General features: G+C 74.9%; 56 protein-coding genes and 1 pseudogene (1 of these 57 cut by a window edge). 29 read left to right on the top strand and 28 right to left on the bottom strand.

The annotated features are described in order from the left end of the window. On the top strand, positions 1-65 hold the 3' end of the coding sequence (locus tag OC439_RS00285) for an acyl-CoA thioesterase (RefSeq protein WP_262011605.1). Its footprint begins 358 nt before the window's first position; only the last 65 of its 423 coding nucleotides appear in the window; the start codon falls outside the window, past its left edge; its stop codon occupies positions 63-65. Between the two features lie 7 nt (positions 66-72). On the opposite strand, the gene OC439_RS00280 is transcribed toward OC439_RS00285, so the two are convergent. After that, positions 73-732, bottom strand: a complete 660-nt coding sequence (locus tag OC439_RS00280; protein ID WP_262011604.1) for a response regulator transcription factor — start codon at positions 730-732, stop codon at positions 73-75. After that, positions 720-2,003, bottom strand: a complete 1,284-nt coding sequence (locus OC439_RS00275; protein ID WP_262011603.1) for a histidine kinase — start codon at positions 2,001-2,003, stop codon at positions 720-722. The genes OC439_RS00280 and OC439_RS00275 overlap by 13 nt, the downstream gene beginning before the upstream one ends. A 133-nt stretch (positions 2,004-2,136) precedes the next feature. Here OC439_RS00275 and OC439_RS00270 point away from each other — a divergent pair, with 133 nt between their 5' ends. Genes OC439_RS00270 through OC439_RS00260 form a run of 3 tightly spaced genes read left to right on the top strand, consistent with a single transcriptional unit; the run spans position 2,137 to position 3,930 of the window. Beyond that, positions 2,137-2,778: a DUF998 domain-containing protein gene (locus OC439_RS00270; protein WP_262011602.1), complete on the top strand. Its 642-nt coding sequence runs from the start codon at positions 2,137-2,139 to the stop codon at positions 2,776-2,778. Positions 2,779-2,782: 4 nt separating this feature from the next. Beyond that, the gene (locus OC439_RS00265; RefSeq protein WP_262011601.1) at positions 2,783-3,070 is read left to right on the top strand and encodes a DUF1905 domain-containing protein; all 288 of its coding nucleotides are present in this window, start codon (positions 2,783-2,785) and stop codon (positions 3,068-3,070) included. Beyond that, positions 3,067-3,930 (top strand): SIR2 family NAD-dependent protein deacylase, encoded by an 864-nt coding sequence (locus OC439_RS00260; RefSeq protein WP_315985891.1) that lies wholly within the window; start codon positions 3,067-3,069, stop codon positions 3,928-3,930. The genes OC439_RS00265 and OC439_RS00260 overlap by 4 nt, the downstream gene beginning before the upstream one ends. A gap of 56 nt (positions 3,931-3,986) precedes the next feature. Here OC439_RS00260 and OC439_RS00255 read toward each other — a convergent pair whose 3' ends face one another. Then, a complete protein-coding gene (locus tag OC439_RS00255) occupies positions 3,987-4,532 on the bottom strand; it encodes a hypothetical protein (RefSeq protein WP_262011600.1) in 546 nt (181 codons plus the stop codon). A gap of 70 nt (positions 4,533-4,602) precedes the next feature. Here OC439_RS00255 and OC439_RS00250 point away from each other — a divergent pair, with 70 nt between their 5' ends. Further along, positions 4,603-5,181: a TetR/AcrR family transcriptional regulator gene (locus OC439_RS00250; RefSeq protein WP_262011599.1), complete on the top strand. Its 579-nt coding sequence runs from the start codon at positions 4,603-4,605 to the stop codon at positions 5,179-5,181. Between the two features lie 5 nt (positions 5,182-5,186). Here the strand turns inward: OC439_RS00250 and OC439_RS00245 are convergent, their stop codons facing one another. The 5 genes from OC439_RS00245 to OC439_RS00225 are packed head-to-tail and all read right to left on the bottom strand — an operon-like array spanning position 5,187 to position 12,263. Continuing rightward, entirely contained in the window at positions 5,187-7,928 is a 2,742-nt protein-coding gene (locus OC439_RS00245; RefSeq protein ID WP_262011598.1) for an ATP-binding protein, read from the bottom strand. A gap of 48 nt (positions 7,929-7,976) precedes the next feature. Next, positions 7,977-9,395, bottom strand: a complete 1,419-nt coding sequence (locus OC439_RS00240; RefSeq protein ID WP_262011597.1) for a hypothetical protein — start codon at positions 9,393-9,395, stop codon at positions 7,977-7,979. Positions 9,396-9,403: 8 nt separating this feature from the next. Next, positions 9,404-9,952 carry a hypothetical protein gene (locus OC439_RS00235; protein WP_262011596.1) on the bottom strand — a complete coding sequence of 183 codons (549 nt, stop codon included), beginning with the start codon at positions 9,950-9,952 and terminating at the stop codon, positions 9,404-9,406. 14 nt (positions 9,953-9,966) lie between these two features. Continuing rightward, positions 9,967-10,515, bottom strand: coding sequence for a hypothetical protein (locus tag OC439_RS00230; RefSeq protein WP_262011595.1), 549 nt, complete (start codon positions 10,513-10,515; stop codon positions 9,967-9,969). A gap of 47 nt (positions 10,516-10,562) precedes the next feature. Continuing rightward, positions 10,563-12,263: a sugar ABC transporter permease gene (locus OC439_RS00225; RefSeq protein ID WP_262011594.1), complete on the bottom strand. Its 1,701-nt coding sequence runs from the start codon at positions 12,261-12,263 to the stop codon at positions 10,563-10,565. Between the two features lie 115 nt (positions 12,264-12,378). Here OC439_RS00225 and OC439_RS00220 point away from each other — a divergent pair, with 115 nt between their 5' ends. Further along, positions 12,379-13,308 (top strand): diacylglycerol/lipid kinase family protein, encoded by a 930-nt coding sequence (locus OC439_RS00220; protein WP_262011593.1) that lies wholly within the window; start codon positions 12,379-12,381, stop codon positions 13,306-13,308. A gap of 5 nt (positions 13,309-13,313) precedes the next feature. Here the strand turns inward: OC439_RS00220 and OC439_RS00215 are convergent, their stop codons facing one another. Continuing rightward, complete coding sequence (locus OC439_RS00215; protein ID WP_262011592.1) at positions 13,314-13,574, bottom strand: hypothetical protein; 261 nt, start codon at positions 13,572-13,574, stop codon at positions 13,314-13,316. A 10-nt stretch (positions 13,575-13,584) separates the two neighbouring features. Continuing rightward, a complete protein-coding gene (locus OC439_RS00210; RefSeq protein WP_262011591.1) occupies positions 13,585-13,983 on the bottom strand; it encodes a DUF2267 domain-containing protein in 399 nt (132 codons plus the stop codon). Positions 13,984-14,096: 113 nt separating this feature from the next. Between OC439_RS00210 and OC439_RS00205 the strand changes: the two genes are divergently transcribed. From OC439_RS00205 to OC439_RS00195, 3 genes are all read left to right on the top strand, one after another. Continuing rightward, entirely contained in the window at positions 14,097-14,849 is a 753-nt protein-coding gene (locus OC439_RS00205; RefSeq protein ID WP_262011590.1) for a dienelactone hydrolase family protein, read from the top strand. A 64-nt stretch (positions 14,850-14,913) separates the two neighbouring features. Continuing rightward, positions 14,914-16,212, top strand: coding sequence for an FUSC family protein (locus OC439_RS00200; RefSeq protein WP_262011589.1), 1,299 nt, complete (start codon positions 14,914-14,916; stop codon positions 16,210-16,212). Positions 16,213-16,221: 9 nt separating this feature from the next. Then, on the top strand, positions 16,222-16,935 hold the full coding sequence (locus OC439_RS00195) for an RraA family protein (RefSeq protein ID WP_262011588.1): 714 nt from the start codon (positions 16,222-16,224) through the stop codon (positions 16,933-16,935). A 5-nt stretch (positions 16,936-16,940) separates the two neighbouring features. On the opposite strand, the gene OC439_RS00190 is transcribed toward OC439_RS00195, so the two are convergent. From OC439_RS00190 to OC439_RS00160, 7 genes and pseudogenes are all read right to left on the bottom strand, one after another. Beyond that, on the bottom strand, positions 16,941-17,567 hold the full coding sequence (locus OC439_RS00190; protein WP_262011587.1) for a response regulator: 627 nt from the start codon (positions 17,565-17,567) through the stop codon (positions 16,941-16,943). Further along, positions 17,564-18,781 (bottom strand): sensor histidine kinase, encoded by a 1,218-nt coding sequence (locus OC439_RS00185; protein ID WP_262011586.1) that lies wholly within the window; start codon positions 18,779-18,781, stop codon positions 17,564-17,566. Before OC439_RS00185 ends, OC439_RS00190 begins: the two co-directional genes overlap by 4 nt. Before the next feature lie 9 nt (positions 18,782-18,790). After that, positions 18,791-19,243: an ABA4-like family protein gene (locus tag OC439_RS00180; RefSeq protein ID WP_262011585.1), complete on the bottom strand. Its 453-nt coding sequence runs from the start codon at positions 19,241-19,243 to the stop codon at positions 18,791-18,793. After that, positions 19,240-20,172: a hypothetical protein gene (locus tag OC439_RS00175; RefSeq protein ID WP_262011584.1), complete on the bottom strand. Its 933-nt coding sequence runs from the start codon at positions 20,170-20,172 to the stop codon at positions 19,240-19,242. Before OC439_RS00175 ends, OC439_RS00180 begins: the two co-directional genes overlap by 4 nt. Positions 20,173-20,277: 105 nt before the next feature. Then, positions 20,278-21,464: pseudogene (dinB, locus tag OC439_RS00170) on the bottom strand (DNA polymerase IV). 97 nt (positions 21,465-21,561) lie between these two features. Then, the gene (locus OC439_RS00165; protein ID WP_262011583.1) at positions 21,562-24,747 is read right to left on the bottom strand and encodes a penicillin acylase family protein; all 3,186 of its coding nucleotides are present in this window, start codon (positions 24,745-24,747) and stop codon (positions 21,562-21,564) included. A 258-nt stretch (positions 24,748-25,005) separates the two neighbouring features. After that, positions 25,006-26,139, bottom strand: a complete 1,134-nt coding sequence (locus OC439_RS00160; RefSeq protein WP_262011582.1) for an N-acetylmuramoyl-L-alanine amidase — start codon at positions 26,137-26,139, stop codon at positions 25,006-25,008. Between the two features lie 223 nt (positions 26,140-26,362). Between OC439_RS00160 and OC439_RS00155 the strand changes: the two genes are divergently transcribed. From OC439_RS00155 to OC439_RS00110, 10 genes are all read left to right on the top strand, one after another. Next, on the top strand, positions 26,363-26,809 hold the full coding sequence (locus OC439_RS00155; protein WP_262011581.1) for a TlpA family protein disulfide reductase: 447 nt from the start codon (positions 26,363-26,365) through the stop codon (positions 26,807-26,809). A gap of 114 nt (positions 26,810-26,923) precedes the next feature. Further along, on the top strand, positions 26,924-27,364 hold the full coding sequence (locus OC439_RS00150) for a DUF4395 domain-containing protein (protein WP_262011580.1): 441 nt from the start codon (positions 26,924-26,926) through the stop codon (positions 27,362-27,364). Between the two features lie 44 nt (positions 27,365-27,408). Then, complete coding sequence (locus OC439_RS00145; protein ID WP_262011579.1) at positions 27,409-29,196, top strand: hypothetical protein; 1,788 nt, start codon at positions 27,409-27,411, stop codon at positions 29,194-29,196. Between the two features lie 135 nt (positions 29,197-29,331). Beyond that, positions 29,332-29,505: a hypothetical protein gene (locus OC439_RS00140; RefSeq protein WP_262011578.1), complete on the top strand. Its 174-nt coding sequence runs from the start codon at positions 29,332-29,334 to the stop codon at positions 29,503-29,505. Further along, a complete protein-coding gene (locus OC439_RS00135) occupies positions 29,502-31,136 on the top strand; it encodes a serine/threonine-protein kinase (protein WP_262011577.1) in 1,635 nt (544 codons plus the stop codon). The genes OC439_RS00140 and OC439_RS00135 overlap by 4 nt, the downstream gene beginning before the upstream one ends. 54 nt (positions 31,137-31,190) lie before the next feature. Beyond that, entirely contained in the window at positions 31,191-32,147 is a 957-nt protein-coding gene (locus tag OC439_RS00130; protein ID WP_262011576.1) for a hypothetical protein, read from the top strand. A gap of 74 nt (positions 32,148-32,221) precedes the next feature. Beyond that, complete coding sequence (locus OC439_RS00125; RefSeq protein WP_262011575.1) at positions 32,222-33,229, top strand: mechanosensitive ion channel family protein; 1,008 nt, start codon at positions 32,222-32,224, stop codon at positions 33,227-33,229. Positions 33,230-33,433: 204 nt separating this feature from the next. Then, complete coding sequence (locus OC439_RS00120) at positions 33,434-34,672, top strand: MFS transporter (protein ID WP_262011574.1); 1,239 nt, start codon at positions 33,434-33,436, stop codon at positions 34,670-34,672. A gap of 80 nt (positions 34,673-34,752) precedes the next feature. Continuing rightward, positions 34,753-36,615, top strand: coding sequence for a transketolase (locus OC439_RS00115; RefSeq protein WP_262011573.1), 1,863 nt, complete (start codon positions 34,753-34,755; stop codon positions 36,613-36,615). A gap of 81 nt (positions 36,616-36,696) precedes the next feature. Further along, positions 36,697-37,086, top strand: a complete 390-nt coding sequence (locus OC439_RS00110) for a DUF2267 domain-containing protein (RefSeq protein ID WP_262011572.1) — start codon at positions 36,697-36,699, stop codon at positions 37,084-37,086. 88 nt (positions 37,087-37,174) lie between these two features. On the opposite strand, the gene OC439_RS00105 is transcribed toward OC439_RS00110, so the two are convergent. Continuing rightward, positions 37,175-37,573 (bottom strand): YchJ family protein, encoded by a 399-nt coding sequence (locus tag OC439_RS00105; RefSeq protein ID WP_262011571.1) that lies wholly within the window; start codon positions 37,571-37,573, stop codon positions 37,175-37,177. A 110-nt stretch (positions 37,574-37,683) separates the two neighbouring features. On the opposite strand from OC439_RS00105, the gene OC439_RS00100 reads away from it, so the two are divergent. Continuing rightward, the gene (locus OC439_RS00100) at positions 37,684-38,685 is read left to right on the top strand and encodes a phosphotransferase family protein (protein ID WP_262011570.1); all 1,002 of its coding nucleotides are present in this window, start codon (positions 37,684-37,686) and stop codon (positions 38,683-38,685) included. Between the two features lie 3 nt (positions 38,686-38,688). Here OC439_RS00100 and OC439_RS00095 read toward each other — a convergent pair whose 3' ends face one another. The 4 genes from OC439_RS00095 to OC439_RS00080 form a co-directional block, all read right to left on the bottom strand. Continuing rightward, positions 38,689-39,330: a class F sortase gene (locus tag OC439_RS00095; protein ID WP_262011569.1), complete on the bottom strand. Its 642-nt coding sequence runs from the start codon at positions 39,328-39,330 to the stop codon at positions 38,689-38,691. Positions 39,331-39,402: 72 nt separating this feature from the next. Beyond that, entirely contained in the window at positions 39,403-39,885 is a 483-nt protein-coding gene (locus OC439_RS00090) for a hypothetical protein (RefSeq protein ID WP_194799418.1), read from the bottom strand. Positions 39,886-40,127: 242 nt separating this feature from the next. Next, a complete protein-coding gene (locus OC439_RS00085) occupies positions 40,128-40,796 on the bottom strand; it encodes a response regulator (protein ID WP_262011568.1) in 669 nt (222 codons plus the stop codon). Further along, complete coding sequence (locus OC439_RS00080) at positions 40,793-41,896, bottom strand: sensor histidine kinase (protein WP_262011567.1); 1,104 nt, start codon at positions 41,894-41,896, stop codon at positions 40,793-40,795. Before OC439_RS00080 ends, OC439_RS00085 begins: the two co-directional genes overlap by 4 nt. Before the next feature lie 169 nt (positions 41,897-42,065). Between OC439_RS00080 and OC439_RS00075 the strand changes: the two genes are divergently transcribed. From OC439_RS00075 to OC439_RS00055, 5 genes are all read left to right on the top strand, one after another. Beyond that, complete coding sequence (locus OC439_RS00075) at positions 42,066-42,482, top strand: DUF6069 family protein (RefSeq protein ID WP_262011566.1); 417 nt, start codon at positions 42,066-42,068, stop codon at positions 42,480-42,482. A 197-nt stretch (positions 42,483-42,679) separates the two neighbouring features. Continuing rightward, positions 42,680-43,087 (top strand): YciI family protein, encoded by a 408-nt coding sequence (locus OC439_RS00070; RefSeq protein WP_013286440.1) that lies wholly within the window; start codon positions 42,680-42,682, stop codon positions 43,085-43,087. A gap of 8 nt (positions 43,088-43,095) precedes the next feature. Beyond that, positions 43,096-44,241 carry an RNA polymerase sigma factor gene (locus OC439_RS00065; protein ID WP_262011990.1) on the top strand — a complete coding sequence of 382 codons (1,146 nt, stop codon included), beginning with the start codon at positions 43,096-43,098 and terminating at the stop codon, positions 44,239-44,241. Positions 44,242-44,283: 42 nt separating this feature from the next. Continuing rightward, on the top strand, positions 44,284-45,531 hold the full coding sequence (locus OC439_RS00060; RefSeq protein ID WP_262011565.1) for an MFS transporter: 1,248 nt from the start codon (positions 44,284-44,286) through the stop codon (positions 45,529-45,531). A 48-nt stretch (positions 45,532-45,579) separates the two neighbouring features. Then, positions 45,580-46,764, top strand: a complete 1,185-nt coding sequence (locus OC439_RS00055) for a lycopene cyclase family protein (RefSeq protein WP_262011564.1) — start codon at positions 45,580-45,582, stop codon at positions 46,762-46,764. Here OC439_RS00055 and OC439_RS00050 read toward each other — a convergent pair. Together OC439_RS00050 and OC439_RS00045 are read right to left on the bottom strand one after the other, a co-directional pair. After that, the gene (locus OC439_RS00050; protein ID WP_262011563.1) at positions 46,761-47,879 is read right to left on the bottom strand and encodes a serine hydrolase domain-containing protein; all 1,119 of its coding nucleotides are present in this window, start codon (positions 47,877-47,879) and stop codon (positions 46,761-46,763) included. The two genes, OC439_RS00055 and OC439_RS00050, sit on opposite strands and share 4 nt — an antisense overlap. 89 nt (positions 47,880-47,968) lie before the next feature. Then, positions 47,969-48,757 carry a tyrosine-protein phosphatase gene (locus tag OC439_RS00045; protein ID WP_262011562.1) on the bottom strand — a complete coding sequence of 263 codons (789 nt, stop codon included), beginning with the start codon at positions 48,755-48,757 and terminating at the stop codon, positions 47,969-47,971. A 70-nt stretch (positions 48,758-48,827) separates the two neighbouring features. Here OC439_RS00045 and rnhA point away from each other — a divergent pair, with 70 nt between their 5' ends. Then, positions 48,828-49,394 (top strand): ribonuclease HI, encoded by a 567-nt coding sequence (rnhA, locus tag OC439_RS00040; protein WP_262011561.1) that lies wholly within the window; start codon positions 48,828-48,830, stop codon positions 49,392-49,394. Here the strand turns inward: rnhA and OC439_RS00035 are convergent. The 4 genes from OC439_RS00035 to OC439_RS00020 all read right to left on the bottom strand — a co-directional run bounded on the left by OC439_RS00035 (position 49,313) and on the right by OC439_RS00020 (position 51,557). Further along, positions 49,313-49,573, bottom strand: coding sequence for a hypothetical protein (locus OC439_RS00035; RefSeq protein ID WP_013286433.1), 261 nt, complete (start codon positions 49,571-49,573; stop codon positions 49,313-49,315). The two genes, rnhA and OC439_RS00035, sit on opposite strands and share 82 nt — an antisense overlap. A 73-nt stretch (positions 49,574-49,646) precedes the next feature. Further along, positions 49,647-49,901: a preprotein translocase YidC gene (locus OC439_RS00030; RefSeq protein WP_262011560.1), complete on the bottom strand. Its 255-nt coding sequence runs from the start codon at positions 49,899-49,901 to the stop codon at positions 49,647-49,649. Between the two features lie 231 nt (positions 49,902-50,132). Further along, positions 50,133-51,014, bottom strand: a complete 882-nt coding sequence (locus OC439_RS00025) for a pentapeptide repeat-containing protein (protein WP_410054880.1) — start codon at positions 51,012-51,014, stop codon at positions 50,133-50,135. Positions 51,015-51,155: 141 nt separating this feature from the next. Further along, positions 51,156-51,557: a subtilase-type protease inhibitor gene (locus OC439_RS00020; protein WP_262011558.1), complete on the bottom strand. Its 402-nt coding sequence runs from the start codon at positions 51,555-51,557 to the stop codon at positions 51,156-51,158. Between the two features lie 408 nt (positions 51,558-51,965). On the opposite strand from OC439_RS00020, the gene OC439_RS00015 reads away from it, so the two are divergent. The 3 genes from OC439_RS00015 to OC439_RS00005 all read left to right on the top strand — a co-directional run bounded on the left by OC439_RS00015 (position 51,966) and on the right by OC439_RS00005 (position 55,830). Next, positions 51,966-52,973: an ABC transporter permease gene (locus OC439_RS00015; RefSeq protein ID WP_262011557.1), complete on the top strand. Its 1,008-nt coding sequence runs from the start codon at positions 51,966-51,968 to the stop codon at positions 52,971-52,973. 57 nt (positions 52,974-53,030) lie between these two features. Next, on the top strand, positions 53,031-54,779 hold the full coding sequence (locus OC439_RS00010; protein ID WP_262011556.1) for an ABC transporter substrate-binding protein: 1,749 nt from the start codon (positions 53,031-53,033) through the stop codon (positions 54,777-54,779). Between the two features lie 61 nt (positions 54,780-54,840). After that, positions 54,841-55,830, top strand: a complete 990-nt coding sequence (locus tag OC439_RS00005; protein WP_262011555.1) for an ABC transporter permease — start codon at positions 54,841-54,843, stop codon at positions 55,828-55,830. The last annotated feature ends 118 nt before the right edge of the window (positions 55,831-55,948 follow it).

Genomic DNA, 55,948 nt, shown 5'->3' with positions numbered 1-55,948 from the left:
TGGTGTCCGACCCGCGCGAGCGGTTCCGGGCGCTGGCCACCGACCCCGTGCCGATGAGCCTGTAACGCCCGGTCAGCCCGTCGCACGCAGCCAGGCCAGCACGGCGAGCACCCGCCGGTTGGTGTCCTCGTCCGGCGGCAGGTCGAGCTTGGCGAGGATGCTGCCGACGTGCTTGCCCACCGCCGCCTCGGTGACGTACAGGCGGGCCGCGATCGCGGCGTTGGAGTGGCCCTCGGCGACCAGCCCCAGCACCTCCCGCTCCCGGGGGGACAGCGCGCCGAGCGGGTCGCGGGGGCGGCGCAGCAGGTGCCGCACCACGTCCGGGTCGACGGCGGTGCCGCCGGCCGCCACCCGGCGCAGCGTGGCGGCGAACTCGGCGACGTCTGCCACCCGGTCCTTGAGCAGGTAGCCGACCCGGTTGCCGTCGCCGCTGTCGAGCAGCGCTGCGGCGTACCCGCTCTGCACGTGCTGGCTGAGCACCACCACGGCCAGGTCCGGGCGTTCGGCGCGCAGCGCGACCGCCGCCCGCAGGCCGTCGTCGCGGTGCTGCGGCGGCATCCGGATGTCGGTCACCAGCAGGTCGGGCCGGTGCGTGCGGACCGCGTCGAGCAGCTCCGGGGCGGAACCCACGGCGGCGTCCACCGCGAAGCCGAACCGGGTCAGCAGGCCCACCAGGCCCTCCCGGAGCAGGACCTCGTCCTCGGCCAGGACGACCCGGGTCACGGACGGCACGGCAGCTCCACCCGCACGAGGGTAGGCCCACCGGGCGGGCTGGACAGCAGCAGCCGCCCGTCCGCCGCGGCCACCCGGTCCGCGAGCCCGGTCAGGCCGGTGCCGCGCGCCGGGTCGGCGCCGCCCCGGCCGTCGTCGCGCACCTCCACCACCAGCAGCCGCTCGTCGCGGATCAGCCGCACCTCGGCCCGCCCGGCGCCGGCGTGCCGGGCCACGTTGCCGAGCGTCTCCGAGACCACGTACCAGGCGGTGGTCTCCACCAGCTCCGGCACCGGGCGGGTCAGGTCGGCGTGCACGGCGACCGGGACGACCGACCGGGCGGCCAGGTCACCGACGGCGGCGGCCAGGCCGAGTTCGGTGAGCTGCGCCGGGCGGATGCCGTGGACGATCCCGCGCAACGTCACCATCAGCTCCTTGGCCTGCTCGTGGGCGGACGCGAGCGGCCCCGCCGCCGGGGAGCCGTCCGGCACGTCGAGGCGGGCCAGCCCGAGCTGGAGGGTGAGGCTGGTCAGGCGCGGCTGCACGCCGTCGTGCACGTCCCGCTCGATGCGGCGGCGCTCCGCCTCGTAGGCGCTCATCAGGCGGGCCCGGGACCGGGTCACCTCGCGCAGCGCCGTCCCGGCGGGCGCGTCGTCGAGCAGCAGGCGGGCCGCCGCCGCCTGGACCGCTACGAGCAGGCCGGCCAGATAGACCAGCGCCGGGGCCGCCAGCAGAGCGGCGAGCGCGTACGGCACCGCCTCGGCCGGGGAGTCGACAGTGGCCCAGATCAGCACGATGCGGTCCTCGCCGCCGGCCAGCCACGGACCGGCGACCAGCACCGCGTCCAGCAGCGCGAGCAGGCCGACCATCCCGTACGCCAGCGGCACCGCCACGCCCAGCACGGCCAGGTACGCGGCCTCCCGCCACCCGGCGGCGGTGGTGAGGCGGGCGGCGAGCCCACGCCACCGCGGCGCGGTCACCGGGCGGTCGTCGACCAGGCCGAGGCGCCACCGCTCGACCGCCGCCACCGGCGCGCCGGCCAACGGGGCGAGCGCCACCACCGCGAGCGCCAGCACGGCCAGCACCGCCAGCGCCCGGGCGTCGACGGGGCGGCCCCGCCGCAGCGCGCCGGCCACCAGCAGCAGCGGGGCGGCGACCACCGCCGCGCCGAGCGCCGCCGCGCCGGCCAGGGGCAGCGTCGTGACGGCGTACGCCAGGGCCCGCCACGGCCACGCGGACAGCAGGTAGCGGCGGCGGCGCAACGCGCCGGCCAACCCGTGATCAACGGTCATGGCACGACGCTAGCCAGGCCACACCGTGCTTCCCAGCCGGCTGGACCCCGCTTCCCGGGTAGGCCTGGCCCTACCTCGAACCGGCCCGCCACGCCCCGTGCGCCGGGACGCCCTCGGGCGGTGCACTCGGCGGATGAGAAACCGCCTCGCGGGCGCCTGCTGGCTGCTCGCCGCCGTGTCGTTCCTGGCCGCCAACGTCGTCGTCGGCCTGGCCTGGGACCAGCCCCGGTTCAGCTGGGCCGAACACAACATCAGCGACCTCGGCAACGTGACCTGCGGCGTGTGGGACAGCAGCCGCCCGCGTCCGGTCTGCTCGCCGTGGCATCCGGCGATGAACGCGGTGTTCGTCGGCGCCGGGCTGCTGCTCGCGCTTGGCGCGCTGCTCGCACACCGGGCGCTGCGCCCGGGCCGCGCCGCGACCGTCACCGTGGCGTCGGCAGTGGCCGCCGGGTCCGGGTACGTGCTGGCCGGCCTCCACCCGGCCGACGTGGACGAGAACCTGCACGTGCTCGGCGCGCTGCTGGTCTTCGCGCTCGGCAACGCGGCGCTGCTGGCCGCCGCGCTCGGCCGGTCGCCGCTGCTGCGCGAGCTGCGGAGGGTCAGCGCATTCCTGGGCCTGCTCGGACTGGCCGGCACCGTGCTGTTCCTGTCCCGGGTGGACGCCGGCATCGGCGTGGGCGGCATGGAGCGTGTCGCCGTGTTCCCGCTGTTCGCCTGGGTGACGGTGGCCGGGCTGCGGCTGCTGTGGTCGCGTCGGTCCCGGCCCCTATCCTGACCGGATGGAGCTGGCGTTCAGCGGCGAGGTGTGGTTCTGGCGCGGTCCGGCGCCGTACCACTTCGTCACAGTGCCCGATGAGCAGAGCGCGGCGATCGAGGCCGCCTCGGCGTCGGTCACCTACGGCTGGGGCATGATCCCGGTGACGGTCCGCATCGGCGGCACCGGCTGGCGGACGTCGCTGTGGCCCAGGGACGGCCGGTACGTGGTGCCGCTGCGGGTCGCGGCGCGCCGGGCCGAGGGGATCGAGCTGGGCGACCGGGTCGACGTGCGGCTGACGGTGGACGTGTGACCGGGCCGGAGCTGGCCGAGGCGGGCCGGCTGCTCGCCGCCGCCCGGCGGCCGGTGGTGTTCACCGGGGCCGGCATGTCGGCCGAGAGCGGCGTGCCGACGTTCCGGGACGCCCAGACCGGGCTCTGGCAGCGGTACGACCCGCAGGAGCTGGCGACGCCGGCGGCGTTCCGGGCCGACCCGGCGCTGGTCTGGGGCTGGTACGAGGCACGCCGGCGCGGGGTGCGCCGGGCCAGGCCGAACCCCGGGCACCGGGCGGTGGCCGCGATCCAGGACCGGCTACCGGAGACGGTGGTGATCACGCAGAACGTCGACGACCTGCACGAGCGCGGTGGCGTGCCGGCCCCGGTACGCCTGCACGGCAGCCTGTTCGCGCCCCGCTGCTCGGCCTGCGCCCGGCCCGCGCCGATCCCCGAGGACGCAACGGCGCGTGAGGACGACGCGGCACCCGGCGACGCGGCGGCCCCCGGCGACGGCGTGGCTTCCGGCGACGCGGTGGCACCCGACGGCATGCCGGAACCGCCGGACGGGCGCGTCACGCCGCCCGCCTGCGCCGGATGTGGTGCGCCGGTGCGGCCCGGGGTGGTGTGGTTCGGCGAGGCGCTGCCGTCGGCCGCGCTCGACGCGGCGGTCGAGGCGGCATCCGGCTGCGACCTGCTGCTCACAGTCGGCACCTCGGCGCTCGTCCACCCGGCCGCCGAGATCCCCCTCGTCGCGGCCCGCCTCGGAGCCCCGGTGGTGCAGGTGAACCCGGTGCCGACACCACTGGACGCGGTCTGCGCGGTGAACCTGCGCGGCCCGGCCGGCGAGATGCTGCCCGCGTTGGTCCGTGCCGCCTGGCCGGACGCGCTTGCCGGCTGACCGCCGGGACGCCGCGCCCGACGAGCCGACCAGCCGCCGCACGTGACGGACGAACCTCACGCGTCGCGCGGCGCCCGCTTCGGGAAGACGGTGTACGCGACCGGCCAGAACACCAGCCAGCCCGCCATCACCAGGCTGAGCCGTCCGGTCCACGCCCACAGTTCGGCGGTGCGCTCGCCGTCGCCCACCACGGCGATGCCGGCGAGCAGCACGGCGCAGGCGACCGCCCAGCCGAGCATGCCCTTGCCCCACTCCCGCCACTCGTGCCGGGCCCGCGCCATCCCGTACCGGGGTGCCCGGCTCGGGGGAGGGCCGTCGGCGAACCGGTGCGCGAACCGCTGGTCGGCCCAGCGCACCATGCTGTGCCCGAACGCCACCGAGAACCCCAGGTACGCGGCGGCGAGGCCGTGGGCGAACGTGGCTGTCGCGCCCCGGCGCAGGTCGATCATCGTGGCGGCCAGCAGCACCAGGTCGACGACCGGCACGGCGATCAGCAGTGCGGCGCCGAGGCGGGGCCGGCGCAGCGGGTACCGGGCGATCAGTCCGGCGAGCAGCACCACCCAGAACGCCACCTCGCATCCGACGATCACTGCCACGAGCATGCGGTCTCCTTTTTTAGTACGCTGTGCGATAACCGTAACAGCGCTCGTCAACCAGGTTCCGGAGGGGCCCGTGCCCAAGATCGTCGACCACGACGCGCGCCGTGCCGAACTGGCGCGGGCGATGTGGCGGGTCGTCTACCGCGACGGCGTCGGCGCCGCCACCGTCCGCAGCATCGCGGCCGAGGCGGGCTGGTCACCGAGCGCACTGCGGCACTACTTCGCCACCCAGACCGAGCTGCTGGTGTTCGCCATGGAGCACGTGCAGGCCGAGGCGGCCGAGCGGATCACCGGAGGCGACCGCAGCGGCAGCCCGCGCGAGGTCGCCCAGCGGATCCTGGAACAACTGCTGCCGCTCGACCGCCAGCGCGTCCGCGAGGCCGAGGTGTGGCTGCTGCTCGCCGCGCGCGCCCCGACCGACCCGGCCGCCCGGGCCCGGACGGCCGAGGCGGACGACGGCATCCGACGCGCCGTCGAGTTCGCCGTCACGCTGCTCACCGGGGAACCGGCCGCCGACCCCGAGGCGGTCGCCGGGCTGCACGCGGTGCTCGACGGGCTCGCGCTGCACGCGCTGCTGCACCCCGACCGGATGCCGCCCCGGCGCGCCCGGGAACTGCTCGGCGCGCACCTGGACGCGCTCGCCGCGTCCTGACCGCCTCAGTCGCCGGGCGGCCGGCCCATCGCCGCGCCCAGCTCGGCGCGGCTGGCGATGCCCAGCTTGCGGTAGACCCGGGCCAGGTTGGCCTCCACCGTCTTCGGGCTGATGTAGAGCGCGTCGGCGATGAGCCGGTTCGTCTGCCCCCGCGCGGCGAGCCGGGCCACCCGCTCCTCGGTCGCGGTGAGCGTCGTCGGTGCCGGGGTGCGGGCCCCGATGCGACCCAGCTCCGCCCGCGCCCGGTCGGCGAACGCGGACGCGCCGAGCGCGTCGAACTCGGCCGCCGCCGCGTCCAGCGCCTCCCGCGCCTCCCGCCGTCGCCGCACCCGCCGGTACGCGCGCCCGGCGGCCAGCAGGCAGCGGGCCCGGTCCAGCGGCAGCACCGCCTCCGGCACCGAGGCCCGGGCCTGCGTCAGCGCGTCCAGCGCCTCGCCCGGATCCGCCCCGGTCGCCCCGGCCAGCAGCACCCGGCTACGGGCCAGACCCAGCGTCGTCCACGGACGCGGCAGCCGGCTGTGGCGCCGGGCCAGCCGGTCCAGCGCGGCGTGCGCGGTGTCCAGGTCACCGGCGCCCACGCACGCCTCGATCCAGTCCGGCTCGAAGCGTTGCCCCAGCGGTTCGGCGATGCCCGACCCGTCCAGGTCGGCCGCGAGCGCGCCGTACGCCGCCGCGGCGGAGGCCCACTCCCCGGACGCAAGCGCCACCAGCCCGGTGAGCTGGTGGTGCAGCCGGCGGCTCCAGGCGTCGCCGAGGACGTCGTCGCGGCGCAGCCCGGCGGCGGCGGCACCCGCCTGCGCCAGCCGCCCCCGGTGCGCGTCGAGCACACCGGCCAGCCAGCTCTCGCCCACCAGCCCGGTGCCCAGCTGCTCACCCAGGTCACGGGCGGCGGCGATGTGCGTACCGGCCTCGGCGAAACGCCCCGCCAGCAGTTCCGTCTCGCCCAGGTGGGTCAGCACCTCGTGCCGCAGCGGATCGTCGCCGCGCGCCACCGCCAGGTCCAGCATCAGGCGCAGCCGGGCCCGCGCCCGGTCGTGGTCGTCGACCGACTTCCACCAGATCGCCGGTACCGAACCGGCCAGGAAGGACGGTTCGCCGCCCTCCAGTGACAGTGCCCGGTCCAGCAGGTCGGTGGGCGCCGGGCCGCCGGCGCGTACCTCGTGGAAGAACAGCAGCAACAGCGCGGCGGTGAGCAGCGGGCGGTGCTCGGCGCGGTCGGACAGGCGGGCGATCGCGGCCCGCGCGTGCCGGCGGGCGATCTCCGGCTGGTCGTGGAACATGGTCAGGTGGGTGTGGATGCGCCCCGCCAGGTGCCCGTCCGGCCCGGCGGCGGTGAGCGCCTGCTCGGCGACCCGGACGGCGGTGACCAGGTCGTCGGCGCACCACGCGACGAGCGCGCGCAGCAGCAGCGCCTCGCCCCGCTCGGCGCCGGTCAGCTCACCCGCCGCCGCCTCGGCGGCCCGCCCGGCCGCCGCGTAGTCGCCGCTGTCGATGCGGCACTGCACCGCGTCGAGGCGGCGCCGGTTCCGGTCGGCGGGCGCCGACGGCGGGGTCAGCTCGGCGGCCCGGGCGTACCAGTCCGCGGCGAGCGCCGACGCGCCGCGCATCCGCTGCCGGGCCGCCGCCGCGGCCAGGTCGGCGGCCACTGCGGCGTCCGGCGCGACGGTGCACCGGGACAGGTGCCGGGCCCGCTCGTCCGGGTCGGCGACCGCGCCGGCGAGCAGCGCGTGCAGCCGCCGCCGGGCTCCCGGCGGGATGCTCTCGCGTACCGCCGCCGCGTACCGGGGGTGCGCGAAGTCGATCCGGCTCGCCGTGACCACGACCAGCCCGGCGTCCTCGGCCGCGTCCAGCGCCCCGGCCGGCACGCCCGCCGACGCCAGGTCGCGCACTGTCGGCACGGTCAGCAGCGCGGCCAGCCGCACCGCGTCGCGGCTCGGGCCGGGCAGCGCCCGCAGCGTCTCCGCGAGCAGCAGGCGCAGCGACGACGGTACGGGCAGGTCCTCGTCGTGCGCGGGCGGGCGGGGCAGCCGCAGCACCGCCCGGGCCAGTTCGATGGCGAGCAGCGGGTTGCCGTCGGCGTCGCGGGCCAGCCGGTCGGTGAGCGGCCGGCTGAGCGTGCCGCCGAGCCGGGCCGCCAGGACGCGGTGCAGGTCCGCCGGGGCCAGCGGCGGTACGTCGGCGCGCAGCAGCGGGTGCCGTCCGGTCGGGTCGTCGTCCAGCCCGAGCGGCACCGGCACCGGCGGGCCGTCCCCGGTGCGGTGGGTGGCCAGGACGGCGGGCCACCGGTTCAGCCGGCGCAGCGCGAACCGCAGTGCCCGGGCGCTCGGCGGGTCCAGCCACTGCGGATCGTCCACGGCTAGCAGCACCCGGGGCGCACCAGCGACCGCCGCGTCGAGCAGCGTACGGGTGGCCGCGCCCACCGCCCGGTCGTCCACCGCGCCGTCGTGCTCACCGGTCAGCAGCACCATGTCGGCCGCGGCCCGCTGCGGCGCGGGCAGCCCCGGCAGCGCGTCCGCGAGCGGGCGCAGCACGTCGGCGAGTGCCGCGTACGGCAGCGCGGTCTCGGCCTCGGTGGGCGCGGCGGACAGCACCCGCCAGCCGGTCCGCCCCGCGCGGGCGACCACCGCCCGCCACAGCGCGGTCTTGCCGATGCCGGACGGGCCGTCGAGGAGCACCGGCGTACCGGCGGTCAGGGCACGCCACACCCGCTCGACGACCGCGTCGCGGCCGACCAGTGCGGCGTCCATGGCGGGATGGTGGCACAGCGGCGCCCGTGAACCCAGCGTCGGCGCGGCCTAGCCCGGAACCTGTCCGCATATCGAGACGGGCGGGATCACCTCCTGGTTGCGGTAGACGTCGGCGCTCCAGCTCGGCCCGCCGGACGCCACGATCGGCGGTATCCGTGGGGCCCGGGACGGGCTGAGCAGGCTGAGGAACTTGTTGATCACCTGGACGACGGGTTCCAGGATCCGGTAGCCGATCCCGAACCGCGCCCGCACGCCGAGCCCGACGCCCCGGCACAGCGCGTACGGCGCGCCGAGCGCGGACCCGATGGTGGCGCCGTACGACGTGACCAGCTCGAACCAGATCCCGGCGGTGAACAGGAACGCGCTGATGCCCATGGTGAACCGCACGCCGTGCCGGACGACCAGCCCCATCACGCCGACCGGCACACCGGTGAGCGAGTCGAGCAGGCTCACCCGGCGGGCGAAGCCCTCGGTCACGCGCGAGCCCACCTGGCCGCCCGCGTAGCCGAACCCGAGCTTGCCGGCCAGGGCGTACTCGCCGGAGCCGCGGAACGTGCCCAGTTTCGCGCCGAACGCGGTGGCCACCTCAAGCGTCTGGCTCACCGTGAACGACAGCGGCAGGCCGGCGACCAGCCCGATCGGGAACGCGATGTCGACCGGGACCGGGAACGTCCGGCGGTGGTTCTGCCCGCCGTCGATGCCGGCGGTGAAGTCCACCTTGATGCCGAAGCCGCCGCCGATCTCCAGCTCGGCCCGGGTCACCTTGCCGGCGCCGATGGCCAGGTGGAACGACGCGGCCGGTCGGCCCACGGTCAGCGTCACGGTGCCGGTCAGCCGGAGCCCGCCGTCGTCGTACGTGAAGTGCGTGCCGACGCCACCGGCGCAGCAGAACGTCCGGACCCGGTAGCCGTGGGCGCTCGCGGTGGCCTGCCCGCCCGGCGCGGGTGGCGGCTGCGCGGGCGCGACGGTGAGCGGGCGGGAGCGGCCGAGCGTGCCACCCGCCGCCGCGACCTCCCGGGTCCACGACGGCTCACCCGCCACGTAGACGGTCGGGTTGTCGAGGGTGACGCCGTCCCCGCCGAACGTGCCGTCGCGGATCACCTCGGTGAGCGTGACCGGGCCGATCGTGACGACCAGGTCGTCGCCGTCCTCGGCCAGGTCGAGCACCCGGCCCACGCCGCGCCCGGTGAGGAACATGACCCGGCCGGGCGCGAGCCGGTCGGCGTCGCGCGCGCCGGGGTCGAGCCGCCAGATCAGCCCGTCCGGGCTCACCGACCGCACGGTGCGGCTGCCCCCGCCGACGAGCACCACGTCCGGTTGCAGCGTGACGTCCTTGCCCGGCGCCGGGGCCTGCCCGTACCGGGGCTCCCCGTCGCCCGCGTCGGCCGGGCCCGGTGTGGGGCCGCCGCAGCCGGTCACCACGAGCAGCACCACCAAGCCGGCCGTGAGCAGCCGACGGCCGCGCACCGGCCGCCTCACATCCGGCCGGCGACGGTACGGGCGAGCCGTTCCAGCGGCGCCCGGTTCTCCTGCGGGTCGTTGAGCCGCATCAGCCGCACCGCGACCCACAGCTCGCCCTTGCGCAGGAAGAACGCCTCGTAGGTGAGCAGGGCCTCGTCGGCCGTGCCGGTCAGCTCACGGATCTCGTGCCCGAGCTGCCGCTCGATGTCGAGGTACTTCTTGGCGCCCTCGCCCACGAACACCTCGACCTGAGCGGTCGGCCCGCTCACCGGGCCGGTGTAGGTGCAGGACTGCCCGGCCACCACCGGTTCCTCCAGCGGCGTGCCGGCGAGGCGCTCGGCGTCGTCCTTCGACACCAGCGTGCACGCCTGCGGCGCATCGGCGGCGCCGTCCACCGGTTCGGCGCTCGGCTCGGCCGGCGCCTCCCCGGCCGGGTCCGCGACCGGCGTGCCCGCACCGGGTACGGCGCCACCGGCGGCCGGCGGTTCGTCGCCGCCGCAGCCGGCGGACGCGGTGAACAGGGCCGCGGCCAGCGCGAGCGCGATCAGTCGGCGGGTTCGCATGCCTGTTCCCCCGCTCAGGCCGGGATCGCGTCGAGCGTGCGGCGCAGGATCTGTTCGTTGCCTGCGGTGCCGCCGCCGAAGCTGCTGATGGTCACCGTGTACGTGCCCTTGCCGTCGATCAGCACCGCCTCGCCGCGGACGTCCTTGACCGCGAGGTAGCCCCGCTCGCCCCGGTCCAGGTCGACGACCTTCTCGTACTGCTGGCCGGCCTGGTCGTGCTGGTAGTCGTAGGTGGCCTTGCCGGCGGTGGCCGAGGCGGTGGTGACCGCCAGCTGGGCGATGCCGTCGCCGAACGAGCAGTTGCCCTCGTCGCGTAGCTTCCGGTCGACCAGCTCGGAGACCTGGGCGGCGGTGAACGGGCACGGCGGCCGGACGTCGTCCACGGCGGCCGCGTCCGGGTCGCCGCCGTCCTCGCCCGCCGCGGTGTCGGCCGACCCGGCGTCGACGATCCCGCCGCCGGAGTCGCACCCGGCCGGCGCGAGCAGGGCGAGCAGCAGCAGCAGCGCCAGGCGGGCGCGGCGGGTACGGATGGTCCGGGCCGGTGTGAGCGCGTCAGATGCCATGGCTCCGACGCTAGGCGCGTCGTCACCGCCCGTAATCGGGGTTTTCCCTATGCGGTGACCTTGCGGACCGGCTCGTCCGCCCCGGCGGGCAGCTCGCCGGCGTCGGTCCGCCGGCCCGTCCGGATGGCCAGCCGATCCACGTAGCCGATCATGAGCGCGGCGAACAGCACCACGAACAGGAGCAGCATCGGCAGCGGCAGGACCAGGCCCAGCGGAAGCTCGCCCTCCGGCCCGAAGCGGAGATTGGCGATCATCTGCACCAGCCCCGGCGCGGTGAGGCTGTCCGGGCCCCGGCTCACCAGCGTCGTCCACAGTGTCCCCTGGGCGTGTGCCAGCCAGGTCGGCAACGCGGTCACCGCGAACATCGGCAGCGCCGGCAGCAACAGCGTACGGCCGGCGTCGCCACCGGAGCGCCACCGCGCGTGCTGGCCCCGGAACAGCAGCGTGAAGGCGAACAGCGCGGGCACGGACAGCCAGACCGGCGGCACCAGGCCGAGGAACATGCCGAGCTGGTCGAGTTCCTCGGTGCGCTCGAACCCGGCGATGGCCAGCGGGCCCACGCCGACGAACAGCCACGGCGCGAACGGCACCAGCAGCAGTTCGCTGTAGCGTCCCAGCGGCCGCAGCGCGCCGATCCCGAACCCGGCCAGCGCCGCGACCGTCACCGCGACGAGTGTGGACATCAGCGGCGGCACCCAGGTGTTGGCGAACACGGTCGAGGTCTCGACCCCGTTGGGCAGCCGCCCGGCGTCGGAGGAGAGGTTCCGCAGCCACGGCAGCGACGCCCAGACGGTCACGCCGAGGACGACGACTAGCGCGACAGCGGTCAGTGCGACGAGCAGCGGCCGGCGGCCGGCGAAGGACTCCGCCTCCCGTACGGCCGGGCCGTCCCGCCAGCCGTCGAACTCGATGCGCAGCCGGGTGGCCAGGATCAGCGCCACCGCGGCCAGCCCGAGCAGCCCGAGCAGCACCAGCAGCAGCGTCGACGTGGCGGATCCGACACCGAGGCGCATCGTGCGGAAGGCGGTCTGCGTCGCGGCGAACACCGGCGTCGCCGTGGTGGTTCCGGTCGGCCCGCCGCCGGTCAGGATCGCCGGGGCGGCGTACGTCTGCAGGGCGGCGGCGAGGACGCCCAGGCCGAGCAGCCCGCCGACGGCCAGCATGGCGGGCGCGGGCCGGTGGTCGGGCTCGCGGCGGCGCAGGGCGCTCAGGTACAGCGTCGCGGCCACCGCGACGACCAGCCCGAACGTCACCTGTGCCAGTGTCGAGACGAGGAACGTCCGGGGGGACTGGAGATCCTGCCGGAGGGTGCCCGCCTCGATGGCCTCGCCACGCCGGCCGAGCAGCACCGCGACCGGCGCGTACGCGGCGAGCGGCAGGGCCAGCACGCCCCGGGTGACCAGGCGGGTGACCCGGCCGGCCCGGTCGGCGAGGACGGCGAGCAGCGGCGCGGCGAGCAGCGCCACCGCCAGCGGGATCAGGCCGAGAAGCACCGCGAACCCGACCTGCCCGGCGAACCCGGAGCTGAAGGCGGTCTCGTAGTTCGCCGTGCCGACCGACTCGTCCGAGCCGCGCGGCCCGTCGGCCTGGAAGCTGCGGGCCACAGTGGACAGCGTGGGCAGGACGTACGACCAGACCCAGGCGATCACCGCCGGGACGACCAGCGCCAGCCCGATCAGGGCCCGCGCCGGGCGGTACGGCTGCGGGGGCACTGGCGCTGTCACCTGCGGCGTTGCCGGCTGGTTCATCGGGACATCCACCCTCGAAGATCGACGATCACGGCGCTCGCGACGGTAACCGATGCCGTCCACCAGCGCGCGGCGGCCGACCGGCGACCCGGCGCCGCCGGATAGGGTCGCATCCGTGCGGACCAAGCAGGAGCTGTCGACGGCGATCCGGGAACGACGGCGGGCGGCGCTGGTGGTCAACGCCCACTCCCGGCGCGGCCGGCGGCTCTACGACACCGTCCACGCGCGGCTGCGCGCGGCCGGGTTCACGCTGCTCGGCGCGTACCCGGTGGACCGGCCCGGCGAGCTGGACCGGGTGCTCGCCGAGGCCGCCGACCTGGGACCGGACCTGCTGGTCACCGGCGGCGGTGACGGCACCGTCGGCGCGGCGGCCCGGCTGCTCGCCCACCGGGACATCGCGATGGGCCTGCTGCCGCTGGGCACCACTAACAACTTCGCCCGTACGGTCGGCGTCCCGCTCGATCTCGACGCGGCGATCGCGGTGCTCACCGACGGCAAGGTCATCGACGTCGACCTGGGCCTGATCGGTGACACCCGGTTCACCAACCACGTCGGGATCGGGCTGTCCGCCGACATCATGCAGGCCGCGCCGCCGGGGCTGAAGCGGGTGGTCGGGCGGCTCGCGTACCCGCTGACCGGGCTGGGCCTGCTGGCCCGGCACCGGCCGCTGGCCGTGACGGTCCGCGCCGAGGGCCGCGAGCACACGTTCACCACGCACCAGGTGTACGTGGCGAACGGCGGCTTCCACGCTGGCCGGCCGATCACCGCCGACGCCACTGCCGACGACCGGCTGCTGGTCGCGTACCCGGTGGGTGGGCCGACCCGGCGCGGGCTGCTGCGCGAGACGGCGCGCAACGCGGCGGCCGGCCACCGCCGCACCCTCGGCGACGAGCCGTTCCTGGCGGTACGCCAGCTGTGGCTGGACACCGACCGGCCGGCCCGCATCGAGGTCGACGGCGAGCCGTACGGGCAGACGCCGGTCCGCATCGGCCTGGACCCGAACGCGTTGCGGCTGATGGCCCGCTCCGACAGCCCGGACCACTGAGGCGGTCAGGCCCAGTGCTCCTCGTCGGGCAGCGGGATCTCCGTGTTCTGCTCCACCGCGTCGGCGGCGGTGAGGTCGTCACGCACCGACTCGCCCAGGCCCGCCCGGTCGCTCGGCGCGCGCAGCACACCCTGCTCGGCCAGGTCCGCCGCGCTCGCCTCGGGCACCGCCGCGTCGACCGTGTCGGGTGGGCCGACGAGCGTCTCGTCCTGCCGCTGCTCCTGCGCGTCGGCCTCGGGCGGGCGGCGCAGCGCGTCCTCGCTCATCGCGTGCCCGTCACGCCGTGCGCCGCACGAACGGGGCGCTCTGGTCGGCCACCTCGCCGTACTCGGCCGGGAGCTGCGTGACGACCTGCGCGTAGGCGGCCGGGTCGACGGCGTCGCGCAGCACGTCGAACACGGCGGTGATGCCGTCCCGGGCGGCGTCCACGTCCACGTCGGCGCGTCCGCTCACCCGCTCGACGAACACGTCGAGCCCGAACGGTTCGGCGTCCTCGGCCGGGCCGAACGCGTACGCCCGCAGCGCCTCCGGCAGCCGGTCGGCGAGGTCACGGGCCTCCCCGCCGTCGATCCGCTCGGCCAGCGTGGTCAAGGTCGCCCGGGTGATCGCGGTGGCCTGCTCCGCGGACGCGCCGCACCGCTGGGCCACCGCGCCGATGAACTGATCCTGGTCCATCTCGCCGCCTTCCTCCGCCGGGATCGCCGGATTCCCACGCTGGACCTCCGCAAACGGCCGCCGGGCCGGGGGGTAGCCTGCAGCGCGGAACCCGCAGCGAGGAGGCCCCGACAGTGCAGCCGACGACCGTGGACGTGCCCACCCCCGACGGAACCGCTGACGCCTACCTGGCCGTGCCGGAGACCGGCGGGCCCTTCCCGGCCGTCCTGTTGTTCATGGACGCGTTCGGGCTGCGGCCCCGGGTCGCGGAGATGGCCGCCACGATCGCCGAGCGCGGGTACGTGGTGCTCGCCCCCAACCTGTTCCACCGCGCCGGGCGGGCCCCGCTGATCGACCTCGGCGCGCTCGCCGACGACAGCCGCCGGGGCGCCCTGTTCGAGAGCATCGGGCCGATGATGGCCGCGTTGACGCCGGACGTGGTGGCCCGCGACACCGCCGCCTACCTGGACTTCCTGGCCACCCGCCCGGATGTCGCGCCGGGACCGGCGGCGATCACCGGCTACTGCATGGGCGGCACGAACGCGCTGCGTGCGATCGAGGCGCTGCCGGACCGGATCGCCGCGGTGGCCGCGTTCCACGCCGGCCGGGTGGTCACCGACGCCCCGGACAGCCCGCACCTGACCGTCGGCGCGGTGACCGGTGAGCTCTACTTCGGGCACGCCGACGCCGACCCGTCGATGACCGCCGAGCAGATCGCCACGCTGGAGAAGACGCTCGACGCGGCCGGGGTGACGTACCGCTCCGAGGTGTACGCCGGCGCCCGCCACGGCTACACCCAGTCGGACACCCCGATGTACGACGAGGAGGCGACGAAGCGGCACTGGACGGCGCTGTTCGACCTGCTTGACCGCACGTTCCGCCGCTGACCCGCCCAAGGCGCGCGGGAGCGCGGCGGACGATTCACCGGTCCGGAGGCGGGTAACCGCCGTCATGGCCGACCGCCGCGCCGACACCGTCCGCTCGCCCCTGGACCGGGCGGTCGAGCGGGGCGGTCTCGCGCTGTCCCGGGCCCGGGCCGAGGGTGGCGCGGCCGGCCGCAACCGGCTGCGCCAGCTGGAGATCACCGTGGTGATCTCCGCGCAGGCCGGGCTGGCCGCGGCGCTCGCCGCGCTGATCGCCCAGGAGTTGCTCGGCTCCGGCGCGCACGTCTTCGCCCCCGCCGCAGCTGTCGGCACCATCGCCACCGCCATCGGCCAGCGTGCCCGGCGCACGTTCGAGCTGCTCATCGGCGTCGGCCTCGGCATCCTGGTCGGTGACCTGCTGCGCGCGCTGCTGGGCAGCGGATCCTGGCAGACCGGCCTGGTGGTCACGCTGGCCATCGCCACCGCGCTGCTGGTGGCCGGGCGCGGCGGCGCGCTCGTCGGCCAGGCCGGCGGTACGGCGGTGCTGATCGCCACGCTCGCGCCCGTGCAGCCCGGCCTGGAGCTGCCCCGTATCTTCGACGCGCTGGTCGGCGGCCTGGTCGGCCTGTTCGTGGTGGCGCTGCTGCTGCCGGTCAACCCGATCCGGGTGCTGGACCGGGCGGTGGAACCGGTGGTCGCCCGGCTCACCGAGCAGCTCGACGCCGTCGCCCACGCGCTGACCCGCCGCGACGCCGACGCGGCCCAGCGCGCCCTGGAGGACCTGCGCGGGATCGAACCGGACATCGGGCGGCTCAACGACGCACTCAGCGGGGCCGAGGAGGTGGTCACCATCGCGCCGGCGCGATGGCACCGCCGCGCCCAGTTCCACAGGTACGCCGAAGCGACCCAGCACCTCGAACGCCTGGTGCTGTACGCCCGCTCGATCGCCCGCCGCTCCGCCACCGCGCTGCAGTACGACGAGCCGATTCCGCCCGCGCTGCCCGACGCGGTGGCCCGCCTCGGCCAGGCGGTACGGGAGTTGAAGCGGGCCGGCAACTCCGGTGCGGATCTGGAACGCACCCGGGAGCTGGTCCGGCAGGGCGCCGAGCTGGCCGGGCGCGCCTGGTCGCAGGGCGTACGCGCGTTCGGCGAGGCGATGATCAGCGACCTGCGGACCGCGCAGAGCGAGCTGCTGCGGGCCACCGGCTGCCGGCCCGAGGACGCAAACGGCAGTGTGCGCCGGGCCGCCGGCGCGGGGGAGTCGGAGGCGCGCCCGCCGGTCCGGGCCCGGATGAGCCGGCCGGTCCCGCGCCGGCCCGGCGTCCGGCACCCGCCGAAGGCCACCGGGCGTCAACTGGCACCTGCCCGGGCCGGTCCGGCTGGCTAGCGTCGGCGCATGGACATCCGTCACGACGCGCCGGCCGCGCGCTTCGCCGCGCTGAGCACCGCCCACGTCGCCGACGCCTGCCTGCGCGCCGGTGTTCCCGTCCGCTGCGCCCCGGCCGCCGTCGTCCCGGTGCTGCCCGGGCGGCGCCTGGCCGGCCCGGTCCGCCCGGCCCGGCACGCCGGCAGCGTGGACGTCTTCCTGGAGGCGATCGAGCAGGCCGCAGCGGGGGACGTGCTCGTCGTCGACGACGGCGGGCGCACCGACCGGGCCTGCGTCGGCGACCTGGTGGTGCTGGAGGCGCGGGCCGCCGGCCTGGCCGGGCTGGTGGTGTGGGGCGCGCACCGGGACACCGCGGACCTGGTCGCGGTCGGGCTGCCGGTGTTCAGCCTCGGCGCCACCCCGAGCGGGCCGTTGGAGCTGGACCCGCGCCCGGACGGGGCGCTGGCGCACGCCCGGGTCGGGCCGTTCACCGTCGGGCCGCGGGATCTGGCGCTGGCCGACGACGACGGCGTGGTGTTCGTGGCCGCCGACCGGGCCGGGGAGCTGTTCGACCTGGCCGAGTCCATCCGGGACACCGAGCGGCGGCAGGCCGGCCGGATCCGGGCCGGGGAGTCGCTGCGCGCGCAGGTCGGGTTCGGCGCGTACCTGGCGGCCCGGGAGGCGGATCCGGCGCTGACGTTCCGGGCGCACCTGCGGGCGGTGGGCGGCGCGATCGAGGAGTGACCCGGTCAGCCGCCGCGTGCCCACAGCGCCAGGCGTACCCGGTTGGCGCTGCCGGTCTTCGTCATCAGGCTGGTGATGTGCGTCTTCACTGTGGTCACCCCGATGTGCAGCCGCTCGGCGATCTCGGTGTTCGACAGGCCGTCGGCGACCAGGTCCAGCACGTCCCGCTCGCGGGCGGTCAGGTCGGCCGTCCGCCGGGGCGTGCCTGCGCGGGCGTGCACCGCGCGGTCGACCAGCCGGCGCAGCACGTCCGGGCTGAACGGGCTGTCGCCGGCGGCGGCGCGGCGGACGCCGTCGAGCAGGTCGGCCGGGGGCGCGTCCTTGAGCAGGAACCCGCAGGCGCCGGCGGTCAGCGCGGGGTAGAGGTGGTCGTCGTCGCCGAACGTGGTGAGCACCATGATCCGGGTGGCGGGCCGGTCGGCGAGGATGCGGCTGGTCGCGGTGATGCCGTCGACGCCGGGCATCCGCAGGTCCATCACCACCACGTCGGGTCGTAGCCGGGCGGCCAGGGCGACCGCGTCCCGGCCGTTGTCGGCCTCACCGACCACCTCGAGGTCGGGCTGGGCGTCGCAGAGCATCCGCAGGCCGGCCCGGATGAGGTGCTGGTCGTCGACCAGCAGCACCCGGATCACGCCGGCTCCGGCATGCCGGCGCGGGGCCGAGGCGCCTGGTGGGTGGGCCCGGCCGGGGGCAGCACGGTCCGGACCCGCCAGCCGGACCCGGTGGGCCCGGCCTCCAGCCGCCCGCCGAGCACCTCGACCCGTTCACGCATGCCGACGATGCCGTGGCCACCGCCGGTGGGCACCCCGGCCGGCGCGGCGCCCCGCCCGTCGTCGGTGACCGCCCAGTGCACCGCGCCGTCCTCGACCGACACGCTCAGGTGTGCGCGGGCCGCCGCGCCGGCGTGTTTCGCCACGTTCGTCAACGCCTCCTGGGTCAGTCGCAGCACCGCCTGGCCGCGTACCGCGTCGAGCGTGCCGATCGCGGGGTCGACGTCGGCCTCCACGACGACGCCGGCCTGCCGGGCCCGGTCAACCGCCGCGCCGAGCGCGGCCGGCAGCGCCGACGGCTCGATCGCGGTCAGCGCGGCGTCGCCCCGGACGCCGTTCGGGTCGCGCAGCACCGCCACCAGCCGCCGCAGGTCGGTCAGCGCGGCCGTGCCGGTGGCGTGCACGTCGTCGAACACCTCGCCGACCCGGGGATCCAGGTCGGGCAGGACGTGCCGGGCCACCCCGACCCGCAGCACCATCGACGCGACATGGTGCGCGAGCACGTCGTGCAGTTCCCGGGCGATGGCGCCGCGCTCGTCGGCGCGGGCCGCCCGGCTCTCCGACTCGCGCCGGCGCCGCTCTGCCTCAGCCCGCTCCTCGGCCTGCCGCCCGAGTTCCCGGGTGGTCCGCACGACCAGTCCGAGCAGCAGCGGCAGGCCGACGGTGACGGCCAGCCCGAACAGGCCGGTGAACGCCGCGCGGACCGGTAGCCCGATCAGGTCGGTCAGGTCGACGGCGGCGAGCAGCCCGGCGCCGAGCCAGATCGTGCGTGGCCGGGTGGCCCGCATGGTCAGCTCCAGCAGCGCCCAGCTCGCACCGACCTGGTTGATCACCACGTCGTCGACCAGCACGAGCGCGGCGACCAGCAGCGCCGACTGGATCAGCAGATTGAGCAGCGGCCGGCGGTGGCACAGCAGGGCCAGCAGGAACGCCGGGACCGCCAGCGCCCACTGCGTACCGGTGGCGGCCGAGTTCCCGTGCGGACCGAAGACCAGGTAGCCGATGCCGCTGAGGTCCAGCAGCAGGACCCGCGCGAACGTGTCCCGCGCGTCGAACAGCCGACCGGTCCAGCCCACCGCGTCAGCCTAGGCAACCGGTGCGGCCGTAGCCACCGCGTTCGCCGGCCGCCGCCACGCGGACCGCAGTCCGAGGTGGACGGCCAGCCCGATCGGGCCGAGCAGGACGGTGAGCAGCAGCACCGGGGCGGTGAGCAGGGCCGGCAGCCCTCGCTCCCGGGAGTCCTGCCAGATCCACCTGCCGACGAACAGGTCGAAGGCGATCATGTGGGCCCAGGCCGCCGCCGCGCCGTCGGCGGTGCCGAGCAGGTTTCGCAGGCCGTCGAGCGTGGGCGCGGTCACCACCGGCAGCGCCGTGCCGAGCGCGGGGAGCACCAGGGCCGCGTAGACGAGCAGCACCGGCGCCACGATCAGCGGCGAGCCAACGATCCGGCCGGTCCAGGACCAGCGCGGCGCCAGGATCATCAGCGCCCAGAACGGCGCCGCGAGCGCGAACGTCAGACTGAACAGCGCGGTGCTCATCCGACCAGCACCACCTCGGTACGGCGGGCCCGGCGGGCCAGCACCAGCGCGGTGGCCGCCGCCGTGGCCACGACCAGCGCGGCCGCCGCGGCGAGCGTGAGCCCGTCCGGCGCGAGCAGCGGCTGCCCGCGCAGGGCCTGGGCGGTCACGAGCAGCGTCAGTGCCGCGTACGCGGCCCCGCCGACGAGCACCAGCCGGGCCCGGGTCAGCTCGTCCAGCCGCCTGCCGAGGAACCGGTCGAGCAGGATCGCCAGCAGCGGCAACGCCTGCAACGCGTGCATGCCGACGAAGTGCCCGACGCGCAGGTCGCCGCCGGTGGTGCTCCAGCCGAGCAGCGGCAGCCCCGGGCCGCCGTCGGGCACCCCGACGCTGTGCGCGCCGCTGATCCCGGCGGGCGTGCCGGCCGGCTGCTGCGCCACCATCGGGAACGCGACGACCATGCCGAGCAGGGACACGGCGAGACCGAGCCGCACCGCGTACCCGCCGGCGCGGTCCGCGAGGGACCGGCGGGACAGCACGACCGCCAGCACGAGCTGGGCGGCGAACAGCACCATGATCGCCGCGCCCATGACGCTGAACAGCATTCCGTCCAGCGACGTGGTGCCGTTGAAGTGGCTGGTGGTGCCCCGGAGCACCTGACCCACGATGACGACCATCTCCACCACGGACATGGCCACGATCACGGTGGCGGCCCGCTCGGCCGCCCGGCTACGGCGGGGCAGCAGGGACAGCATCCAGGCCAGCGTGACGCCGTAGAGCACGAAGGAGATCGCGAACTTCAGCGGCTTGGCCCAGATGGGCGCGCCGGTGAGCACGCGCGGATCGGCGACGACGCCGACCGCGGCGACGACGGTGAGCACCGCCATCGCGGACACGAGGAGCATCAGGGGGCGGTGCCATCCGGCCGCCCGGTTCCGTACGGTAGTCATGCCTGTAGATGCTCGTGACGGACCGGGCCGGTCGCGCCCGCCCGCAGGCCGCGTTCGCGGCCACGGGTCGGAGGGCGTCTCCTACTCCGGGACGAGGTCGGCCGGTCAGTCCGGCAGCCGGGGCATCTCGACGCCCGGGTCGCGGCCGAGCAGGACGCCGCGGGTCAGCGCCCGCGAGCCGAAGCGGTCCCGTACCGCGTCGACGGCGGCGTCCAGCGCCGGGCCGGGTTCGGCGGTGAACGGCAGGGTGAGCTGCGTGTGCCCGGCACCGAGGTTGCCCACCGAGACGCCGAGCAGCGTGACGCCCCGTTCCGCGATCTGCGGCAGCGCGGCGCGCAGCAGGTCACGGGCGGCGGCCCGCAGCGGCCCGGTCTGCGCGGTCGGCTCGTCGAGCGTGTGCGACCGGGTGGCGCGGTGTAGTCGGCGAAGCGCAGCCGCAGCGTCACCGTGCGGCCGGTGCGGCGGGCGGCGCGCATCCGGCCGGTGACCCGGTCGACCAGCCCGGCCAGCACCGCGTCCAGGTCGGCGGGGGAGTGCGGGCCGCGTCCCAGCGCGTGCTGCGCGCCCATCGAGGAGCGGCGGCGGCCCACCTGCACCGCCCGTGGGTCGCGGTTGTGGGCCAGCGCGTGCAGGTGCCGGCCGGCGCCCGCGCCGAGCAGCGACACCAGCGCCGGCTCGTCCAGCCGGGCCACCTGCCCGACGGTACGGATGCCGCGGTCGCGCAGCCGGGCGGCGGTGACCGGGCCGACGCCCCACAGCCGCTCGACGGGCAGCGGGTGCAGGAACGCCAGTTCCCGGTCCGGCTCCACGACCAGCAGCCCGTCCGGCTTCGCCACGCCGCTGGCGACCTTCGCCAGGAACTTCGTCCGGGCCACGCCGACGGTGATCGGCAGGCCGACTTCGCGGCGTACCCGCTCCCGCAGCGTGGCCGCGACGGCGGCCGGCGTTCCGGCGAGCCGCCGCAGCCCACCCACGTCGAGGAACGCCTCGTCGATGCTGAGTCCTTCGACGAGCGGGGTGGTGTGCCGGAAGATCTCGAACACCGCCCGGCTGGCGGCCGTGTACGCGGCCATCCGGGGCGGCACCACGACGGCGTCCGGGCAGAGCCGCCGCGCCTGCCGGCCGCCCATCGCGCTGCGCACGCCCCGGGCCTTGGCCTCGTAGCTGCACGCGAGCACCACGCCGCCGCCGACGATCACCGGCCGGCCGCGCAGCCGGGGGTCGTCGCGCTGCTCGACCGAGGCGTAGAACGCGTCCAGGTCGGCGTGCAGGATGGTGGCCTCGCTCGACACTCCGCCATCCTCGCACAAATGTTCGAACGAGCGCGGCTGACCTGCCCGGACACAGACGACCGGCCGGCGGGATCACCCGCCGGCCGGTCGCGTGCGGTTACCGTCCGTAGACCTCGAGTTCGTAGAGCGAGAAGCCGTACGAGGTGGCCCGGGTGACGCCGTACATCCGCACGTAGCGGGCGCTGACCGGGGCGAACGTCACGTTGTCGACGCCGCCGTTGCCGGTGGTGGTGCTGAACACCGGCTGCCAGGAGTTGCCGTCACCGGAGACCTCGATCCGGTAGCCGGTGGCGTAGGCGGCCTCCCACCGCAGCACCGCCCGGCTGATCGTCCGGGCCGAGCCGAGGTCCACCCGCAGCCACTGGTTGTCGTTGTAGCTGCTGGCCCACCGGGTGCCGAGGCTGCCGTCGACCGCCTTCGCCGGGGTGTTGCTGGTCAGGAACTGCGTGCTGGACGCGGTGGCGGTACGGCCCTGCGCCAGGTTGGTCACCGCGTCGCCCCGGCGCGCCGGGAACGAGACGACCTGCTGGTACGTGGGCCGGTTCTGCCAGGCGATCAGCGGGTGGGTGATGCCGCCGAGCCCGGACTGGGCGATCGAGTCCGCGCACCACTGGTCGCCGGCACCGCACGAGGAGTCGCCCGGGTAGACGGTGGTCGCCGGCGCCGCGGCGGCCTGGCCGAGCGTGTCGAGCAGCGCCTGTCGGCACGCGCCCAGGTTGCCGTTGCCGCAGTACGTGCGCCCGAGCCCGCCGGCCACCGGGTCGCCGAGCACGGCCCGCAGGTCCTTGTCGACGTAACCCCACCAGCCGTACTGGAACGCCGAGCCCTTGTGCGCCTGCCCCTGCGACGCCCAGTTCACGGTGCCGTCGCGGCCACCGTTCTGGCCGCCCGAGGGCGCCTCGTTGACTTCGAGCGCGTCGACGAGCGCGGCGTACAGGTCGGGGCCGAGGCCGGGGCGGAACTGCGCCGAGGCCAGCAGCGGCCACCAGGCGTCGAAGATCCGGATGGCCTCGGCGTGCTGGTAGACCTTCGACCCGGGTGACGTCTCCACCCGCCGCGACCCGGCCTGCTGCCAGGCCCGCAGCTTGGTCACCGCGGCGGCCAGTGCCGGGTCGGTGACCGGCGTGCTGTCGAGCACCCGCAGCAGCTCGCCGAGCACCTGCTGGCCGCGCAGGTCGGTCACCGCCGCCTCGGCGGTGATCCGGACGATGTCGGCGCGGCCGACCTTGCGCTGGGCGATGGCCGCCTTCACCGGGCCGTCGAGCAGCTGACCCCGGTGCACCGCGCCGTAGCTGAAGTTGCCGTCGGCCGCGCCGAAGTCACGCGCCTGCTTGTTGTTCCAGCTGACGTAGTAGTCCTGGTTGACCGACTGCGGGTGGGCCGACGCCGGGGCGTACGTGGCGTCGTTGGTGTCCGGGTTCCAGCCGGCCCACTCGTACGCCGGCTCGGCCTTCATCGGCAGGTTCGGGTCGGAGGTGGAGGAGCGCACCGGGTTCGAGCCGGAGTTGTAGTACGCCGCCTCGGTGGAGTTGACGTAGAACCAGTTGAACGCGTACCCGACGCTGGCCGCGGACGCCCGGAACGCCGCCGCGCTGCCCATCGCCGCCGGGTCGTTGTACGCCTGGAAGCCGATCGCCGACTCGGCCTCGTGCCGGTAGGTGGAGCGCAGCTTGGTGAACGCGGTGGGCTGCCCGTTGACCAGCCCTCGGTAGGACACCAGCCCGTACTTGGTGCGCAGCGCGCGCAGCGTGTACGCGCCGGCCGGGGTGGAGTCGGCGAGCGTCGGCGACCAGGAGTTGCGCTTCTCCAGCACCTCCATGGCCACGCACTGGCCGCGGAAGAGGTAGCGGTTGGAGCGCAGCGTCGGCGCGCTGCCGTCGGTGGTGCACAGCGGCACCGCGTACGTGTCGGTCAGGTCCTGGGAGGCGGAGGTGGCGCTCCACGCGTAGTCCTGGCCGCGGCCGAGCAGCACGTAGAGGTTCAGCCCGGCGAACGCGGCGCCGCGCGCGCTGATGCCCGGTCCCTGCAGTTCCTGGAGCATGAGCAGTTGCGGGGCGAAGTAGCCGGTCTGCGGGCCGAACACGGCGACCGGGTTGCCGGTGGTGGTGTGCCGGCCGGAGACCACTACCGCGTTGGACATGCCGTGCGCCCGCAGGTTGGACAGGCCGCCGACCAGGTCCTTGGTGGCGGCGCTGGTGCCGGTGCGGGCGGCGGCTCCGCCGGTGGCGTCGTACGCGAGCGGCTCGGCGACCACGGTGCCGGCGTCGGGCAGCACCGCGCTGGTGGCGCCGGGCGGCGTCGCGCCGTACGGGAAGCTCTGCCCGTCGTGCAGCGTCAGCACGGTCTCCGGGTCGTTCTGGGAGCGGAACGCCGTCCAGACCCGGTCGCCCTCGGTCGGGCCGTACTTGGCCCGGGCGGCCACCCGCACCAGCGCGGACTGCATCTCGCTGCCGCCGCCCCCGCCGAACAGCCCGCCGATGACACCGGCGGTGGCGATCAGGTCGGTCATGGTGAAGTGCTTCGGCTTCCCGGCGCCGGTGAGCACGTACTCGCCGGGGTAGTTGTCGTCGGCGATCGACTTGTCGATGTAGGCGTTGATGCCGGCGATGTAGTCGACGACGTCGGTGTAGAGCTGCTGACCCCGGGTGCCCTTGAGGCGCAGCGCGTCGACCTGGGCCTGGAGGTCCGCCTCGCTGTAGGGCGAGTTGGCCCAGACGCTCTGTTCCAGTTCCCGGTTGCCGGGTGCGCCGCCGGCGAACGAGGTGACGTTGCCGCGGCCGACGTGCCGCAGCAGGTCCATCACCCAGAGCCGGTCCTGGGCGCCGGCGTACCCGGCGCCGAACATGGTGCCGGAGCGGGTGGTGCCGGTGACGTGCGGGACGCCGGTGGCCTTGTCCCGCACGATGGTGACGTCCGAGCGCGGCGAGATCGTGCTCTCGACCTGGGCGTCGGGGACGCCGAACGAGGCGTCGTTGTAGAAGTGGGCGATCTGCTCGTCGGTCAGCCCGGCGTAGTTGTAGACCAGGTTGGCGTACTCGTCGAGCTGGTCGCTGGAGTGCGCCGGGCGGGTGCCGAGCGCCTGGTGGGCCAGGATGCCGGCGAGCGTGGCGTTGCCGTTCTGTCCGGGGGGCAGGATGTCCGCGCACTGGCCGAGGCAGTAGTCGTCGGGGGTGAACGTGGTGGCGGCGAGCGCCGGTGACGGCGCGATGACCGTCAGGACGCTCGCGGTGAGGGCGGCGGCGGTGAGCGCCGCGAGGCGGGCACGGATGGCGGGTAATGGCATGGCGATCCTCCGGGGACGCGGAGTAGGGCCGTTCGGTACGCCCGGCTGACGGCGTCTCGGCCTCCGTGCCCGGGCGTTCTGCCCGGAGGTGAGAATGACTCATATCTATCTGCGGGCAATGATCGGCGCACCACAGCCGTCCGGGATAGCCGTCGTTCACCAGTCGTCAATGCCGACGTTTCGCCGCGATCCGTCCCGCAACGACGCGGTGGGGGTGGCGCCGTTGCCACCCCCACCGCTCTCCCCGCCGGTGCGCCGTCAGTGCTTGTGGAACGACTGACGCACCACACCCCCCACCAGCGCGCACCAGGTAGTGGTGCTGATCTTGCCGTTGGGCGGCAGTCCGTGCAGGCGCTGGAGGTCCTTCACCGCCGTGCGGGTCGCGTGGTCGTACTCGCCGGTCGGGGTGACCTCGGCGTAGCCCTTGGAGGCGAGCATGAACTGCGCGGCCACCACCGGGACGCCCGACGACTTCTGGTCCAGCTCCGGGGCCAGGGTCTCCCAGGTCGGCGCCGTGAGCGTGGCGTCGACGTCGACCGGGATGCCGTTGCGCGCCTGCCAGTCCTGGACCGCCGCGACGGTGGCCGCGTCGAACACGCCGTTCACCGGCACGGTGTAGCCGCGGAACGTGAGCAGGTACTGCGCGACCTGGACCACCGGGCCGCCGACGAAACGCCAGATGTCCGGCCAGCGGCGGGCCGGCACGTCGCCCAGCTTCGTGCCCAGCTTCTGGAACACCGCGCGGCGCAGCGCCGGGAACTCCCGGTAGAACATCGCGCCCGGGCAGAGCGTGGCGCGGAAGTCCCAGTGACCGAAGATGTCGTGCGCGTGCAGCCCGTACTGCCGGCAGATCGCGGTGCACAGCCGGGCGAGGGAGTCGAGCAGCTCCTCCGGCGGCGTCTCGGTGACGTAGGTGCCCTCGTTCTCGATGCCGATGGCTCGCCCGTTCTCGCCCGGGCAGTGCGCGGCGATCATCTGCCGGTCGCCGGCCCGCAGCCGGTCCAGGCTGCCGTGGCGTCCCTCCAGGACGTGACCGCCGCGGCTCACCGTGAAGTGCTGACCGGTGTCGGACCAGCCGTTGCCGTCCATGTGCAGGTCCTGGCAGTCGCGGGCGAGCTGCTTGGCGTGTTCCTCGGAGTAGTCCGTGACGTTCGGGAACGCCATGTGGTGCACGATGATCTTGTTGGTCGGGATCGCGCTCACCGACAGCGGGTCGGCCGGCGGGCGGGCGGCCCACTCGTCGCAGCTGATGATCCAGTCGAGGTCCGCGCCCGGCGCGGCCTGCGCGGCGGCCGGCAGGGCGAGCTCACTGCCGACGACCGCGACCGCGGCGGCGCCGAGGCCGGCCCGCAGCAGCGTACGGCGGTCCAGCTCGGGGTGGTCGAAGTGCATCTCGCCTCCTCGATGGCCCGGCCGGCGCCGGGCGATGTAAAGGAACTGCAACGACTGCGCGCGTGGTGGAGAATATTGCCAAGCTCGCGCGGCGCGCCAGAGGACAAAAGCGACGTTCGCCGGCCGGTGGGCCGGTTGCTCCTACCGCCGGAGTAGGCGATCTCACGTCCGCTGACCGGGACGGACCATGGTCTTCCGCGACCCGCCGTGGCAGCCTGGGCCGGTGCAGTCGCCCAGCCTGACCGGGATCGTCGTGCTCGTCGCGGTGCTCGCGGCCGCCACCGCGTTCGGCTGGTGGCGCCGCCGCCACGACGGGCGGCTGCGCGCCGTCCGGAAGCGCCCATCGGCCGCCGACGCGCCGCACCGGGCCATCCTCACCGCCCTCGGGGTACGCCCCGGCGAGGTCACGCTGGTCCAGTTCTCCGCACCGGTCTGCGCGCCCTGCCGGGCCGCCCGCCGGGTGCTCGCCGACGTCGCCGCCCGCGTCGACGGGGTCGCGGTGCGGGAGGTCGGCGTGGACGAACACCTCGACGCGGCCCGGGAACTGGACGTGTGGCGCACCCCGACGGTGCTGCTGGTGGACGCCGCCGGCCGCGTGGTGCGCCGCGCCGCCGGCGTGCCCGACCGCGACGACCTGATCGACGCGCTCACGGCCGGGGCGGCGCGATGACCGGCGTGCGGCTGACCCGCCGCCGGGTGGTGGACCACGGCCGGCTCGCCACGAGCCTCTGTGCGGCGGCGCGTCCCGCCTGACCGACCGCCCCCGCACGAACGGACCCACCCCATGCTGCTCGACCCCCGAGGACCGCGCTTCGCCGCCGTCCTCACCACAGTCGTCCTCGCGATCGTCCTCGTCACCGGCTCCGGGCCGCTCCTGCTCGCCCAGGCCGTCGTGTTCGCGCTCACCGCCCTGAACCCGCGCGTCGGCCCGTACGGCCTGCTGTTCCGCGCCCTGGTGGCGCCCCGGCTGGACCCGCCGGCGGAGCTGGAGCCGGTCGCGCCGGTGCGCTTCGCCCAGGTCGTCGGCCTGGTCTTCAGCGTCGCCGGCGCGGCCGGCTGGTTCGCCGGGCTGCCCGCGCTCGGCCTGGCCGCCACCGGTGCGGCGCTGGCCGCCGCGTTCCTCAACGCCGCGTTCGGCCTCTGCCTCGGCTGCGAGGCGTACCTGACGATCCGGCGGCTGGCCGGACGCCCGCTCGCCGCCCGGGTGGCGGTGCCCCCGCGCTGAGGTTGCGCCCGTACGCTGGCCCCGGGCGGACGGGGGGGAGTGGCATGGCGGGTCGCGGGCGGCTGGACCGGCGCAGCGTGCTCGTGGCCGCGGGCGGGCTGGTGGTCGCCGGGATCGGCGTGCCGGTCGGGCTGGCCGCCACGAACGACCGGCCGCCGCCCCCGCCGCGCGGCCGGCGGCCGGTCAGCATGGCGATGCACCTGCACGCCTCGTTCAGCGAGGGCGTGGCCAGCTACGCCGCCCACCTCGACCAGGCCCGGCGCAACGGCGTCGACGTGCTCTGGTGGACCGACCACGACTTCCGGGTCGCCGCCCACGACCACCGCCGGGTCGTCCACTTCGACGGCCCGGAGGAACGCGAGGGCGGCCTGGCCTGGACCTGGCAGCCCGCCACCGAGGGACGGCTGAGTGCCTCGGCCGCCGACTTCGTGGACGCGCCGGACGCCCTCGACGGCCCGGGCCGCGCGCTGCGCCTGACCGCCGCCGGTTCCGGCACCCACTGGTACGCGGGCAAGGCGTGGAACTGGACGCACACCTCAAACATCTCCGACACCACGCTGCACCTCGACGTACGCCCCGAAGCCGCCGGCCGGGACGCCACGCTCACCGTGGAACTCGCACTGTCGCACCACCCGGCCGGACCCGGGCGGCCCGCCGGGCAGCTCGTGCTGCGCTACCGCCTCGGTGGCGTCGACACGGTCCGGCACACGGTGGACGGCCGGCACGGCACCGTCGAGCTGCCCGCCCCGCCCGGCGCGTGGCGGCGGCACACGTTCGGCCTGCTCGCCGACGTACGGCGGCTCTGGCCCGACATCGTCGCCGGGGACAACTCGCTGCGCGGACTGCGCCTCGGCGTGACGGTGGCCGGTGGCGGGCGCGGCACCTACCTGGTGGACCGGCTCGTCTTCGACCGCGCCCGCCGCGCCGGCCAGGCGGGCGAGGAGCTGCGCGCCGAGGTGCTGCGCGGCTACGACGGCGCGTACCCCGGCGTCACCCACCACCGGGCGTACGAGGTGTCGATGGTGCGGCACCTCAACTGGTTCGGCGGCGACGGCACGCTGCCGCGCTTCCCGTCCCCGCCGTACCGGGACAACGACGTCGACGCCACCGAGCGGATGGTGGAGTTCCTGCACGCGCACGGCGGGGTGGTGTGCTGGAACCACCCGCTGGACACCGAACGCCGCGAATCACTGGCCCGCCTGCTGGTCAGCCGCAACGCGCTCGGCGTCGACCTGATCGAGATCGGACGCCGGCCGGTCGAGGACCACCTCTGGGCGTACGACGTGGCGGCCCGCAACGCGATCCCGCTCACCGCCGTCGGGGTCACCGACGACCACGACGGCACCGACTGGCGGGCCGGCCGGGACCGCAACGTCACCTCGGTGTGGGCGGCCTCGACCGGCCGGGACGACCTGGTCGCGGCGCTGCGCGCCGGGCAGGCGTGGTTCGCCGACCTGGCCGGCTACCGGGGCGCGCTGGACCTGGAGCTGGGCGGCCGCAGCGCGATGGGCGCGCTCGCCGTGCTCGCCGAGGACACCGTCACGGTGCGGCTGCGCGCCACCGACCTGCCCGCCGGGGCCACGCTGGAGACGGTCACCGGCGAGGTCGACCGGGCCGGTGTCGCGGACCCGACACCGGCGGTCCGGGTCGGGCAGGTCCCCTGGCGGCAGTTGCGGCAGGGCTGGCACGACCTGCCGGTGCGCGTCGGCGCCGGCACGTACGTCCGCACCCAGGTCCGCGACCGCGACGGCGAGATAGTCGGCGCGAGCAACCCCCTCTGGCTGCTCCGCACCCCTCCACCCGCAGGCATCCCCCCACCCCGCCGCCGCTGAACCCGCGCCCCCTCTCCCGCCGTGCTCCCTTTCCGCCGATCATGAAGTTGACGGCGATTTCTGTCCTCTTTGTCCCTGTCAACTTCATGATCGACGAGCTGACTGTGGTTGCCGGGGTCTGGTAATCGTGGCGGTGTGTCCGATACCGACCACCTGCCGCGCCGCGCCGTGCCGCCCGAGCGCCCGGGCGCCGGTCGGCGTCCGGAAGCAGCCGTTGCGGCGATGGCCGGCGGCTGCGCCACGGTGAGAATGACGAGCGAGGCGGCGTCCGACATCCGCCCGTGGGACGCCGTGGAGTCTGCAGAATGAGCGGCTGGGAACTGTCCGGATACACCCCGGTCCGCCGGCTCGGCGCCGGCGCGTCGGGCAGCGTCGTGCTCGCCACCCACGACGCGACAGGCACCCCCGTCGCGATCAAGTACCTGATCCGCGACCTGGGCGAGGACTCCGCGTTCCGGACCGCGTTCCGCACCGAGGCCCGGCTCCTCGGCGAGATCGACGACCCGCACGTCAGCCGCCTCTACGAGTACGTGGAGAGCCCGCACGGCGCGGCCATCGTGATGGAACTGGTCGACGGCGTCTCACTGCGCCAGATGCTGCGCGAACACGGCCCGACCACACCCGAGGCCGCGCTCTGCGTCCTCAAGGGCTCACTCGCCGGCCTGGCCGCCGCACACGCCCACGGTGTCGTGCACCGCGACTACAAACCGGAGAACGTGCTGGTCACCGGCGCCGGGCTGAGCAAACTCGCCGACTTCGGCATCGCCATGCCGATCGGCCAGGGCTCCGACACCACGGTGTCCGGCACGCCCCGCTACATGGCCCCCGAGCAGTGGACCGGCGCCCCGGCAAGCCCCGCGTGCGACGTCTACGCCGCCACCGCCACGTTCTTCGAGTGCCTCACCGGCCGGCCCCCGTACCAGGGGCCGGACCTGTTGTCCCTGCGCGACCAGCACGCCAGCGCGCCGATCCCCGCCGAGGCGGCACCCCCGCCGGTGCACGAACTGCTGCGCCATGGCATGGCCAAACGCCCCGACGAGCGCCCGCCGTCCGCCGAGGCGTTCCTGGAGCTGCTGGAACGGGTCGCCGGCACCGGCTACGGCCCGGAATGGGAGGAACGCGGGCTGCGCGAGCTGGCCCGGCGGGCAGCGCTGCTGGCCGCGCTGTGGCCGTTCCCGGACCGGGCCGAGGGCGCCACCGCCGTCGCGCACACCGAACTCGGCACGACCACCACCGGCCGGGGCGGACGGTTCCGCAAGGGCCGCACCCGTACCGCGCTCGCCGCCGGCGCCCTGGTCGCCGCAGTCCTGGCCGGGGGCGCCGGCTACAGCTACGCCGCCCACGACGACACGTCCGCCGCGGGTCCGACCGGCCCCGCGAGCGCCGCCCCCGTCACCACCGGCGCACCCGTACCGGACCCGACCGGCACCGCGCCGCCCAGCCCGTCACCGACACCCAGCCCGTCCACCGTGTCCGCCGCGCCGCCACCTCCCGCGCCGCCGGCCACCCCCGACCCGACCGGGACGCCGACCCGAACCGGCACACCCACCCCCAGCGCGTCACGCACCACCAGCCCGCCCCCACCGGACGTGACAGCGCCGGTCGTGGACGGCGTCAGCGCCGACCCGGGCGAACTGGACCCGAAGGGATGCCCCTACGGCGCGAAGAGCAGCACGGTCACCGCCACCGTCACCGACGACCGCAGCGGCCCGGCCGCGCTCACAGTCACCTTCGGCTACACGGTCGACGGCGCCACCGGCACGATCCGGATGGCCGCCGCCGGGCGCGGGCTGTTCACCGGCACGCTCGGGCCGCTGTCCACGCCCAAGCGCAGCGCCCGCATCCCCATCCGGGTCACCGCCGCCGACGCCGCCGGCAACACGACCACCTCGACGTCACCGGTGTACGTGACGCTCTACCACGACTGCACCCCCGGCTAGGAGTACGACAGTGCCCGCTGCCCCGCACCGCAGCCCGTCCCGGGGACGGTCGGCGTGACCCGCCCCGACGAGCCCACCGAGGCGCTGCCCACCCGCGCCCTGCCGATCACCGGCGCCGCGGACACCGCCGAGCCCACGGTCCACCTGACCGCTATCCCCGGCGGGGACGACCGCACCGCAGACCTCGCCGCCTCGGCCACGCCGACACCGGCGGATGCCGAACCGACTGTGCACCTGCCCCCAGGCGGGGCAGACGACGCGGGCGAGGCGACCGTTCATCTCCCGGCGGCTCCGGACAGCGGGGCGGGGCAGGCCACCGTCTACCCGCGTCCGAGCGCGGAGCCGGCCCCGCGTCCCGGTGCGGAACCGACAGCATCGTGGCAGCCCACCGCCTCCTGGCAGCCCACCGGCGTACCGCATCGGGGCCAACCCGCCGGGACGGCGGCGACGGGCGCCGGGGCGTACCCGGATCGGAGCGGCCACGCGCGGGCGGCGAGCGGCGTGCCGGCCCCCGGCGGTGAGCTGCGCTTCGGGCCGGGCGTGCCGGCGACGCCGCCGCCCGCGCCGCACTGGCCCACCGCGCCCCCGGTCCGCCCGCGCCCGGTCTGGCGTCGCGTCGTCTCGGTGCTGTCCACGCTGCTCACCGTGGTGCTGCTGCTGACTGTCGGCCTCTACCTGTGGCAGCGGCTGCGCCCGCTGGAGGTCGAGGGGGTCACCGTGGCGGTGCCCCGGCCCGCCGGTGTCGCCTGCGACGTGACAGTCGACGTGGTGGCCACCGTGCGCACCAACGGGCGCGGCGGGACGATCAGGTACCAGTGGTTCCGCTCCGACGCGCCGCCCGGCGCCGTGCTCACCGAGCGGGTCGGCAGCGGGCAGCACACGGCGGCGCTCACCCTGAAGTGGACGTTCACCGGGGCCGGGACGACCACCGGGATCGCCACCGTCAACATCATCGAACCGTCGACGGCGCAGGCCAGCACCCGGGTCGTCTACCGCTGTCCCGGCGGCTGACCCGCGTTTCCCCGCGCGCGGGTCCGGGTAGCCCCACCCGAACAGACCTGGACCACGTACGTGGAGGCCCTTCGATGAGAGACAACTTCGGGGACGCGGTGGGCGACGCGTTCCGTTCGGTGATGCTGTTCCTGCCCAAGGCGGTCGCGTTCGTCGCGATCCTGATCGTCGGCTGGCTGATCGCCAAGGCCGTGCTGAAGCTCGTGGACAAGGTGCTGGAGCGGGTCCACTTCGACCGGGCCGTCGAGCGCGGCGGGATCAAGACCGCGCTGGCCCGCTCGAAGTACGACGCCAGCGACATCGTCGCGAAGCTGGCCTACTACGGCGTGCTGCTGGTGACGCTGCAGCTCGCGTTCGGCATCTGGGGCCCGAACCCCATCTCCGACCTGATCGCCGGTGTGATCGCCTGGCTGCCCCGGGCGTTCGTCGCCATCGTCATCGTGGTGGTCGCCGCGGCCATCGCCCGCGCGGTGAAGGACATCATCTCCAGCGCGCTCGGCGGCCTCTCGTACGGCCGGGTGCTGGCGAACCTCGCCTCCGTGTTCATCCTGGGCCTCGGCGTCATCGCCGCGCTCAACCAGATCGGCGTCGCCACCACAGTCACCACCCCGGTGCTGATCGCGGTGCTCGCCACCGTGGGCGGCATCCTGGTCGTCGGCGTCGGCGGCGGGCTGGTCCGGCCGATGCAGAGCCGCTGGGAGAACTGGCTGACCCGGGCCGAGGAGGAGTCGCGGACCATCGCCACGCACGCCCGCGCGTACCAGGCCGGCCGTCGTGACGTCGAGGCCCGTCTGGCCGCCACCGGCCCGTACGCGGACTCCGAGCTGACCCAGCCGGTGAGCCGCGACGCCGAGGCGGACCGCACGCAGCCGGTCCCGGCCTACCCGGCCACCGCCGGCGCGGATGTCACCGAGCCGGTGCCCTCGCCGGCGGGCGCGGAGGCCACGCAGCACATCCCGGCGTACGCGGACTCCGACCGCACCCAGCCGACCACGCCGCGTCAGCCGACCGCCGAGCAGGCCGCGGACAGCGAGGCCACCATGGTCATCCCGCAGGCCGACGTGGAGAAGTTCCGCCGCTGACCAGACAGCAGCGACGAATCGGGGCGGGACCGCGCGGTCCCGCCCCGATCTCGTGCCCGCCGCGGGACAACCGGGACGCGTCGCGGCGGATAGGATCCCGGCATGACCTGGCGATGTTGATGCCTTCCTGAGCGACGAGGCCGCGGGCCGCCGCGGACGCCGTGCATTCCGACCGGTGTCCGTCACGTCCCGTGGGAAGGTTCCATGCTCGTCGCTCCTGCCCGCGTACCAGCGACCCGCCGTCTGGCGGCGACGCTCTACGGGTACGCGTTCCTCACCGACCTCGTCCTGCTCTACCCGCTCTACGTGCTGCTGTTCGCCGACACCGGGTTGTCGGTCGGGCAGATCTCCTCGCTGTTCGTACTCTGGGCGGCCACCGGCATCGTGCTGGAGGTGCCCTCCGGCGTGTGGGCCGACGCGGTGTCGCGCCGCCTGCTGCTCTGCCTGGCGCCGCTGCTGGCCGCCGCCGGGTTCGCACTCTGGGTGCTGCTGCCGTCCTATCCGGCGTTCGCCGTCGGCTTCCTGCTCTGGGGCGCCGGTGGCGCGCTGCGCTCCGGGGCGCTGGAGGCGCTGGTCTTCACCGAGCTGGAACGCCTCGGCGCGGCCGACAGGTACGCCCGGCTGATCGGCCGGACCCGCACCGCCGAGGTGCTCGGCGCGGTCGGATCAGGGGTGCTCGCCGGGCCGGTGTACGCGCTCGGCGGCTACCTCGCGGTCGGCGTGGCGAGCGTGGCCACGTGCCTGCTGGCGGCGGCTGTCGCGGCCCGCTTCCCGGAACACCGCCGACCACCGTCCGCGCCGGTCCCGGGCGAGCCGTACGGGCCGCGCGCGAGTGCCGCGCCGGGGGAGGGGCCGGGTGACGACGAGCCCGGCTGGCTGGACAGCCTGCGCCTGGGCCTGCGCGAGGTGCGGGCCGATCGCCGCGTCCGCGCCGCCGTACTGCTGGTCGCGGCCGTCACCGCGATCTGGGGTGGGCTCGACGAGTACACCGGGCTGCTGGCCGCCGACATCGGCATGGCCGAGGTGGGCGTACCGCTGCTGCTCCTGCTGGTGTGGGCCGGGATGACCGTGGGCGGGCTGCTCGCGCCGCTGGGCGAGCGGCTGTCCCACCGCGGGTACGCCGGCCTGCTGGTGTTCGCGGCAGCGGCGACCGCCGCCGGTGCGCTGCTGCGGCACCCGGCGGCGTTCGTGCTGCTGGCTGCCGCGTTCGCCGCGTTTCAGTTGGCCACCGTGCTCGCCGACGTGCGGCTCCAGGCCCGGATCACCGGGTCGGCCCGGGCCACCGTCACCTCGCTCGCCGGAATGGCCACCGACCTGACCATCGTCGCCTTCTACGCGGGGTACGGGCTGCTCGCCGGTGCGGTGGGCAACCCGGCTGCCTTCGCGGTCGCGGTGCTGCCGTACCTGCTGGTGGCGCTCTGGCTGCTCACCGGTCGAGCGTGAATCGCCAGAAAGGGGACCAATAGTCGTGTTCGCGGCCTAGCGTTGGTCCGGGAATTCGGCGACCCCGGGAGACGATCGCGGTGACGTTGGAAGCAGAGCGCACGCTGCGCGACGAGGAGCTGACCGGGCTGGCGGACCTGGCCGCCCAGCTACGGGTGGACGCGATCAGGTGCAGCACGATGGCCGGCTCCGGGCATCCCACGTCCAGCCTGTCCGCCGCCGACCTGCTCGCCGTGCTCGTCGCCCGGCACCTGCGCTACGACTGGTCCTACCCGGGCAACCCCGGCAACGACCACCTGATCTTCTCCAAGGGGCACGCCTCCCCACTGCTGTACGCGGTGTTCCGCGCCACCGGCGCGATCAGCGAGCAGGAGCTGCTGGAGACGTACCGGCGATCCGGGTCGCGCCTGCAGGGCCACCCCACGCCGGTGCTGCCCTGGGTGGACGTCGCCACCGGCTCGCTCGGGCAGGGCCTGCCGGTCGGCGTCGGGGTGGCGCTCGCCGCCCAGTACCTCGACCGGTCGCCCGCGCACGTCTGGGTGCTCTGCGGCGACAGCGAGACCGCCGAGGGATCGGTCTGGGAGGCGCTGGACAAGGCCGGCCACTACGGGCTGCGCAACCTCACCACGATCGTGGACGTCAACCGGTTCGGCCAGCGCGGCCCCACCGAACTGGAGTGGGACCTGGACACCTACCGGCGGCGCGTCGAGGCGTTCGGCTGCCAGGCGATAGTCGTCGACGGCCACGACCCGGGCGCGATCGACGAGGCGTACGGGCAGGCACGCGACGCCACCGGACCGGCAGTGGTGCTGGCCCGCACGGTCAAGGGCAAGGGCGTGCCCGAGGTGGAGAACGACCCGGCCTGGCACGGCAAGCCGTTCGACCCGGAACTGGCCGACCGGGCCGTGCGGGCGCTCGGCGGCCCCCGGCGCATCCGGGTCGCCGGACCGAAACCCCCCGCCGCGCCGCGCACCGCCCCGGCCGAGCACGGACAGCCGGAACTGCCGCGGTACTCCCGTGGCGCGAAGGTCGCCACGCGGGACGCGTACGGTGACGCGCTGCGCGCCCTCGGCGCCGCCCGGCCCGACGTGGTCGCGCTCGACGGCGAGGTCAGCGACTCCACCCGGGCGGAGAGCTTCGCCACCGCGTACCCGGATCGGTTCTTCCAGATGTTCATCGCCGAACAGCAGCTCGCCGCCGCGGCGGTGGGCCTGGCGGTGCGCGGCTACCGGCCGTTCGCGGCGACGTTCGCCGCGTTCTGGTCCCGGGCCTACGACTTCATCCGGATGGCCGGGGTGTCCCGCGCCGACATCGCGCTGGTCGGGTCGCACGCCGGGGTGGAGATCGGCGCGGACGGCCCGTCCCAGATGGGGCTGGAGGACATCGCGGCGCTGCGCGCGGTGCCCGGCTCCACGGTGCTCTGCCCGGCCGACGCGGTCTCCTGCGCGGCCCTCGTCGCCCAGATGCCCGACCACCCGGGGGTCAGCTACCTGCGGACGACGCGCGGCAAGTACCCGGTGCTCTACGACGACGCCGAGCCGTTCCCGATCGGCGGCAGCCGGATGGTGCGCGACGGCGGGGACGTGGCGCTGCTCGGCACCGGCGTGACGGTGCACCTGTGCCTCGCCGCCGCCGACGAACTGACCCGCGAGGGCATCGACGCCCGGGTGATCGACCTGTACTCGATCAAGCCGGTGGACCGGCAGCGCCTGGCCGAGACCGTCGTGGAGACCGGCGGGCGGCTCGTCGTGGTCGAGGACCACTACCCGGAGGGCGGGTTGGGCTCGGCGGTGCTGGAGGCGCTCGCCGACCTGGGCGAACCGGCCCGGGTCAACCACCTTGCGGTACGCGGGCTGCCCGGTTCCGGCACCCCCGCCCAGCAGTTCGACCGGGCCGGCATCGGCGTCGGCGCGATCGTCTCGGCGGCGCGGGCCCTGGCCTGAGCGCCTGTTCGCCGGGGCCGGCGGTGTTTGCCGAGACCGGCGGCGGGTAGCCACGCTGCCGTTGCGACGGGAGGACGGACGATGGCCGAACCGGAGTTCTACGCGCGGGTGTCCGCCCGCGCCGGCGTACCGGTCGAGACGGCCCGCGCGCTGACCGAGGCGACGCTGCGCACGCTCGCCGAACGGATCAGCGGCGGCGAGGCCGACGACCTGTCCGCGCACGTCGCGCACGAGCTGCGTCCGCTGCTGGCACGCGCCCGGGTCGAAGACCCCGAGGCCTTCGGGTACGACGAGTTCCTGCGCCGGGTCGCCGAGCGCTCCGGCGCTACCCCGTCCGACGCCGAGCGCGGCGCGCGGGCGGTGTTGCAGGCGCTGCACCGGGTGATCGGGCCGGCCCAGTTCAACCGGGCGTTGTCCCAGCTGCCCCGGGAGATCGCCGAGCTGGCGCAGCCCACCCCGCGTCCCGCCTAGGTGTAAGGAAGGGCCCCTTATTAACGCCTCCGGTAGAGGAAGGGCCCCTTGTTAACACCCGCCGCCAACGTCGGAGCCGGGGGCGGCGTCACTCGGGCAGCGCGTCGACGTAGACCCAGCGGCCGTCCTCGCGGGCGAAACGGCTGTGCTCGGCCAGCACACCCGCCCGGCCGCCCTCGCGGTAGTGCGCCCGGAACCGGACCGTACCGGCGCTGTCGAACAGGCCGCCCTGCCCGGTCTCCACGATCTCCAGCCGGGTCCAGCGGGTGCCCGGCTCCAGCTCCAGCCGGTCGGGCCGGGTGCTGGAGTGCCAGCTGTGCCGCAGGTAGGCGGCGTCGCCGAGCGCGAACGCGCTGAACCGGGACCGCATCAGCGCCTCCGCGGTCGCCGCCGTCGCCTCGCCCCGGTGGACCGGGGCGCAGCAGTCCGCGTACGGCCGGCCGGTGCCGCACGGGCAGGTCGCCGGACGTTCGCCCCGTCTCGCCATGCCACGATTCTTCCAAGCGCCGGGGAGGTGTTAACAGGGGGCCCTTCCTCTACCGGAGGCGTTAACAGGGGGCCCTTCCTTACACCGCAACCCGGTACGCTCCCCGGACCATGAGCGTGAGCCCGACTCAGCGTGATCTCGACCCGGGACAGGTCCGCCGCTACCTCACCGCCTCGCTCGGATCCGGTGCCGAGGTGGCCGACTGCGGGCCGCTGACCGGGGGCGGGTTCGCCGCCGTCTGGCAGGTACGCCTCACCGACGGCCGCGACGTGGTGCTCAAGGTCGGTCCGCCGCCGCACGTGCCGTTGCTGCGCTACGAGCGGGACATGATCGGCGCGGAGGCGCACTACCTGCGCCTGGTGGCCGACCGCGCACCGGAGGTGCCGACGCCGGCGCTGCTGCACCACGGCGCCGACCCCGAGCTGGGCGACTGGCTGCTCATGGCGCGGCTACCGGGTCGTACCCTCTGGGATCTGAGCCGGGCCGGCGCGGACGTCGGGCCGCTGCGCGCGGAGTTCGGCCGCGCGCTCGCCGCGCTGCACACGGTCACCGGAGTGCGGTACGGCTACGACGGCGACCGGGCCTCCGGCGCGACCTGGCGGGACGCCTACACGGCCATGGTGGACGACATGCTCGCCGACGCCGCGGACTGGGCGGTGCCGCTGCCGCTGCCCGCGTCCCGGATCCGGGCGCTGGTGGCGCGGCACGCGGCGGTGCTCGACGCGGTCGACCGTCCGGCGTTGCTGCACTTCGACGGCTGGGCCGGGAACGTGCTCGCCGTCGACGGGCCGGACGGCACGCCGCGCCTGAGCGGCCTGGTCGACGGCGAGCGGTACCTGTGGGGCGATCCGCTGATGGACCTGGTGTCGCCGCTGCTGTTCCGGCGCGCCGAGGACGAGCCGGACGACCCGCTGGTACGCGCCTACCGGGCGGCGGCGCCGTTCCCGCTCGACGACGGGGCGCGGCGGCGGCTCGGGCTCTACCGGCTGTACCTCTACCTGCTGATGACCGTCGAGATGCCCAGCCGGAACATCACCGCCGACAACGACCCGGGCCGGGTGGAGCTGCTGGCGGAACTGCTCGGCGCGGAACTGGCCGACCTGGCGGACTGAGCGTCACCGGGTCGCGGTGGCGAAGACGACGATGTTGTCCGGGTAGCTGCCGGTCCGCGGGTCGAACCGCCCGCCACACGTGATCAGCCGCAGCCGCGCCGCCGCGTCGCCGCCGTAGACCCGCGCGGTGGGGAAGCGCTCCTTCGGGTACGCCCCGACGCCGTCCACAGTGAACGTCGCGGTCCGGCCGTCGGCCCGCAGCACCCGGATCGTGTCGCCGCCGCGCAGCCGGCCGAGGTCGAAGAAGACCGCCGGGCCGTGCTGCGAGTCGACGTGCCCGACCAGCACCGCGTTGCCGGCCTGGCCGGGGGCGGGACCGGGGTGGTACCAGCCGGTGACCTCCGGGCGTTCCAGCGGCGGCACCTCGAGCGCGCCGTCCGCGTCGGTGGCGACCGGGACGATCTCGGCGTCGACGCCGATGCGCGGGACGGTGATCCGCACCGGCGTGGACCGGGGCAGCGCCGGGCCTGCCGTACCCGGTCGTTCGGTGGCGGGCGCGGCGGAGACGCCGGGCTGCGGTGGTGACGCCGACGTGGTGCCGAGCCCGGCCGAGACCAGTCCGGTCCCGGTGGCGGCGGCGACGGTGACGGCGGTGACCAGGACGGCGGTGTGCAGGCGCGACCGGCGCTGCGACTCCGACAGCATCCCACCTCCGTTCGACGGGGACGCGGCGCCCGCGCCGGAGCATCCGGCGCGGGCGACCGCTCGGCGAGCCGGTCAGGCGACGGCGTCCGCGCGGCGCCGGCGGATGACCGCGTACGCGCCTCCGGCGAGCGCCCCGGCGGCCAGCACGCCACCGGCGATCAGCACCCCGGTGTCGCCGTCGCGCCCGCCGCCACCGGCCTGCGCGCCGCCGATCGGCGTGACGGTGAACGTGGCGCTGCCGCCGTCGCTGCCGTCGCCGCAGGTGGTGGCGACGGTGTACGTGCCGAGCGTGAACCCGGCGGTGAACAGTTCGGCGCTCAGGCCACCGCCCGCGGCCGCAGTGGTGGACCGGACGTTCTGGTCCCGGTCCGGGCCGGTGACCCGGAAGATCGCGTCACCGGCGTTCGGGTTGCACGTCGTGGTCAGCACGACGGTGCCGCCGACCGGGGTGGTGGCGGGTGAGACTCTGGTGTCCGCCAGCGCGGCGGCCGGGAGCAGCAGTGCGCCGAGGCCCACGCCGAACGCCGCCGATCCGAGAAATGACTGTGCCTTCATCCGCGTCTTCCCTCACTTTTCGTCCGCTGTAGGCGTGGGACGTCGTTCGGGTGGCCAACTCCGTGACGAGCACCGGTGTGGCCAACACTAGGAGGGTTGCGGCGGTCACTGGGGGTAATTGAGAAATCTTCGTTGCCGTCCGGTGTGCTCCCTGCCGCCACGAGACGGCGGACATGCCGGGCCAGGCCGGGCGGCGAGCCGTCACGGTTGGCCGCGTCTGGGTCCGCTGTCCGGTTCGGCGCCTACCGGGCCGGCGGCTCCGGCCGGACCAGTCCGGTGTCGTACGCGAGCACCACCGCCTGGATCCGGTCGCGCAGGTCCAGCTTGGTGAGGATCGCCGAGACGTGGGTCTTCACGGTGGCGGTGCTCAGGTGCAGCCGGGCGGCGATCTCCGCATTGGACAGTGCCCGCGCGGTGAGTGTCAGCACCTCCCGCTCGCGGGCGGTCAGCACGGCGAGGGCGTCGCCGGTGGGCGCGGGCGCGGGCAGCCGGTCGGCGTACCGGTCCAGCAGCCGCCGGGTCACTGTGGGCGCGAGCAGGGCCTCGCCGCGCGCCACCACGCGTACCGCCTCGGCGAGGTCGGCCGGGCGGGTGTCCTTGAGCAGGAACGCGCTGGCCCCGGCGCGCAACGCGGCGTAGACGTGTTCGTCCAGGTCGAAGGTGGTCAGCATGACCACCCGGGCCGGGTTGCCGGCGGCCACCAGGTCGCGGGTGGCGGCGATGCCGTCGCGCCGGGGCATCCGCACGTCCATCAGCACCACGTCCGGCCTCGTCCGGGTCGCCACCGCGACCGCCTCGACGCCGTCGGCGGCCTCGCCGACCACACTCAGGTCGGGCCGCGCGTCGAGGACTGTGCGCAGCCCGGCGCGGATCAGTTCCTGGTCGTCGGCGACCACCACCCGCACGGTCACCGGCCCGCTCCGACCGGCAGTCGCGCGTGGACCCGGAACCCGCCGGCCGGCAGCGGGCCGGCGTCGAGCGTGCCGCCGAGCAGCCGGGCCCGCTCCCGCATGCCGACGATGCCGCGCCCGGTGGGCGTACCGGGCCGGCGGGCGGGCGCCGGGCCGTCGTTGACGACCTCCAGCCGCAGTACGCCGTCGCGGTAGTGGACGTCGACGTCGGCGCGTGTGGCGTGCCCGTGGCGCAGCGCGTTCGTCAGTGACTCCTGCACGATCCGGTACGCCGACAGTTGCACCCCGCCGGGTAGCGCCTCGCCGTCGCCCTCCCGGTGCAGCGTCACCGGCAGGCCGACCGCCCGTACGGCGTCGGCGAGCGCGTCGAGCTGCGCCAGCCCCGGCTGTGGCCCGCCCTGCTCGGACCCGTCGTCGACGGCGAGCGCGTGCAGCATGGCCCGCAGTTCGGTCAGCGCCGACCGGGCCGCCGTGTCGATCGCGGCGAGCGCGGCGCGGGCCTGCGCCGGGTGCTCGTCGAACACGTCCTCGGCGGCGGCGGCCTGCACCGCGATGACCGCGACGTGGTGCGCCACCACGTCGTGCAGTTCCCGGGAGATGCGTTCCCGCTCGGCCGCCAGCACCTGCCGTTCCCACGCGCAGCGCCGTTGCGCCTGGCCCCGTTGCAGTTCGCCGAGCGTCCAGCTCAGGCCCAGCGCGGTCACCGCCAGCAGCAGGTCCCGCCAGCCGCCGGTGACCAGCTTCCACGGCGTGGGCGCCAGCAGCAGCCCGAGCGCGACGAGCGAGTACCGGGGCGGGCGCAGCCGGGCCACGTACGCCATCGGGATGGCGACCAGCCCGAGCCAGCCGAGTTGCGGGCAGAGCGCCTCCAGGCCGACGCCGGCCAGCGCGGCGACGCCGACGGCGTACCCCGGGTGGCGCCGGATCCACAGCAGACAGCTCGCCTGCGCCACGGCGAGGCCGACCGCGACGGCGGTCGCGCCGGTCGTGTCCGGGCCGGCGTCGGAGGCCAGCAGCGCGAGCAGGCACACGGCGAGGCTCGCGGTGGCGATGCCGCCGTCGAGCAGCAGCAGGAACCGGGACCGGGACGCGCACCTCATGTCCGGATGCTAGGCCGCCGGTCCACCGCTTCTCATCGGTCGCCAGACGGAGATCCGCGCCGGTGGTCGGTCCAGCGACGGAGCCGGAAACCGCTCCGCGGCCCGATCCGCGCGGCGGCCCGCCGGACCTAGCGTTTCCGGCAGTCGTCCCGATGTGGAGGAGTCACCGATGGAGACCACGATCCCGACCGTCGCCACCCGCCCGAACCGCCGCCGGGACCGCCTGCTCACGGTGTTCGCGGCGACCGTCGCCGCGCTGCTGGGATGGGTGGTCGCGGTACCGGTCGCCGGGGTGGACCTGATCGCGCGCAGCGGCTCGACGGACCAGCGGGTGACGCCGGTGGCGGTGGCGGTGAGCACGCTGCTCGCCGGGCTGGCCGGCTGGGCGCTGCTGGCCCTGCTGGAGCGGCTCACCGCCCGCGCCCGGACGGCCTGGACGGTGGTCGCGGGCCTGGTGCTGCTGGTGTCCCTGCTCGGGCCGCTGGGCGGGGGAGTGGGGCGTGCGGCGACGCTGACGCTTGTGGTGTTGCACCTGGTCGCGGGCGCGGTGCTGATCACCGGCCTGCGCCGGACCGCCGCCCGCTGACGGCCGGCGATCCGCTGATGGTCCGGACCGCCGCGACGGGGGCAGGCGGCCCGGACCATCAGAACCAGCCTCCTAGGATGGCTTGCGCGATGTGACGCCCGAAATTCCTCCGCCACCGATGTCGAGAACGCCAGGGCGGCTTCGTCCCCGGAGTGAACGCGGCCAGAATGGGTCGCACCCTCCACGAGGAGACACAGATGAAGTACCTGCTCCTGAAGCACTACCGCGGCGGCCCGACCCCGGTGTCCGACATGCCGATGATCGACAAGTGGACGCCGGAGGAGATCTCCGCGCACGTGCACTACATGCAGGAGTTCGCGGCGAAGCTCCAGGAGAGCGGCGAGTACGTCGACGGCCAGGCGCTCGCCCCGGAGGGCACGTTCGTCCGCTACGACGGCGAGGGACGCCCGCCGGTGACCGACGGCCCGTTCGCCGAGACGAAGGACCTCATCGCCGGCTGGATGGTGATCGACGTGGACAGCTACGAGCGCGCGCTCGAACTCGCCGCCGAGCTGTCGGCCGCGCCCGGGCAGGGCGGCAAGCCGATCCACGAGTGGCTGGAGCTGCGCCCGTTCCTGACCGCGCCGCCGACCATCACCGAGTGATCCGTCCGATGGACGAGGTCGCACTCCGCAGCCTCATCCCGGGCGTGCTCGGTGTCCTCGTCCGCCGCGGAGCCGACTTCGCGGCGGCCGAGGACGCCGTGCAGGACGCACTCGTCGAGGCGCTGCGTGTCTGGCCGGACGACCCGCCCCGCGATCCGCGCGGCTGGCTGGTGACGGTGGCGTGGCGGCGGTTCCTGGACGTGGTCCGCGCCGACGCCGCCCGGCGCCGGCGTGAGGACCTCGTGGACGAGGAGCCGCCGCCCGGGCCGGTGCCGGCGGTGGACGACACGCTGCGGCTCTACTTCCTCTGCGCGCATCCGTCGCTGAGCCCGTCGTCGGCCGTCGCGTTGACGCTGCGTGCCGTCGGCGGGCTCACCACCCGGCAGATCGCGCAGGCGTACCTGGTGCCGGAGGCCACCATGGCGCAGCGGATCAGCCGGGCCAAGCGCACCGTCTCCGGGGTCCGCTTCGACCGGGCCGGTGACGTCGCCACCGTGCTGCGGGTGCTGTACCTGGTGTTCAACGAGGGCTACTCCGGCGACGTGGACCTGGCGGCCGAGGCGATCCGGCTCACCCGGCAGCTCGCCGCCGCGATCGACCACCCGGAGGTGGCCGGGCTGCTCGCGCTCATGCTGCTGCACCACGCCCGCCGGGCCGGACGGACCGCGCCCGACGGCAGCCTGGTGCCGCTCGCCGAGCAGGACCGCCGCCGGTGGGACACCACGCTGATCGCCGAGGGCGTGGGCATCCTGCAGACCGCCCTGTCCCGGGACCGGCTGGGCGAGTTCCAGGCCCAGGCCGCGATCGCGGCCCTGCACGCCGACGCGCCCACCGCGGCCCAGACCGACTGGGTGCAGATCGTCGAGTGGTACGACGAACTGGTCCGCCTGACCGGCAGCCCGATCGCCCGGCTCAACCGGGCGGTGGCGGTCGGCGAGGCGGACGGCCCGCGCGCCGGGCTGGCGGCGCTCGCGGCGCTCGACGACACGCTGCCCCGGTACACGGCGGTGGCCGCGTACCTGCACGAACGCGACGGCGACCCGGACACGGCGGCGCGGCTGTACGCGGAGGCGGCCCGCCGGGCGTCCAGCCTGGCCGAACGCGACCACCTGAACCGGCAGGCGGCCCGCCTCAACAGCCGCCGCCCCGGATAAACCGGTCGGCGGCGACCGTCGGCGCTGATAGGTTGCCTCGCCGTGACGGGGGAACGGCTCGGCGGGCGCTTCGCCCGACTGTGGACGGCGAGCACACTGTCCGCGCTGGGGAGTGGGACGGCGACGGTGGCCGCACCGTTGTACGTGGCATCGATCACCGACGATCCGCTTGTGGTGTCGGCCGGGGCGGCGGTGTCGTGGCTGCCGTGGCTGCTGTTCGCGCTGCCCGGTGGCGTGCTCGCCGACCGGGTGGACCGGCGGCGGCTGATGGTGCTGATCGACTGGGTACGCGTCGGCGCGCTCGCCGTGCTCGCTGCGGCGATGCTCGCCGACCGGGCCGGGATCGCGCTGCTCTACGCGGTGCTGTTCGTGGTGAACACCGGCGAGGTGGTGTTCCGGACCGCCGCGCAGGCGGTGCTGCCGGCGGTGGTGCCGCGCTCGATGCTGGAACGCGCCAACGGGTGGCTGGGCGGCGGCACCCAGGTGATGCAGAACATGATCGCCGGCCCGCTCGGCGGGTTCCTGTTCGTGCTGGCGGCGTCACTGCCGTTCGCCCTCAACGCCGGCACGTACGCGCTGAGCGCCGTGCTGGTCGGGCTGCTCGCCGGGACGTACCGCGGCGGGCCGGCGCCGGATGAGCGGCGGTCGGTGCGGGCGGAGGTCGCGGAGGGGTTCCGCTGGCTGTGGCGGCAGCGGCTGCTGCGCACCATGACCGTGCTGATCGGCCTGCTCAACGTCACGCTCACCGCCGCGGTGGCGGTGCTGGTGCTGCTCGCCACCGAGCGGCTGGGCCTCGGCTCGGTCGGCTACGGCGCGTTGTTCACCTGCATGGCGGTCGGCGGGGTGCTCGGCTCGCTGGTGGGGGACCGGCTGATCGCCGCCATCACGCCCACCTGGACGGTGCGGACCGGGCTGCTGATCGAGGCGGGACTGCACCTGGCGCTCGCCGCGTCCCGCAGCGCCGCCGTGGTCGGGTTCGCGTTGTTCGCGTTCGGGGCGCACAGCGCGTTGTGGAACATCGTGGCGAACTCGCTGCGGCAGCGGCTCACCCCGCCGGAGTTGATGGGCCGGGTCGGCAGCACCACGTTGTTCGTCGCGGCGGGCGGCAACTGTGTCGGCGCGCTGCTCGGCGGCGTGGTGGCGGCCCGGTTCGGCATCACCGCGCCGTACTGGGTGGGTTTCGTGGTGGCGGTCGCGGTGATCGCCGCGACGTGGCGGGTCTTCGACCGGGCGACGGTGGCCGCCGCCTACGCCGAGCCGGCACCGCAGAAGCCCGCGCCGGTGGCCTGAGCGCGGGTCGGCCGGTGGCCGCCTGCGCCGATGTGGCAGCGTGGCCGGATGCACGCTTCCTTCCCGGTCGACGTCGACCTCGCGCTGGTCGGCGGCGGCGGCGCCGCGTCCCTGGTCCTGGCCGCGCTGGACCGCCACGACGTGACCGGGCTGCGGGTCGCGGTGGTCGACCCGGTGCACAAGCGCGGCCAGGACCGCACCTGGGCGTTCTGGGGCCTGCCCGGCGACGACCTCGACCCGCTGCTGAGCGCGAGCTGGTCGCAGGTCGACGTGGTCACGCCGGCCGGCCGCCGCGTCCTCACGCTCGACCCCCTGCGGTACGGCATGCTCCGCTCCGCCCCGGTCTACGACCGGGCTGCCGCGGCCGAGCGGCGGCTGGACGCGGTCCGGATCAGCGCCCCGGCGGGGGAGTTGCACGACGACGGTGAGCGGGTCACGGTCCGCGACCCGGACGGGCGGGACCTGGTGCGGGCCGGGTGGGTGCTCGACTCGCGGCCCCGGCGGCCGAAGCGACCGGGACGTACCAGCTGGTTGCAGCACTTCCGCGGCTGGTGGCTGGCCGCCGACCGGCCGACGTTCGACAGGCAGCGGGCGGTGCTGATGGACTTCCGCACACCCCAGCCGGAACGCGGCGTCTCCTTCGGGTACGTGCTGCCCGTCGACGACCGGTTCGCGCTGGTCGAGTACACCGAGTTCGGGCCGGAACTGCTCGACGACGCCGGGTACGACGCGGCCCTGCGCGGCTACGCCGACCTGCTCGGCCTGGACCTGACCGCGCTGCGGGTGCGGGAGGTCGAGGACGGCGTGATCCCGATGACCGACGGCCCGTTCGAGTCCCGCCCGAGCCCGCGCGTGGTGCGGCTCGGCACCGCGGGTGGGGCGACCCGTCCGTCCACCGGATTCACGTTCTCCGCGATGCTGCGCCAGGCCGACGAGGTGGCACTGGCGCTCGCCGCCGGCCGTCCGCCGGTGCCGGCGCCCGCGTACCCGGGCCGGCACCTGTGGATGGACGCGGTGGCGCTGCGCGCACTGGATCGCGGGCACGTCGGCGGGGTGGAGTTCTTCGAGCGGCTGTTCGACCGCAACCCGCCGGAGCGGGTGCTGCGGTTCCTCGACGGCGTGACCAGCCCGGCCGAGGACCTGGCGGTGATGCGGTCCAGCCCGCTGCTGCCGATGACCGGCGCGGTGCTCGGCGACGCGGCCGGTCGGTTGCGGGCCCGCCTGCGCCGCTAGCCTCGGTGGCCGGTCGCTGCGGCGACGCGGTCGCGTACCAGCGTCCGCAGCTGCTCCATCGGGTCGCCGTCGCCCGCGCCGAGCCGGTTGCGCACCGCCGCCACCGTCAGTCCCAGTTCCGGGTACGCGAACGCGAGGCTCCCGCCGCTACCCGCGGTGCCGAACGATCCGTCGTCGTCGACCGCGTACCCGAGCCCGAACGTGCTCTCCTGCCCGAACACCCACTCCTGTGCGCGTACCGCCGGGGCGGACACCTCCCGCATCCGCTCGGCGGAGATCAGCCGTACCCCGTCGACCGGGCCGAGCAGCGCCGCGTACATCCGGGCCACCGCGCGGGCGCTCATCGTGCCGACCGACGGCACGTCGGCGCGCAGCACGTCGGGGCGGGAGCCGATGACGGTGTCCGGCCGTACGCCGGGTGGCGCGACCGCGTCGAAGTGCGGCAGGTTCGCCCCGGCCCAGGTCATCAGGGCGGACAGGCCGGCGTCCTCCAGCCGCGCCAGCCGGGGCAGGTCCGCCTCCGGTACGCCGAGGAACAGTTCCCGGTCCACGCCGAGCGGCCCGGCCACCTCGTTCGCGAGCACCCGCGAGATGGGCGCGCCGGTGATCCGCCGGACCACCTCGCCGACCAGCCAGCCCCACGTCCAGGCGTGGTACGCGAGCCGCTCGCCCGGCGCCCACAGCGGACGCGCGTCGGCCAGCAGTTCGCACATGCGCGTCCAGTCGGTGAAGTCCTCGGGTGTGACGTCGGCGGGCAGCGCGGGCAGGCCGGCGGTGTGGGTGAGCACGTGCCGCAGCGTGATGCCGTCCTTGCCGTGCCGGGCGAACTCCGGCCACACCGCGGCGAGCGGCAGGTCGTAGTCGAGGCGTCCCCGCTCGGCCAGCACGTGCACCACTGTGGCGGTGAGGCCCTTGCCGGTGGAGACCGCGTGCACGGGCGTGTCGGCGGTCATCGGCCGGCCCGTGGTGGTGTCGGCCAGGCCGGCCTGCTCGGTGACGATCGCGACCCCGTCCAGGTAGGCGGCCACCTGCACACCGGTCTCCCGCCCGGAGGAGACCAGCTCGCCGATCGTCGCCCGTACCTCGGCCCGCAGGCCGTCCCACCGCGTGTCCACGATCCCGCAGCGTGCCAGACCGTGGCAGCGGCGTCGTCTGCTTTTCGTGGACACGGCGACCGCGCCCGGTATCGGCGGCCGGCGGTGCTCTACCGGGCTGCCGGCGTCGGCGTACTGCCGGTGGTGCCCTGGCTGGGCAGCGGGTTCGTGCCGTCGGTGAGCAGCCGGGCACGCAACGCGTCGATCGTCTTCTCGCCGACGCCGAGCCGGCCGGTCACGTACCCGTGCACCGAACCGTGCGCGGCCCGCAGGTCGGCCAGCACCAGCCGGATGATCTCGGCCGGCGCCCGCCCGTACGCGGGCCAACCAGGCGTCGCGCCGCCGTTGCGGTCCCGCCACTCGGCCACCAGGCGGTCGGTGGCGTGCTCGGTGAGCGCGAAGTCCGCCGCGATCTGGTCGTCGTCCACGCCGAGCAGGGACAGCACCAGCGCGGCGAGCAGCCCGGTGCGGTCCTTGCCGGACGCGCAGTGGAACACCAGCGGGTGCTCGCCGTCCGCGATCACCTCGATCGCCCGGCGCAGCTCGGCCACGCCGTCCTCGGCCACCTCGGCGTACCGGTCGGCCAGGTAGCGCCACGGGTCCACGTCGGGGTCGATGTCGGCCTGCACGTACGGCCGGTGCTCGATGCTCAGGTTGTGCCAGGTGACGCCGAGGCTCTCCGGGGCCCGGCCGCGGTCGGCGATCTCCCACGGATACCGCAGGTCGATCACGGTGCGCACGCCGAGCGCCGCGAACCGTTCCAGATCCTCACCGGCGAGCTTGGCCAGCGAGTCGGAGCGGTAGAGGCGGCCCCGGGCGACGGTGCGGCCGTCGCCGGTCCGCCGGCCGCCGAGGTCACGGAAGTTGCAGAGCGTGGCGAAGTCCGGGGGAGTGGTCATCCCGGCACGCTAGCCGGGCGCGGCGGGTCGGGTGGTCCCGCGTGCCCGCGTACCCGGTAGGTTGCCGGGCATGGCGGAGGCGGAGACCGGCCGGGTCGTGGAGATCTGGACCGACGGCGCGTGCAGCGGCAATCCCGGGCCCGGCGGGTGGGGCGCGGTGCTGCGCTGGGGCGGGCACGAGCGGGAACTGTGCGGCGGCGAGGCCACCCCGACCACGAACAACCGGATGGAGCTGACCGCCGCGATCCGGGCGCTGGAGAGCCTGACCCGCCCGGTCACGGTACGGCTGCACACCGACAGCACGTACGTGCGCAACGGCATCACCGGCTGGCTGAACGCGTGGAAGCGCAACGGCTGGCTGACCGCCGCGAAGCAGCCGGTGAAGAACGCCGACCTGTGGCAGGCGCTGGAGGCGGCCTGCGCCAGGCACGACGTGACGTGGCTGTGGGTGAAGGGCCACAACGGGCACCCGGAGAACGAGCGCGCCGACGCGCTGGCGAACCGGGGCATGACCGAGGCGCGAGGCGCCGGTCCGGCCGACACCCCGCGTGCGCGTCAGCGCAGCGGCCGGCCCTCCTCGATCTCCTCCGGCTCCTCGGACGGGTCGCCGGTGCCGGAGACCGCATCGACGTCGTAACCGGCCCGGCTGACCTCGCGTGCCGAGCGCCGGTCCTCGGCGGGCAGGTCGGCGAAGTCGTCACCGGTGTCGTCGGTGGTGTGCAGGGATTCGCCCGGCGGGCGCAGGGACGCCTCGTACGCGGTCGCGCCGTCGGGTTCGTCGCCGGCCGCGCGGCCGAAGGACTCTTCACTGGTCATGTCGCACTCCTGCCCGCAGCGGGTGACGGCAAACGTTCGGGTGGCCTGGTGTCCGGCCAGTGCGCGCGCTCGCTCAGCCGGCGGCGTCCCGTCCGCGGGCCGCGTCCGGGTGGGTCGGCATCGAGGAGCCGCCCGAGCTGCTGCCGGAGGCGCCGCCCGCCATGCCGGATCCGTCGTCCTCGGTCACCTCGTCCGGTTTCGGCGCACCGGGAGCGGGCGCCGGCACGTCGGTGTCCGCGGCCGTCTGCACCAGCGGCACCTGCCCGGCCTCGTCCTCGGCGTGTGCCGGGTCGACCGGCTCCGCACCGTCGCGTGCCCGATATCCCACCGGGGCCCCTCCCGTTCGGCCAACAGTCGTTCGCGCGGCCTACCCGACCCCACCCCCACCAAACCCGGCCCCCGCACTCGCCCGTCCCCCCCCCCCCCCCCCCCCCCCCCGCCCCATTTCTCGCCGTGATCAAGGAGTTCGTGTCCCGATCCGGCCCCGAACCGGACACAAACTCCTTGATCACCGCTGTGCGGGTGCGGGTGCCGATGCGCGGGCGGGCCGGGTTCAGCGTCAGCGGGGTCGGGGTCGGGGGTGGCGCCGGCGCGGCTGGGGGCGCGTCGGGGTCAGCGTCAGGGACCAGTGGGACGGGCGGCGCAGGCCCGGCGGCAGGACCGTGCGGTGGTCGCCGCGGGCGGCGTCGAGCTGCGACTGGTGCGTGAACAGGCACTCGCCCAGGTCCGCGCCGCGCAGGTCGGCCCCGCGCAGGTCCGCGCCGGTCAGGTCGGCGGCGCCGAGGCGTACGCCCCGCAGGTCGGCGCCGATCAGGCAGGCGCCGCGCAGGTTCGCCCCGGTCAGCGGGCTACGGCGCAGGTCCACCCCGATCAGCGTCGCGCCCCGCCGGTCCGGCCCGGCCCGCCCGGCGCGGGCCTGGTCGGCGGCACGGGACAGCAGCCGGTTGGCCCGGTCCCGGTGTGCGTCGACGTCGAGGGCGAGCAGGTCGTCGGGGGTGCCGTCGGTGAGCCGGCCGGTCTCGTCGAGCGCGGTGGTCAGCTCGTCGCGCAGCGGGCCGGGCGGGGTCAGGCGTACCGCCTCGGTCAGGTACCACAGCAGTTCGTGCAGCGGCCGCAGCACGGCGAAGCTGTCGAACATGCGCTGTGCGGTGGCCCGGTCGGCCCGCCAGTCGCGGCCGGCGAACGTGTGCTGCGTGAGGTGCTGGCCGGCGCCGAAGCAGTCGAACACGGTGCATCCGGGGAAGCCGCGTTGCCGTAGCTCGGTGTGGATGCCGCAGCGGAAGTCGGCGCCCAGGTTCGGGCAGGGCCGCCCGGCGGGCTTGTCGATGGCGAAGTCGGCCGACGCGGTGAACGCGGGAGCGACGCAGCACACTCCGGCGCAGCGCGAGCAGTCCGCCCGCAACTCCCGCCCGCCACCCACCGCGCCCGACCCGAGTCCCACCGTTCCCCCCTCCCAGCACCCCGCCCATTCTCCCCACCTCACCCCACAACCTCCCCACCCCACCCCGTCGATCATGAGGTTGACGGCGACAAACCGGACCGGAACCGCCGCCAACCTCATGATCAACGCGACAAGGAGGGGTCAGAAGGTGAAGAGGGAGGCGGTGGTGCGCTGCATCAGGCAGGCGTTGGCGAACGTCCGGGTGTAGGAGATCGGGCGGGTCTGCCAGATGCCCACGGCACGCGCGACGACCGGGTCGTACTGCGAGGTGCAGGGCGCGCCGTCCACGTCGAGCGCGTCCAGGTCGCCGTCGACGCGGGCGACGAGCCGGCAGGCGGTGATCGGGTCGGGGTGCAGGCCGCCGGTGGGCCCGCAGGTCAGCACCGTGGCGCGCGGGCCGGCGCCGTCGTCGACGGTGAGCAGCAGCACCGAGGGGGTCTCCGGGCCGGGGCGCGGCGCGGCCTGCGCGGGGGCGGCCGGCGCGGCGAGGCCGCCGAGCGCGGCGACCAGGGCCGCAGCGGCGGTACGTCGGGCGAAGGGCATGGGTGGTCCTTCCGTCGGGGCCCCGGGTGAGGGCCGGTGGACGGCCCGGCACGTCGTGCGAACCGGACCGCCGAGAACCCTAGGTGGACGGTGTGAACGCGAAGAGTCACGAAGTGTTACACCAGCCGACGCTGCCGTCCTATCGGTGTGACATCGGTGTACGGGAATGCCCGAACGGCTGACAACCGCCCGAATGCCTTGCGGCAACGCATTCCGAATTCGCGACACGCCTGCCTGAAAGGCTGACAACCGAATCGCTCCGTTATTGCGCCGATGCATTCCGTACGCCGGATCGTTGTCAATGCACGACAACCGGAACGGCCGTTACCGGAACGATTCTTTCGAGTACGCCATAGCGCATTACCGTCGGGTGGCAGGGCGTTTTCGTCCCCGTCGGGAGGACTGCTCATGAGCGAACTGTCGTACCCACCGGCCGCTCCCGGCCCCGATGTCGAGGCCGTTCCCGCCCCCGTCGGCCGGCCCGGCGAATTCGTCGGCCGGTCACCCGGCCGGCTCGCCTGGCTGCGGCTCAAACGCGACCGTACGGCCCGCGCCAGCGCCGTCACGCTCGCCGTCGCCGCCCTTGTCGCGCTCGGCGCGCCACTGCTGGGACGGCTCACCGGAATCGATCCGACCGACAAGTTCGCCGACCGCCTGAACGATTTCGGAATGCCGATCGGGTACGCCGGCGGAATCAGCGCCGACCATTGGCTCGGGCTCGAACCGGGCAGCGGGCGGGACATCCTGATGCAACTGGTCTACGGCCTGCGGACGTCGCTGTTCATCGCGTTCGCCTCGGCGCTGCTGGCATCCGGCATCGGCGTCGCTGTCGGTGTGCTGGCCGGGTGGGCCAGAGGCTGGCTGGACAGCGTCGTCAACTGGCTGATCGACCTCACGCTGGCGTTCCCGTTCCTCATCTTCGCCCTCGCGGTCATCCCGATCCTCCAGGACCGCTTCTACTCCGACCGGGAGGCGCCGTCGCCGGCCTTCCGGGTGGCCCTGATCGTCGCCACCTTCGGCCTGTTCAGCTGGACGTACACCGCGCGCCTGGTCCGCGGTCAGGTGATCTCGCTGCGCGAGCGGGAGTTCGTCGAGGCGGCCCGGGCCGCCGGCGCCGGCACCGCGCACATCCTGCTGCGGCAGCTGCTGCCGAACATCTGGGCGCCGATCCTGGTCACCGTCTCGCTGATGGTGCCGCAGTTCATCGCCATCGAGGCGGCGCTGGCGTTCGTCAACATCGGCGTCACCGAACCCACGCCCGACCTGGGCCGCATGATCTTCAACAGCATCGGCTACGTCGCGAGCGACCCCTGGTACACCCTGTTCCCCGGGTTGACGGTCTTCCTGCTGGTCCTGGCGTTCAACCTGCTCGGCGACGCGCTGCGCGACTCGCTGGACCCCCGCTCCACCCGGTAGTCCCCACGGCCATCAGTGCCCGGCCGGCGGGGGCCGCCGGGCAGGAAGGAGCACACCGTGCGCGCACGAACCCGGACACTGACAGGTGTCCTCGCCGCGGCGGCGCTGGCCGCCGCCGGCTGCAGCCCCACCACCGACGACGGCGGGGGCGGCGACGACCAGAAGACCAAGACCCAGAGCGGATCGATCTCGTACGAGGCCGCCGACAACCAGGGCCCGGCGAAGCCCGTCGACGGGGCGTCCCGCGGCGGCACCCTCACCGTGATGCAGCCGGCCGACTTCGAGCACCTCGACCCGGCCCGCAACTACGTCAACGTGCAGCAGGTCGCCGGCGGGCTGCTCTACCGCGCGCTCAACGGCTACAAGGAGGACGGCACCGGCAAGCTGCTGCTCGTCGGCGACCTGGCCACCAACCCAGGCAAGGACGTCAACGGCGACTGCAAGGTCTGGGAGTTCACAGTGCGCGACGGCGTGAAGTACGAGGACGGCACGCCCGTGTCCAGCAAGGACGTCGCCCACGGCATCGCCAGGTCGTTCGCGGCGAACCTCAACGAGGGCCCGCACTACATCCAGCAGTGGCTCTACCCGGGCGGGGCCTACAACGCCACCTACAAGGGACCGTACGACGGTGGCAAGCCGATGCCCGACGGCGTCGCCACCCCCGACGACCGGACCATCCGGTTCACCTTCCCGCAGCCGCACTGCGACCTGCCGTACGCGGCGGCGCTGCCCACCAGCGCGCCGGTGCCCGCGGCGAAGGACACCCGCGCCAACTACGACCTGCGGCCGTTCTCGTCCGGGCCGTACCGGGTGAAGACCTACCAGCGCGACGCGTCGCTGGAGCTGGAACGCAACCCGAACTGGGATCCGGCGACCGACCCGATCCGCAACGCGTACCCGGACGCGATCCGGATGACGTTCGGCCTGGAGCAGGCCCAGATCGCCGAGCGCCTGGTCGCCGACGGGCCGGCCGACCAGGCGGCGCTGAGCTGGTCGGACGTGCCGCCATCGGTGCTGCCCCGCACCACCGGATCCGGCGTCGCCGACCGGGTGGTACGCGGTCCGACGCAGTACAACTGGGTGCTGAGCATCAACACCCAGCGGGTCACCGACCTGAGCGTACGGCGGGCGCTGAACTACGCGGTCGACAAGGACGCCCTGCTCAAGGTGCTCGGCGGGCAGGCCGCCGGCACCCCGGCGACCACGCTCATGTCGCCCACCACCGCCGGTTTCGTCCCGTACGACCTGTTCAACGCTCCGGTCACCGGCGACAAGGCCAAGACCGCCGAGCTGCTCGCCGGCAAGCGGCCGAAGCTGGTCCTCGCCCACTCCAACCTGGAACTGCGCACCCAGCAGGCCGAGGCGCTGCGCAAGAACCTCACCGACATGGGCTTCGACATCGTGATGAAGCCGATCGACAACAGCAGCTACTACGACGAGGTCGGCCGTAAGGACAACCCGTACGACATGTACCTCACCGGCTGGGGCTCGGACTGGCCCACCGGCTCGACAGTGATCCCGCCGGTCTACGACGGACGGGAGATCGTGGCCGAGGGCAACCAGAACCTGTCGTACCTCAACGAACCGTCTGTGGGCGCGGAGATCGACCGGGTCCGCGACCTGCCGGCCGCCGAGCAGGACGCCGGCTGGATGGCGCTCGACCGCATGATCATGGAGAAGTACGCGCCGGTGGTGCCCTGCTACTACGACGCCACCTACGAACTGCACGGCTCGAAGGTCGGCAACGCCTTCCTCAGCGACGCGTTCGGGATCATCTCGCTCAACGGCATCTACGTGAAGAAGTGACAGCCGCGCGGGGCGGCTGCCACGGCGGCCGCCCCGCGCCCACCCCGGGGGAGGTGCTCCCGTGCTCCGTTTCGTCGTACGGCGGCTGCTCGTCGCCGCCCTGACCCTTGTCGTCATCAGCCTCGTCACGTTCGGTCTCTTCTTCGCGGTGCCGAGCAGCCCGGCGAAGGTGATGTGCGGCAAGAACTGCACGGCCGAGGACATCGCCCAGGTCGAGCGCCGCCTCGGCATCGACCAGCCGTTGCCCCGGCAGTACGCCGACTTCGTCGGTGGCGTCTTCGCCGGCCGGACCTACGGCGAGGGCGACTTCCGGCAGGACTGCCCGGCGCCCTGCCTCGGCTACTCGTTCCGCAACAACCAACCGGTCACCGAGATCGTCGCCCAGCGCGCACCGGTGACGTTCAGCATCGTCCTCGGCGGCGCCGTGCTCTGGCTCGGCCTCGGCATCTCGCTGGGCATGGTGTCGGCACTACGCCGGGGTACGGCGTTCGACCGCGCGGCCATCGGCGTCACCCTGGCCGGGGCGTCGATGCAGGTCTACTTCTTCGGGCTGATCCTGCTCTACCTGCTCGTCTACTCCACCGGCCTGCTGCCGTTCCCCAGCTACACGCCGCTGACCGAGAGTCCGCTGCGCTGGGCGACCGGACTGCTGCTGCCCTGGATGACGCTCGGTTTCCTCAACTCGGCGCTGTACGCCCGGCTGTCCCGGGCGCAGATGCTGGAGACGCTGTCGGAGGACTTCGTCCGTACCGCCCGGGCGAAGGGGCTGCCCGCCCGGAAGGTACACACCCGGCACGCGCTGCGGGCGGCGATCACGCCGATCGTCACGATCGCCGGGCTCGACATCGGCACCAGCCTCGGCGGCACGTTCATCACCGAGACCATCTTCGGCCTCCAGGGTCTCGGCAAGGCGACAGTGGAGGCGGTGCAGTTCCTCAACCTGCCGGTGGTGATGGCGACGGTGCTGCTGGCAGCGGTGTTCATCGTGATCGCCAACATCGTCGTCGACGTGCTGTACGCGGTGATCGACCCACGGGTCCGGCTGGGCTGAGGGGGAGGAGACGGACATGGTGGAGCTTCCGGCGCCGCGTCGCGGCGAGGGCCCGTACCTGCGGGTCAGGGATCTGCGGGTGCGGTTCGACACCGAGGACGGTGTGGTGCGGGCCGTG

This window comes from Micromonospora sp. Mcm103, from assembly GCF_024519755.1.
Classification (GTDB): domain Bacteria; phylum Actinomycetota; class Actinomycetes; order Mycobacteriales; family Micromonosporaceae; genus Micromonospora; species Micromonospora aurantiaca.
This window is presented reverse-complemented; position numbering and strand designations above follow the sequence as displayed.

What these genes read in the sequence shown, in the direction of transcription:
- OC439_RS00275 (WP_262011603.1), bottom strand. Translation starts at nt 2,003, where the DNA reads ATGACCGTTGATCACGGGTTGGCCGGCGCGTTGCGCCGCCGCCGCTAC.
- OC439_RS00270 (WP_262011602.1), top strand. Translation starts at nt 2,137, where the DNA reads ATGAGAAACCGCCTCGCGGGCGCCTGCTGGCTGCTCGCCGCCGTGTCG.
- OC439_RS00265 (WP_262011601.1), top strand. Translation starts at nt 2,783, where the DNA reads ATGGAGCTGGCGTTCAGCGGCGAGGTGTGGTTCTGGCGCGGTCCGGCG.
- OC439_RS00255 (WP_262011600.1), bottom strand. Translation starts at nt 4,532, where the DNA reads ATGCTCGTGGCAGTGATCGTCGGATGCGAGGTGGCGTTCTGGGTGGTG.
- OC439_RS00245 (WP_262011598.1), bottom strand. Translation starts at nt 7,928, where the DNA reads ATGGACGCCGCACTGGTCGGCCGCGACGCGGTCGTCGAGCGGGTGTGG.
- OC439_RS00235 (WP_262011596.1), bottom strand. Translation starts at nt 9,952, where the DNA reads ATGCGAACCCGCCGACTGATCGCGCTCGCGCTGGCCGCGGCCCTGTTC.
- OC439_RS00230 (WP_262011595.1), bottom strand. Translation starts at nt 10,515, where the DNA reads ATGGCATCTGACGCGCTCACACCGGCCCGGACCATCCGTACCCGCCGC.
- OC439_RS00225 (WP_262011594.1), bottom strand. Translation starts at nt 12,263, where the DNA reads ATGAACCAGCCGGCAACGCCGCAGGTGACAGCGCCAGTGCCCCCGCAG.
- OC439_RS00215 (WP_262011592.1), bottom strand. Translation starts at nt 13,574, where the DNA reads ATGAGCGAGGACGCGCTGCGCCGCCCGCCCGAGGCCGACGCGCAGGAG.
- OC439_RS00210 (WP_262011591.1), bottom strand. Translation starts at nt 13,983, where the DNA reads ATGGACCAGGATCAGTTCATCGGCGCGGTGGCCCAGCGGTGCGGCGCG.
- OC439_RS00200 (WP_262011589.1), top strand. Translation starts at nt 14,914, where the DNA reads ATGGCCGACCGCCGCGCCGACACCGTCCGCTCGCCCCTGGACCGGGCG.
- OC439_RS00195 (WP_262011588.1), top strand. Translation starts at nt 16,222, where the DNA reads ATGGACATCCGTCACGACGCGCCGGCCGCGCGCTTCGCCGCGCTGAGC.
- OC439_RS00180 (WP_262011585.1), bottom strand. Translation starts at nt 19,243, where the DNA reads ATGAGCACCGCGCTGTTCAGTCTGACGTTCGCGCTCGCGGCGCCGTTC.
- OC439_RS00175 (WP_262011584.1), bottom strand. Translation starts at nt 20,172, where the DNA reads ATGACTACCGTACGGAACCGGGCGGCCGGATGGCACCGCCCCCTGATG.
- OC439_RS00165 (WP_262011583.1), bottom strand. Translation starts at nt 24,747, where the DNA reads ATGCCATTACCCGCCATCCGTGCCCGCCTCGCGGCGCTCACCGCCGCC.
- OC439_RS00160 (WP_262011582.1), bottom strand. Translation starts at nt 26,139, where the DNA reads ATGCACTTCGACCACCCCGAGCTGGACCGCCGTACGCTGCTGCGGGCC.
- OC439_RS00150 (WP_262011580.1), top strand. Translation starts at nt 26,924, where the DNA reads ATGCTGCTCGACCCCCGAGGACCGCGCTTCGCCGCCGTCCTCACCACA.
- OC439_RS00145 (WP_262011579.1), top strand. Translation starts at nt 27,409, where the DNA reads ATGGCGGGTCGCGGGCGGCTGGACCGGCGCAGCGTGCTCGTGGCCGCG.
- OC439_RS00135 (WP_262011577.1), top strand. Translation starts at nt 29,502, where the DNA reads ATGAGCGGCTGGGAACTGTCCGGATACACCCCGGTCCGCCGGCTCGGC.
- OC439_RS00125 (WP_262011575.1), top strand. Translation starts at nt 32,222, where the DNA reads ATGAGAGACAACTTCGGGGACGCGGTGGGCGACGCGTTCCGTTCGGTG.
- OC439_RS00120 (WP_262011574.1), top strand. Translation starts at nt 33,434, where the DNA reads ATGCTCGTCGCTCCTGCCCGCGTACCAGCGACCCGCCGTCTGGCGGCG.
- OC439_RS00110 (WP_262011572.1), top strand. Translation starts at nt 36,697, where the DNA reads ATGGCCGAACCGGAGTTCTACGCGCGGGTGTCCGCCCGCGCCGGCGTA.
- OC439_RS00105 (WP_262011571.1), bottom strand. Translation starts at nt 37,573, where the DNA reads ATGGCGAGACGGGGCGAACGTCCGGCGACCTGCCCGTGCGGCACCGGC.
- OC439_RS00100 (WP_262011570.1), top strand. Translation starts at nt 37,684, where the DNA reads ATGAGCGTGAGCCCGACTCAGCGTGATCTCGACCCGGGACAGGTCCGC.
- OC439_RS00095 (WP_262011569.1), bottom strand. Translation starts at nt 39,330, where the DNA reads ATGCTGTCGGAGTCGCAGCGCCGGTCGCGCCTGCACACCGCCGTCCTG.
- OC439_RS00090 (WP_194799418.1), bottom strand. Translation starts at nt 39,885, where the DNA reads ATGAAGGCACAGTCATTTCTCGGATCGGCGGCGTTCGGCGTGGGCCTC.
- OC439_RS00080 (WP_262011567.1), bottom strand. Translation starts at nt 41,896, where the DNA reads ATGAGGTGCGCGTCCCGGTCCCGGTTCCTGCTGCTGCTCGACGGCGGC.
- OC439_RS00075 (WP_262011566.1), top strand. Translation starts at nt 42,066, where the DNA reads ATGGAGACCACGATCCCGACCGTCGCCACCCGCCCGAACCGCCGCCGG.
- OC439_RS00070 (WP_013286440.1), top strand. Translation starts at nt 42,680, where the DNA reads ATGAAGTACCTGCTCCTGAAGCACTACCGCGGCGGCCCGACCCCGGTG.
- OC439_RS00065 (WP_262011990.1), top strand. Translation starts at nt 43,096, where the DNA reads ATGGACGAGGTCGCACTCCGCAGCCTCATCCCGGGCGTGCTCGGTGTC.
- OC439_RS00055 (WP_262011564.1), top strand. Translation starts at nt 45,580, where the DNA reads ATGCACGCTTCCTTCCCGGTCGACGTCGACCTCGCGCTGGTCGGCGGC.
- OC439_RS00045 (WP_262011562.1), bottom strand. Translation starts at nt 48,757, where the DNA reads ATGACCACTCCCCCGGACTTCGCCACGCTCTGCAACTTCCGTGACCTC.
- rnhA (WP_262011561.1), top strand. Translation starts at nt 48,828, where the DNA reads ATGGCGGAGGCGGAGACCGGCCGGGTCGTGGAGATCTGGACCGACGGC.
- OC439_RS00035 (WP_013286433.1), bottom strand. Translation starts at nt 49,573, where the DNA reads ATGACCAGTGAAGAGTCCTTCGGCCGCGCGGCCGGCGACGAACCCGAC.
- OC439_RS00020 (WP_262011558.1), bottom strand. Translation starts at nt 51,557, where the DNA reads ATGCCCTTCGCCCGACGTACCGCCGCTGCGGCCCTGGTCGCCGCGCTC.
- OC439_RS00015 (WP_262011557.1), top strand. Translation starts at nt 51,966, where the DNA reads ATGAGCGAACTGTCGTACCCACCGGCCGCTCCCGGCCCCGATGTCGAG.